This window comes from Sphingobacterium sp. UBA5670, assembly GCF_002420705.1.
In the GTDB taxonomy this organism is placed as follows: domain Bacteria; phylum Bacteroidota; class Bacteroidia; order Sphingobacteriales; family Sphingobacteriaceae; genus Sphingobacterium.
This window is the reverse complement of record NZ_DIIM01000003.1, coordinates 143,923-201,593: the sequence shown is the minus strand read 5'-3', so window position 1 is coordinate 201,593 and position 57,671 is coordinate 143,923. Positions and strand designations below refer to the sequence as shown.

The following is a 57,671-nucleotide window of genomic DNA, read 5'->3' as shown; positions in this document are numbered from 1 at the left end:
CAAGGGATGATAGGGGGCCAGTAGATCCTGCATAATGGTTATCTCGGCTTCTACCGCTTTATTTGTAGGATCTTCCTTGGTCACATGGACGACATAGACCTCACTTTTGCGCAATACTTCGGATGCATTAACCAAAAGGCGGTTTAATTTTAGTTTTATTTCCTTGAGATTGGTTGCGATCAACATCTTTTTGGGTACTCTGAACGCTGCCCGGGCAGGGACCACCAGTAAGGGGGTGTGACAATTTTCGATCAGCTTGAGGGTATTGCTGCCAAGAAGCAGTTTCTTGATTCCGCTTTTACCTGCAGTGCCGACGATCACAAGGTCAATGTCTTCTTCCGCACAGGTGCGGTTTACGCCGTAGCTCAGTTCATATTCTTCGAGTACTGATTTCCAAGCGATGCCCTCGGGGAAAAGCAACATCAGCTCCTGCTGCCAGGTATTCAGATCTTTTTGCTTTTCTTCCAGTATTTCTGAGTTGCTGATGACAACAGGTTCAGTGCCCACAGTAGGAATTACTTCATAGGTATGGTATAGGACAACCTTCTCAATACCCCAGAGTGGAGCTAATTGTGCAGCATATCGAGCTGCAGCGTAGGCGTTGTCCGAAAAGTCTGTTAGCAAGAGTAGGTTTTTCATCCTTATTCGTTATTTGTTTATCCATAATCCGCGGCTAGGTATTGTACAAGCCTTCGACGGTATTTGTGTGCTTTTCCATCGCATTATAATCGGGTCTATAGCCATTAAATTACACATTAAGTATCATAAATCCAATAGTTTTATGAATATAACAGATCCTATGGGGTGCTCAAATTAAATAATTTCATTAATTTAGGGAGATTGGTAATTTAAGTTTTAATAATTTAACCGTTTTTTATGGCAATTTGGAATTCATTGGGTAAATATAGAGATACAGGATTGTTGATCTTACGTATTGGACTGGGGGTGATGATGATCATGCACGGTCTGCCCAAATTACAGGGCGGCCCTGAACTATGGGCTGGTGTAGGTAAATCAATGGGAAATATCGGTATTCATTTTATGCCTACTTTTTGGGGATTTATGGCTGCTGCTACCGAAACTGTTGGCGGTCTATTTTTATTGCTGGGCCTTTTTTTCAGGCCAGCGGCATTGTTACTTGCCTTTACGATGGTCATTGCCGGATTAATGCACCTTTCCAAAGGGGATGGTATCTCCGGCGCATCCCATGCAATTGAACTATGTTTTGTGTTTTTAGGCCTTATCCTGATCGGACCTGGTAAACATTCCGTTGATAAGAAATAAGAAGCTTCCCTGTGGAAGAACTATCGGACAAAAGCCGCAATTTATGATAGATTGCGGCTTTGCTATTTTCTCCTATGACCTCTCCATGGGGATAACAAGCAAGTTCGCGGCACCATTCCAGGCTATTTTTTTCGATATGCTGGCTTTAAATAGACTCGCCAGTAGTCCTTGCTTTTTATGGAAGGAAAGGATGAGATCGATATGTTTCTCTTTGGCATATTCGGCTATACCTTCTGTAATATCATCATGGCTGATATAGTCGTAAATAGGATGATATTTGTCTAAGCGCTCGTGCAGGTGCTTTAGTTCCTGTGCCAGGTCTGCAGCCGAGCCTTCTTTTTTAGCGACATTCAAAACATACAATTGCGCCTGGAAGGTATCCAGAACCTGATCCAGGTTGAATAAATCCAATTTTCGGTCCACCTCTTTCAGATCGGTTGTCGCCAATACATTTTTGGGAACAGCAGGATTAACCTTGTGCGAAACAATAAGCATCGGCTTATTGCAGATATCCATCAATGTAATGGCATTACTTCCTACCAGGATCTTCGCAAAGCCTGTTTGTCCTGTAATACCCAGTGCGACAAGGTCAATATTGTGCGATTTGCACATGTCACTGACTCCCATGGGTAAATCAATATCTTCCATCTGATGGGATAGTTCCACTTGTGGTGGAAACAACAATCTAATTTGGTCAAACCACTGAGTCAATTCCTTCTCTTTGGTCTCTTTGACCTCATCATTGACAATAACAATCGGCTCGTTATTGACAATGGTAACGCTATTGTACGTATGGTAGACAATAACTTTTTCAGTCTTCCAGGCCTCTGTACAAAGGGCAACTTGTTTTGCTGCAAGAAGAGCATTGTCTGAAAAGTCGGTTAACAGGAGAATACGTTTCATGATGTTCTTTTTTATATGTTTAATTTCTAGTACCTGCTGCGCTGTTGTCCAAAATGAATATGATCTATATGAACAATGGAGATCTCGCGCAATGGAGTATATGATTAAAACAATTAATGTAGTGATAAGTTACAAAGAAAACGTGAATTTAACGTTAAACCCCTTCCATTGTGATGAGAATCATAAAAAAAGGCAACCGTCATGACGGTTGCCTTTTCTTAGCTTAATGATCACTTCTGCTACTCATGAAATTATAACGGTTTTTTAGTTCCAAAGTTGATGATATAGTCAGTCATCACCTTGGCACTTTCGTCTTTCACAAAATCCAGGTCAATTTTAGGTTGGGATTTTCCTTCTTCCCAAGCCGGTTTGCCCTGTAATTTCAATAAAGCGTTGATGCGGTCTCTGTTTTTCTTGAGGTTGTCATCTTTCTCTTTCTTGAACTTGTTCAGCTCCAATGGAATTTTAACATCCTCATCTTTTTGAGCTTCTTCAATATCTTCTTTCAGATATTTATATTCCAATGAGTTTTTGATGCGTGCCTCATGCATTGTTTCTAATTTTTTGTCAACAGCACTTAAATCAGCTACTTTCTTGAAGTTGCTCGATTGGATTTGATCCCAAGGGAGCGCTGATTTTTCTGAGCTCTCGCCAAATTTCTCTGCAGAGAATTGAGACGGGAATACGATATCAGGAGTAACGCCTTTATGTTGTGTGCTGCTGCCATTTACACGGTAGAATTTACCCAATGTGATATTGATCTGTCCATATTGAGGAGCACCTTCCGGGGTATCAGGATCTTTTTCTCCAGATGCCTTTAATAGTAGGCGACTGGTCGGGCTGATAACACGTGACATATCGATTGCCGATTGCACGGTTCCTTTACCATAACTTTGAGAGCCTAATATAATTCCTCTGCCATAATCCTGGATAGCACCGGCAAAGATTTCAGAAGCCGAAGCCGAGAAACGGTTGATCATAATACCTAATGGACCATCCCAAGATACACCGGCATTTTTATCTTCCTCCACATCGATATTATTTTTTGTATCCCTTACTTGTACAACTGGACCTCTGTCAATAAATAGACCTGTTAAATCAATTGCCTCAGGTAATGATCCGCCGCCATTGAAGCGTAGATCGATGACCACAGCATCGACTTTTTCTTGCTTCAAGGTGTCTAGGATTAACCTGACGTCTCTCGTTGTGCTCTTATAGTTTGGATCGCGTCTTCTGTAAGCGTCAAAATCCATGTAGAATTTAGGAATGTTGATGATACCTACCTTATACATTTTTCCGTCTGCACCTTTCACGTTCATGATCTCTTTCTTCGCAGACTCTTCTTCAACGACGATTTTCTCACGTACTAAAGAGACAATGCGTGGATGAGAGTTCATTGGCTGACCCGCAGGTATAATTTTTAGGCGAACAATTGTTCCTTTTGGCCCTTTGATTTTTGCTACAGCAGCATCGAGTCTCCAGCCAATAATGTCTTCAAATTCACCATCTTTTCCTTGGGCAACCGCAATGATCTTGTCATTGACATGAATGCTCTTGTCTTTGAATATTGGTCCGCCCGGGATAATTTCGAAGATGCTTACGGCCTCGTTATCGACGACAAGCCTTGCTCCGATTCCTTCAAAGGTATTGGCCATTCCTTCATTGAATGCCTGTGCAAAGGATGGATTAAAATAAGACGTATGCGGGTCAACAGCATCTGTCAATGCTTGCATCACCACCTGAAAGGCATCGTTTGCATTTGTTTTCTTCGCCTGTGAGATCAAATTGACATAGCGTTTCTTTAGTGTTTCCACCTGTTTGGTCTTCGCACTATCAGTAGACTTGCCACTTGCAGTTTCTAAGTTAAGCAGATCGTATTTTACGCGTTTGCGCCATTGGTCGTTGGCCTCATCTGCCGTTTTGAACCAGCCTAATTTTTCACGATTAGGTTGGTAATACTCATCCTTTGTATAATCTTGTTTCTTGTCGATTTCTGAAAGCGCATATTGCATTCTGTCCAGGTATCTCTTCGAATAGACATTGAAAATATGGAATGCCGCAGAAAGATCGCCATTTTTGATATCCTGTGCAAGATTGCTTCTGTACGCTTGAAATTCATCAATATCCGATTGAAGCAAGTAATTTTTTCCCTGATCCAGACTTTTGATTAGATTATCGTATATAATGCCCGATATCGAATCATTCATTTTGACCTTTTTGTAGCTCGCATTTTCCAATAATCCAGAGACTTCCTTAGCGATGATCTGATGTTGTGTACTTGGTTTAAGTCCTCCATCTTCAGGCAGCGCTACCCGTGGTTTTGAACCACAAGAAACAATGGATACAACAAAAAGTGCAAATATGAGTTTCCTAAACATATTTTCGACGGTTTTAATAATCATTCTTTTTAAAAAATATTCAGCTCTTATTGATAAGCGTGCTAAATTTAGTGAAATTCGTAGCACAATATCGCAGAATCTAAAAATTTATTTGATTTATCCTTTAATATTTACAAAAAGCTTAAAATCGCTTTGTGAACTGCTCTTTCAACAGACCAATGGAAGAGGCAGATTGTTTTAACTGTTTCAATTGTACAGTTCATTTTTCAACTGTGTATAGGCTTTATAGGTCTGATCTGCCGAAGGGTAGTCTTTTAAAACAAGGTATACTTCACCAAGTTTGTCCAGTATAGCGAGTGACAATTGTTTATTATTCTCATCTGAAGCCAATTCTGCCGCCTGTACAAACTCTTTGATCGCCACTTTGTAATTACCATCCTTCTGTTTCGATGAGGCCAGCAAGTATTCGATTTCAGCAAGCTCGCTACTTAATTTTTTTGCATTGGCCAAGTCGCGCGCCTGAAGCAGAAACCACTGGGCCTCGGTAAATTTATTCTGTTTAAAATAAATTTCAGCGAGCATTTCCCAGGCAAAGATTTTCCCTTCATAGGCTTTAGCCTTATTGAATAGCGGGATTGCGCTGCGGATAATATTATTTTCGGCAGTTTTATAATTTCCCTGGCCCGCCCGGGCCATGGCAATTAAAAGCCAGGCATTGGCCTGCTCCGCATAGCTTTTGCTCGTCATCGCATAGGTATGATAATTTTGTGCGCTCTCCTCGGCGCGAACAAAGTCACCGCTATATAGCTGAAAATTGCTGATGTTCATATTTATGGTAGCGATATCATCCCTATTGTCGGTACGATTTGCCAGGGAAAGTGCCTGATATAGAAATTTTGATGCATTGCTGCTATCGTTATTTTTAATGGAAAATAAGGCCGCTTCATTCGACAGGGCATAGCCCGCAATCCAATTTTGCGCTTTTTTCTGGCCTTCAATTGCATCGTTCCAGCCATTCGCTGTTGATGGCAATGGATTCATTAAATATTGAAAATGTCCCAGGTTATTGGTGCTTCGTAGTTGCAATAGTAGTCGCTGGAGCAGGAGCCGCCTTGCAATTTCTTTGCTAAATGGTTTCTTGTCCGCATAATTCTCTACCAATATTTCATTGGCGGTTTTCGGTGGCGGTAAAAAATAGACCTCGGGACCAATCCCCTTAAATGAAGCATCGTATTTTTTTATTGCGCCTGTATAATCCTTGTCTGCGCTTTGCGCCATTACCTGACTAGGTATATTCATGGACCAGGCCAGGATGGTAAATATAGAGATCCAGTATTTTGTCATTCTCATAAAAGATTACGTTATAATTAACGTTTACATAAATTTAGCTAAATGGCATATTCGAACAATCTACTGCTTACTTCGATAAAATTGCGCGCTCGATGATGTTCTGCCAAAAGCAATTTACATATATCATAGAGCAAATATGCCGAAAAATTGTGTGAAAAAATGTTAAAGTAATATCGATACGCGAATAATGAGGGCTGAAACTGAACTGGTGAAAGCTTGAGGCTTATCGCTTTGTGAAAATTTAATGGAGGAAATTTGCTGAATAAAGCTAAAATATTTAGCTGTTGTGCTGTTTTAATGTTTAACTTTGTGTTATGGCAACACGAATTCCATTGGCAGAACGACTTAGACCGCGGCAATTGAGCGATTATGTGGGACAACAGCATATTGTTGGGCCAGACGCGGTACTCTATCATGCCATCCAGCAAAAGAATATCCCTTCCATGATTCTATGGGGGCCTCCAGGGGTCGGGAAAACAAGTTTAGCTTTGTTAATCGCCCGAGAACTCGATCGGCCTTTTTTTTCATTAAGTGCAATTCAAGCGGGAGTGAAAGATATTCGTGAAGTTATCGAAAAGGCCGAGCGGCTGATGAACTTTAATCAGGACCAGCCCATTTTATTTATTGATGAGATTCACCGCTTTTCCAAGTCACAGCAAGATTCCCTTTTGGGGGCCGTTGAGCGTGGTCTGGTGACACTTATTGGTGCTACGACAGAAAACCCGTCTTTCGAGGTCATTTCTGCCTTGCTCTCGCGTTGTCAGGTGTATGTATTGGAGCATCTTTCGGAAGAAGATCTTATTGGTTTGATTCAAAAAGCATTACATGAGGATGAATATCTACAGAAACAGGCTATTGTAGTAGAAGAATATGAGGCCTTACTGCGGCTTTCTGGTGGCGATGCACGTAAATTGTTGAATGTACTGGAGCTGGTTGTCAATGCCTCAATATTGCACAAAGAGCCAATTACCAATGCCTTTGTCCTGAAACAGGTGCAGCAAAATATGGCCATTTATGACAAGGCGGGCGAGCAGCATTACGATATCATATCGGCTTTTATCAAATCGATCCGTGGGTCTGATCCGAATGCAGCGGTGTATTGGCTTGCACGGATGATTGAAGGCGGGGAGGATCCGTCGTTTATTGCCCGCAGATTGTTGATTTTGGCTTCTGAAGACATTGGCAATGCCAATCCCAATGCCTTACTGTTGGCCAACAACTGTTTTCAGGCAGTTAATGTGATTGGATGGCCCGAATCACGTATTATTCTCTCGCAGACAGTGATCTATTTGGCTACCTCGGTCAAAAGCAATGCTTCCTACGAGGCAATCAATAAGGCACAGGCCTTGGTGAAACAAACAGGAGATCTATCCGTTCCCTTGCATATCCGTAATGCCCCGACCAAGCTGATGAAGGACTTAAATTATGGCGCCGAATACAATTATGCACATGCCTATCCCGGGAACTTTGTGATCCAGGAATTTCTTCCCAAGGAAATTAGCGGTGTCAAATTGTACGAGCCTGGGCAAAATTCGCAGGAGGAAAAATTGAGGCAAAGCCTACGGGACAAATGGAAGGAGAAATATAAATATTAATTTGGGTATAGCAAAAGGCGAGCCTTACAGCTCGCCCAGTGCAGATATGAACAACGAAGTTTTAGATCTCTGTAGGAGAATTGTTTTTTAGGGCGAATGCTCTTTTGGGCGGAGATGGCTTACTATTTCCAATAGCCTCTGTATCTATGCGATCTTTAGCATCTCCCCGCGTTACTTTTTTATTTTTTTCACTTTCCTTTTTAGCAGCATGTAGCATTTTTTTAAAGATTAGCAGTCCGATTATACCCAAGGATAACCAGAGCAGGTCTACCAATAAAATGTCTTTTGCGCCTGAGCGGTAAGTTACCCATATCCAGTTCCCCGTTTTTATTCCATTCACCATAGGGACCGCTAAAGACAATATAGAACCGATCAGGAGTGTTTCTAAGTTTGTTTTCCCTATGTTACGTCGGAGAATGTAAAAAACACCCAATACTAACCAGCTATAAAAATACACGTGAAATATAAAAGGCTGATCCACTTTTGGAGCCAACTTGACCGCAATAAAGGTCATTGCAGTGACTGGGAACATCGTCAGGCAGCTCGCCATAAATACATTGGCTGCCCAAAAGTTGAAGATGCGTTTACGTTTGGGAATATTATTCTTGTCACGTGCGACCAGCCAGATTAGAATACCTGAAATGATGACAAAACAGCCCATGATACCCAAAACAAAGTAAATGATTTTGACGGGGTAGCCTCCAAAATCTGCTAAATGCAGGCGGTAAATGAATCCCTTCATATAATCTAGATAGGACCCGTTTTCTGCTGCGGGTTTTTCAAAAAGGATCTTATCATCGGCTACGCGATAGATCAGTCTTCCCGAACCAGCGAAATTTTTATCAATATCAGCATCATATAAGGCAACGACATGCATGCTTTTGTCGCCGTAGTTTTTGATAAAGATGCGGTTCATATGGCTATTTGGCCATTTTTTCTCAACTTTATCTAAAAAATCTCCCATGTTGAAAGCTGTGGTGAGCGGTTGATACAAATAAGTATATTTTGTATTGTCGTTGTAACCGAGCGCAGCATAAACCTCATCCTCCTTACCATCGTATAGGTATTTGCTAAAGGGGATAATCAGTACCGAGTTCACAATCAGCACGATCCCCGTCAGCGCATACATAAACTGGTAAGGGAATCCGATCACACCCAGGGCTGTGTGCATGTCCGTCCATACCGTTTTCCATTTATTTCCGGGCCTAAATACAAAGAAGTTTGATTTGATTTTGTCCCAGTGAAGCATTAGACCTGAGATCAATGCGAATAGGAAGATAAAGGATACTAGTCCAGCCAGGGTATAACCAAAAGGGCGTCCGATATTTATTCCGATCTGGTTGAGCGGAGCCAGGAAATGTAGACGGTAGAGAAACTCTCCCATGGTATAGCCATCACTATAGTCCGAAGGCTTTTTTGTTGCCAGATCATAAGTGAAATACATGGAGTCCTCTGCACCACGGCGCCCACGGCCTCTTTTTTTCTTTTTCCCTTCCTCTACGTTCGCTTTTCTATTCTTTTTTTCCTCGAGTTCTTTTTTTGCTGCCAATGCTTTGGCTTTGTTGGCAACGAGCGTATCTTGTGATGTACCTATATTGACATAGCTAGCATGGCCATTATGTTGCATATAGAACGCAATATCCCGGCCTTTGAGTTCTTTGATCTGTCCAATGGAGTCCAATAGGTGGTCAAAAACGATATTTCGGTAGGTTCCACCTTTGTCGGATTCATTTTTTTGCCAGGCATTAATTTCGTTTTTAAAAAATGAAAATGATCCAGCAAAGAAAATCACATACAAGATTGCACAGATGATTATTCCTGAGATTGTATGCGTATTGAAATAGATATTATAACGTCTTAGATTCATAATGTAGGTGATTATAGGTAGATAAATATGCTATAGAATATAGCAATAAGAAGCAGGTATATGCCCCATATTATCCAACCGTTTCGTGAAAGAAAGGCAACAAGCAATAACACACCCCAAGCGATAAAACCTGTAACATAGGCCGTAATTAAAATGTCTGTTTTATCAAATACTTTTGTTAGGCAAAGATGGAGATATAACATCACGAAATAACCACCAAAGAATCCGGCGGTCAATTTGAGGAAACGTTGGAATGGGCTGCTCAGATATTTTTTATTGGCCGGCATGTTTTAAAAGATAAAAAATTCAAAAAGAAGAGCGATTAGAAGGACAGCTGTCAGTTGTTTCCACTGAAAATATCGATAGGGCCATAAAAGTACAACTAGGCTGAAGAATCCCATGGTATAAGCGCCAAAGGCCAGTGTTCCTGAGAGTATGCCCTGTAGATAGATAGTTAGTATCCATGCCAGTCCGAGAAGGACAATGGCTAATATTCTTGAGCGGTTTTTATCTTTTGCAAGATTCAACAAGAGGTTGGGGCCTTGTGTTATTTTGACCTTTTCGGAGGAACAGTACCAGAAAAAGCTACCGGTGAAAATAAGCAGCAATAAAAATGTGTACATAGTTTATGATTTGTTAGCAGTAAAAACCATTGTGTTTATTTAGATTGATTTTAAACAGTGCAAATATATTAAATATATTTGTTTCCACAATCCTATAAGTAAGTTTGTGCTTTTCAGAATTAACCGGCAATTATTCCGTCACAAAGTTCATTATTAATATGTTTTGATATATACAAGAGAAGTATTTAATAATAAATATTATTTGTAATTAATCTAAATAAATTTATATTTGTCCCGCTTATGAAACTTGACACTTTATATGATTTCGAGAAAAGCACATTATGGAATAAGAATTCTGCTCATTGATACTAAAAAATTATTACCAAACTAATATGTTAAAGTCTACCTACTTTTTTTTTATATCGTTATTTATACTGACGACCTCTGCGCATGCTCAGACCACCATTACAGGATATGTTAAAGATCTGTTTGGAAAAGGGATTGAAAGTGCTACTGTCAGTATTACTGGTACTGATAGCAGGACCTCTACAGATGTGGATGGATTTTACAAATTACGCGTGGATTCCAAGCCCCCATATAAGTTAGAAGTAACTTCTGTGGGTTACATCACACAAAATATCCTTTTAAAAGGCAATGAAATTTATAAAGACTTTCAGCTTAAAAAAGATGAACACGTTCTTGAGTTGGTCAATGTGAGAGGGCAGACAGACAACCAACGTCGTGTCGGAGAGATAAAAAGATCGGGATTCAATGTCAGTGTAATTGATATGAACCGATACGCTAATCAAACGGCTACAGTCAATCAGATTCTTCGGACTGCTCCTGGGGTAACCATTCGCGAAGATGGTGGACTGGGGTCCAATTTTGTATTCCGTATCAACGGATTGGCCGCGAAAATATACATAGACGGCGTTCCGATGGATGATTTTGGGCCTGCCATGTCGTTGAATAATATACCGGTCAATCTAGTCGACCGGATCGAAATCTACAAAGGAGTCGTTCCAGCATTTTTGGGTTCGGATGCTCTTGGTGGTGCCGTCAATATTATTACAAAACAAAGGAATAGACACTTTCTGGATTTGAGTTATAGTTATGGATCCTTTAATACACATCAAGCATCCTTGGTGGGGATGTATACAAATCCTAAAAATAAGCTCTCAGTACGCACAAATGCATTTTATAACTATTCAGACAATAGTTATAAAATGTATACGGAGGAAAAATACGGAGTAATATTGGAAAAAGTTGTCAACAACAAATTCGTGCCTATTGATGAAGCAAAGCGATTCAACGACCGTTATTATTCGGCGATGGGGCAAATTGAGGTGGGGCTTCGCGATAAGAGTTGGGCGGACCAATTTTTCATTGGCTTAACCTATGCCGCAAATAACAAACAAAATCAGCTTGGAGCGACAATAAACACGGTATATGGTGGCAACTGGCGAGAATCGGCCTATATTATGCCCACCATTAGCTATAAAAAACAGAATTTCCTCGTTGAGCGCCTCTATGCCGATATTTATGCAAACTATGGTTATGATGTGTCCCACGTCAGAGATACGGCGAAATATAACTATGAATGGACCGGTAAACCGATAACTAATTCAATAGGACAAGCTTTACGCAATGAGGTTCATACGAAATATAATACTGCTAGTATACTTGCCAGGGCTAATTTTAATTACGACTTTGATGAAAGTCGCAATAACAGCTTAAACTTAAACTATAATTTAAGTACCAATGACCGCCAATCCTATGACAAAGTATTAAATAATAATACCTCAGGATTACCCAATAATCTAGTTAAACATATAGTTGGTTTGGCATGGCAAAATCAATGGCTAGAGAAACGTTTAGTAAACAATATTGCCATCAAATACTACGGGTTGGATACTTATCAAGAAATTGATCAACGGCTATTCGGCGATAATAATGAGGTTGTAGGCGGCGCCATTATTGGCCAATCAAGATATCTTGGATTTACAGGATATAGCTTTGCTTCACGTTACCGTATCTTTAAGGATGGAGGAGTCAAGTTATCGGCAGAACGCGCGTATAATATGCCATCAATGGATGCAATATATGGCGATGGACAAAATTACCTTTCCAATTGGGATATCAAACCCGAACGCAGTGACAACGTAAATACAGGTTTTTATTATAACACCTTTTTTAATGAAAATCATTTTATCAATTTTGATATTTCTGGGTTCTACCGCTTAGCAAAAGATTATCTTAATATTCGTGTTGTAGTCGACAATGAGCGAGATAAATTTCAATATTATAATATTCCGGGAGTCAAATTGTATGGTGGAAGTTTTGAGTTTCGCTACGGCTATAAGGATGTTATTACTGCTGCATTAAATGGTAGTTATGATAAGGCTATTGACAATCAAAAGTTCACTGATGATACAAATCAACAGGTTAGCTTAACATATGGTTATCAGATTCCAAATCGACCTTGGGTATATGGCAACTTGGATCTGGGGTTTGCGCAAAACAATTGGTTCAGCAAAGGTAGCCGTACACAGATAAACTGGACAACGCAGTATACCAAATGGTTTTATTTAAGCGATAGTCATCTTGGCTCTTTGGCTTCTAAAAGCTATATTCCGACCCAGCTCGTCCATTCTTTGCTCTTAAGTTACTCTTGGAATCACAACCGGTATAATATCTCTGGAGAAGCCCGAAATATTTTTGATGAGCGCGCCTATGATAACTTTCGTCTTCAAAAACCCGGACGGGCATTTTATGTAAAATTTAGAGTTTCCTTACTATAGTTAATCAAAAAACATCAATAATCATGAAAAAAAATAGACTATTTGGCTATTGTGCATTAGCCGCACTGTTGATATCTTCTTGTAAAGATAGCCCGAATGTTCCTGACGCGACGGAGCCTGTTGAATCAAAATACTCAGTTTGGGTTGCAACAGCAAATGGATCATATCTATTGACGACAGATCAGATCATGAAGGATACCCTGTTATCACCGGCAAATAATAAGGGGACAGATATTACTGCATTTTTACCTCAAGCCCGTTATGCAGGTTATGCTTATGTCTTTAATGGTAATTATTACCTTTCTAATGATGGTACACGTTTCAGCAAGCATCAATTGACAGATGCCGGCGAGTTTAAAGAAGTTGATAACTATGCATTCCCGGGATACTTCTATCTTGGGAAGGTCGCTAGTCAGTTCAGTACAACAGACGAAATCGTATTTACATCAACAGGTGCCAGTGATGCAAACTTGGAGAAAAAAGTATTTGAAAAAGACATTTACTTTATGAATACGAAGGATATGACGCTAAATAAAACTTTAAAAGCACAGATCCCGACTTTGGATTATACCGTTTATAAGGCTGACGGCACTGTCGATCCGACTATCCTTAACGTGACTAGTATGCGTGTGGGGGGAGGAAAAGCCTATTTTGGCTTTTATTATTACACTTTCGATTATAAGCCTGTCAACACAAAAGCTTATGCTTATATCTGTGATTATCCAAGTATGGCGAATGGTCATATTATGAGTGACGACCGTGCGAGCTATGTTGCTGGTCACTGGCAGAGAGAAAACTATTCTTTCCTCGATGACAACAACAATCTTTATTTGCTGACACGAGGTAAAACAGATGGTACCTATGCTATATTGCGTGTAAACAATGGTCAAACCGAATTTGACAAAAGCTATTTATATGATCTTAAAGACTATGCTGTAAAAGGAGGGGATTTGGCTTGGTTAGGTGATGGAAAAGCTTACATCAGACCATATGTTATTGACGTTGCCAATAAAAGAATTGTCGCAAATTTATCAGATATGACTGGTGGTGACCCTACGACAACTATCAACTTGATTGAGGACGGTAAGCTTTATACAGCAGTGAAAACGCCTGAAGCAAAGTGGTTTATCTATGCTTATGATATCAGTAAAAATACCGTTATTAAAGGTGCTGAAATAGACCCGGGAGTTACGCAGGTCTATCATATCAATAAATTGAAATAAATTGCTATTAATTATTTGTTGAAGAATAAAGCAATGACACAAATCTGTTAAAAACCCAGGAAAGGTAAAATTTTAAACATTTTTTATCTTTTTAAAACTTTATCTATGATGAGTTGTTATTATAACGTTTTTCAATAGGTAGTAAACACGCTGGCACTCCCCAAGGCTAGCGTGTTTTTTTTTGCAGATCTGTAACGGATCTTATCCCTATTCATACCTTTTAATGAATAGTCATCATATCGATAATATATTTTCTTAACCAAATTTCGTGTGTTACTGTTTCTTTATTGATTAATCCGTTTTTTTTATTGGTTGGTCTTTTTAATATACTTTTAAGTTGTCATTTAATTTTACGAAAAAAAATGAAATTTATCTTTGTTTTTTTTCAATGATAAATTATCTTTGTTTAGAATTATTATAAATAAAAATAATATATGAAAAGATTAACTATTATTAGCTTAGTATTGCTTTTATTTTCAAGCTCATGTAAGAAATCGTTTACTTCCGAAGATCAGACAGTTACCCAGGAAAGCGCAGACGATATGACTTATGTTTCTAAAGTTTTCGCCAGGGCTTTAGAAGACAAAGAAATCAGGGATTTCATTAAAGAGGAGGCGTTAAAAAAATTTAACAATGACTATGATGTACTTTACCAGTTTGTTAAAGACAATCAACTCAACAATGGTGAAACATTTGCTTCGGCGCTGGAGAAATATTCTGATAATCCTATTTTATTTAGAGAATTGTTGGAAACTCTACCATTGCTAACGATTTATGTGCCTGAATTGGAAAAATTCAGTGCAGAGAATTGGAACACTATCGATGATATACCGCTGGTGGCGGTAAGAAATTTAGATGATAAGAAAGCAGGAAAATCATTATTTGCGTACAATGCTGATGGGACCTCTAAGGCATTGTCTTACTATAAAATTCCTGATATTCCCGTCGTTGTAGTGAAATCTAACGAAAGAGTTATTGTTAGTAATGAAGAACCCGCCAGAACTGCAAAACTTGGAACAACCGATAATAAGGGCGCGCTAGTTTATACAAAAAAGGGTGGGATTTACTTTATAGATAACAATTTCGATAATTTACAAAGTTCAGAAAGCTCAAGTAAGCAAAAACTTGCTGGAAATAGAGCGAGTTTAAAGGCAAGTACCTCCACCTATGGATATCCAGCAGCAAATGGTAAGCATCAGATGTTTTTTAATTTTCTTGGAGACCCTTCACTAAATTCAAATTTTGCAAATTACGTGGAAAGCCCTAAGGTCTTCCTTGCAGCATACAAAGAATATCAAAGGGATTTTATATATTATAATATCAATAATTTAACTGATACAGGACGCTTTGACAATTCATATGTCGAAAGTATTCACTCTATTTCTGTTAATCAAAGCGCGTCAGAAGGATACATAGTGGATGATTTACGAGATTGGACTGATGGGATTTTGGAAATTAAAGTCCATGTGAGTTTTTTAAATAGAACTGGAGGCTTTGAATCTCTATATAAGATATTTTCTGTCAGTGCAACTGAATTATTTAAAAAGGAACAAAATGTGAATAAACCAAGAGTGTACTATTTGCCAGAGCCATTAAAACTTGTTGGCTGGAATGTGTATGAACTGGGGGATAAATGGCATTTTTTTGTTGAGGAAATCGATCCGGGATCTGAATTCACGAAAACTGTTTCAGCAAGTTCAACCTTCACTAACTCTTGGGAATTTGAAGGATCGGGTGGGATCAATATAGGAATAGTAAAGCTAGGTGCATCTGTTAAAGGTCAAGGCTCGTCGAGCACGACCAATTCTGAAACTATTGTTTACAAAACTACAGGGGGGTCGGATGATCTGGGAACGGGTATTTTGGAGTATACTGATAAGATAAGCTTAGGTTATAAATTTGATGTAAGTCCCTGGCATGAAGCACATGATATTTATACAATTAATACAGGTATGGTAGAATTAGGTATAGTACCTGTTCCCAAATATTAATTATTTTATTTAGCAAAATCGCGAAAAAGATAATGCAAATTCAGGCACGCTGGCACTCCCCAAGGCTAGCGTGTTTTTTTTTATTGTGGATCGGAGTAAATTATTTATGTTTGTTTTACAAATGTTTCAACTATGAACTTAGCGCCATTAAAACAAACAGGACGTCTGGCTATCCTAGCACTAACTGGACTTTCTGTCTTCTCCTGTAAAAAGGATACTCCTCAACCAGAGCCCGAACCCGAACCGGTCGAGCGTACCGAAGCGCAGCTGATCAAGGATGATATCTATAAGTATTACAAACTATATTCACTCTGGGACAAATCCATTCCTGATTATACGAGCGATCCTTCACAATTTACGGATAAATATGGTTCGGCAGATTTGGTGCTCGATGCACTGAAGAAAATGACACCGGCACATGCTGCCTATCCGAGTGGTGTATTTGACAGGTTTTCGTACATGCTTGGTTTAGATGGCTATAATACAGGAACCGCTGCATCTAGCAGACTCAAGATGGATACCAATGATGGATATGGTATCTATGTTCAATTGGGTACCGAAGATGAAAAAACGGCATATCCCATTATCTATTTTGTGGAGGGGGGATCCCCAGCCCAAAAGGCAGGTTTCAAACGGTCTGATTTTATTACGGCTGTCAACGGTGATTCCGATTACTCGATCGCTGTCACCTGCACGGCTACCGGCTGTACCATTAATGATGCTAGTGCGCGGGACAAGATGATGAACAAACTGAATGCGGCACTGGATGCAGGTACGCTTAAGCTACAAGTGAAACATCAAGACGGAACAACAACGATCAAAGATCTAACTTATGCGAACGGCTATACCATTGATCCTATCTATAAAGATTCTGTCTATACGTATAACGGAACTAATGTAGGATACCTTGCCTTATCTTCCTTTGAAGAAATTGAGAACAATAATGTCAATCAACAGAAAGTAGATGCAGCTTTTGATAAGTTCCAGGCTCAGCAGATTAAAAGTTTAATTATTGATTTGCGCTACAATGGTGGGGGTTATGTGGATGCTTCCGCCTATGTTGCCGATAAGATCGGAGGAGCAATTACGAAAGGAAAGCTGATGCTTAAATACGAGGTGAATGACTATATCAAGGCTACACCGAGTATCAATAAGATGTTTCAGGATACAAAATTTGAGGGCAAGAGCAATTTGAACCTGAGTAAAGTCTATTTCTTAGTGAGCGACCGCACGGCATCGGCTGCTGAAATGCTGATCAATGTACTTAAACCTTATCTGCAGGTACAGATTATAGCCTCTGGCACGCGTACATATGGCAAACCAGTAGGTTTCTTTGAGCAGGTTGTCCAGAATAAAGTGTCTTTTTGGCCAGTATCCTTTCTGTTGAAAAATTCGGCAGATTTTTCGGACTATTGGGATGGTTTTGTACCCGATAAAAGCAATATAACAGATTATGTATTTGTCGACGTAGGCGATAAGAAAGAGACGATGTTGGCCACAGCATTGAATGAGGCAGCACCGGGCATTACAACCAAAGCTTCTATCAATGCCGTCAGCCGAAAGGGCTATCGCACGCTTAACCAAGGCGAGGTCAATATACGGCCAGATCGTGGTATGATCAAGAAGCGCTAATCTAGATATCAATCAAAAGATAGTTATAAAAAATCCCTCCTATGTCGACGAGACTTTGAGGGATTTTTTTGTGCTGTCCAAATCTGATTGTTCTTATTCGTTCGGAAATAAAGCCGAATGGCATAGTTCTGCCGCAGCAGCATCGGGTAAGCATTTTAAATAACCGACAGGAACCTGAGCGATGATCTTTTCCAGGATGGTATTCATCGTTGAGAACAACTCCTTGTTCCACCGTATGGAGGTACAGCTAGGCAATACCGCGATAAAACCTTTAAGGCCAGTCTGCCACTCAAACTCATTTATGGGAGCCTGTTGTAGGCGAACAAAGCCTTGCAATGGTAGCTGTTCGTTTTTATAACATGGCGTTTTGCCGCTCCAAGGTGTTCCATAAATTAACACCCCTTTATCGGTTATACGAATGGCGGGATTATCGTCGTTAAGTAAGACTGTATTTGGAATATGTTTTAACCAGAGGCGGCTATGTGTGCTTTTACCGGTACCACTCTTGCCCAAAAAAGCGACCCCTCTACCGGCATGGTTTGCCACAGAAGCATGGATCATAATGGTTTGGTGCAGTAGGCTGGCCTGCCCAAAGATCATCATCGCCATCCAGGTAATGACACCTGTCTGTTCATCCGCTGTGCTTTCAGGAACATAGAGTAGCGAATGTTCAAAGTTTCGGTCACTTTGCAGATACCAGGCGGCATTGCCCTGCTCGTTGATAATTGTGGTGATAAAAGTATCCTCTTTTTCATAAAAGCGAAACCGGTCTCCCCATGCAATAGATTCGTCTGTGCGAAGTATACCTTTATCCTCAGGTATCGGTGCTTTCGCTAAACTGACTGTGATGCTAATGTCTGTTTTGTCTGCGGAGTCTAGCCATTGGAAGTCCCGGAATGAAGGCAGAAGCTGTGCCAGGGGATAGTCTTCGGGATGATTAAATTCCAATACCAATTCCGCGATGCGGTAGCGTGTCTGGGATAATTCGGATGATTTCGTCAAATTCATGTCTAAATAATTATTTCGGGAGCTCGCTATGCCCGATTTGTCTTTTAAAAATTCGTTAGAAAAACCTGCTTATTCTATTTGCCCGTTATTTCTTTTTATTTCCGTCCTGCTGTTGGCGACTATTTTCGGCGCTCCATTGGGACAATACTCCACTCGATTGGTTGCTATCCTTTTTAGTTGCCCGAACAAATTTTAGTCCAGATAGATACGTTGCTGGCATTTTTCGGCCAGGTTCAGGTCATGCGTTACAAACAAACAGATTTTGTGCTTTCCATGTGTTAAAAGCCGCTGTATTAAGGTATCTGAGGTGGTCTTATCCAATGCAGAAGTCACCTCATCAAAGAGCCAGATATCGCCGTCGTGCATGAGTGCGCGAGCGATAGCAACCCGCTGCGCCTGCCCTTCCGATAAGCCTATGCCAGATTCACCAACGACTGTATCGATTCCATCGGGCAGATCAAATACAAATTCTGCACAAGCCAGCCAAAGCGCTTTTTGCATGTCCATTGACCCTTCTTCTTTGACATGAAGGAGCAGATTTTCACGAATGGTACCACTGAAAAGCGAATTTCCCTGCGGAATATACGCGAGGTTGATCCGATGGCTGGCGGTTAGTGGCCTTGCGCCATCCTTGTCTATAAGTGAGATTTCTCCCTTTTCGGCTTTAAGCAGTGCCAGTAGCAAACGTATCAATGTTGTTTTCCCTTTCCCACTTGGTCCGATAATAGCGGTTGGCTCACCTGCTTTTAAGGAAAGGTTCAAATTTTGTAAAACCCACTTATCTTCGTAACGGAAGGAAAGGTCGCTGATCCGGAGCTCCTGTGTCTCGTGGAGGCGTTGCGGTGTCACCTGAGGTTCGATCTCGCCGGCCTGTAGTTCCAGTAGACGGTCGGCAGAGACGCGGAACCGGACAAAGCCCGGAATATAGGCAATCAATGCGAGAATGGGCGATTGTATTCGTGCAACTAATTGCAGGAAAGCGGTCATTGTACCAAATGAAATCTGGCCAGACTGCAGTCTGTAAATCCCCCAGATAAAGGCAACCAAATAACCCGCGTTCATGGCTACTTTCATTGCCCCCTGCGTATAGGTTGAAAAGTTGAGCTGCCGTATTTTCAACAAAAATAATTGGTGCTGGCTCGCCAAGAGTTTCTCCCTTCTTTTCGGGAAGATGCCCATTGCCCGAATGAGCAGACGAAAACGCAGGTTTTCCTGCAGCACCTTTGAAAAGTTGCTTTCCTCCTCCTTGACTTCCCTGCTGAGCTTGCGCATTTTGCGGAAGTATAATTTTGAAAATACAAATAAGGGGGATATGGCCAGGATCATCAGCGCCAGCATCGGATCCATATACCATAGAAAACCGACTGATGCCAATAGCTGGATCGTGGTCAATAGAAAAGACAAGAATGTATTGGCGATGGTATTGGCGACTTCTTCACAGTCCGTTTGGATGCGGATCTGAATATCGCCTGTATGCCAATTTTTGATTAATTTCCATACCGAGAGCATTTGGGCATCGAGCATCGTTCGCTGCAATTGAAGTGTGAGCATCAGTTTGATCTGCTCCATCATGCGACCCGAATATCCCTTGATACCGACATTTAACGCAATACTTCCAACGATGCCAATAAGCAGCCATTTTAGCGGCAGATCTCCCTGGGAAGTGGCGGTATCAACAGCCTTTTTGGATAAAAATACAAAGGCGAGGGAAAGCCCGATGCAGATCAGTTCCAGGATGAAATAAAGGAACAACTTGCCTCGGTATCCCTGGCTGATCGACCAAGCCCAGCGTAGATGTTGCTTCAGGCTATTGTTGTTCATTTCATACAATCAATTTGTTGATTATTTGCCATATGGAATATCCAGATGCTCTTCATTTAATGTCTCGGTTTGAAATAATGGCTATTTTTCTAACAGGCCCTGTTTTTGGAAGTCCTGCAGAAGAATTTCCGCATCAGATTTTGCCTGATCCGCGTTTACGTCGTAGTTTTCACAAAGCAATTCGACGATATCGTCTATATTGAAATCTTTCCCTTTGAGCTGTTCCCACAACCATGCAGCAGAGCTATTTAGCGTATACACTGTTGATAGGTCAACCATATCCTGGCTAGGATCCACGATCAAATGATCTGAACCGATTGTTCTCAAAACTAAATCTGATCTTAATTTCATATAAATAATTATTTATTCGTGTCTGTATCCAATGGTATTCATGAATACTGTTCTTTTAAGGCAAAGTTAACAATTTTCTTTCTCAACGGGCCAATTTAGCTGCAATACGGCGCAACAAACGGATATGGTACCAGCCCAGTCCGCGTAATCTCGGCCAGGGTCGATTGATCGCTACGGTTTTATCTTTATCTTGTGGATAATGCGTATAAGCGATAGCGATAATGTCTGTTGCTTCTACATATTCGCGGAGGACAAGATTCCCATCTCCTGCCAATATATATTGATTATTTTTCTTGCCTACAAAACGGTGGAAGACAAATTTATTCTTGTCTTTGGCGAGTATATTGCTTCCTAAAGCAAGCGATTGCCCCTGATAAGCCCGCAATAATACCGTATCCCCATCCTTGATGAATGGAAGCATGCTATTGCCCTTGATGCGTATGCGCACCTCCTTACCTTCACGAAGGTTGCGTTGCACCTCGGCAAAGTAGTCTTCATTTGAAATAACCCGTGTTTTGCTGTCGCTTGAGTTTTCAGCCATCAGCTAAGAATTGGTTTTAACAAAATAAGCAATGACCTGCTGCAAGTAGGTGTCTTTTAAGAGCACCTTTTTATTCTCATCCAACAGGTAAATGGTTGGTGAAGCTTTGAGATCGTATAAATTGAAAGATAATATTTTACTTTCGCTGTCAAAGCCATTAATCCATTGGTACGACAACTCAGTTTGATAGTTTTTCCACTTCGTGCGGTCGCCCCATGGGTCGACAGCCAGTACCTGTACCTGTAATTGTGTAAAGAGCTGCACCAATTGCGGTGTATCACGAAGCTGTTGGATGGTTTCTTTGCAATGCGAGCAGTCCGGATCGTAAAAGATCAGGAAGGTATATTTAGCTTTTGTCTCTGATAGCTTTTGTTTTTTGCCATTCGTCAGTTCATAACTGAAATCTTCGGCCGTTTGCCCCTCTTTATTCCGAAGTACCAATTTATACGTTGGTCTATAGGCTTCTTTTTCAAGATCAGAAAGCACATCTGTTTTAATCAAATATCGTAGTACCGATTCGTAGAGAACATCATTGCGCAGGGGCGAATTGCCATCATACAGGTAGTGTTCATATTGTTTAATGAAATAATCAAAGCTGGTACGGTTAATTTTTGCTTTATCCAGCATGAGATCTACCGCTTTATCCCTTGTTGCCGAATCTGGAGTCTGTGCCAAGAGCTGAATAAAATCAGCAAGGTGTTGTTCTCCTTTTTCCGGATTTTTTACCTGCGCTGTATCTTGCATCGCAAATTTATCCCAAAAATGGAATAAAGTGCTGTCTGCAGTACTTATTGGTTTGGCACTTTGATGCTCGACTTCGCTTTTCTGCTTCCCCTTTGTTTTGTCTTTACAGGAGCAACAAAATAAAGCTACTACACATATGGGTAGCCAAAAGCTTAAGGTTGGACTTTTCATTTAATTTATGCTTAACTTTACGAAGTTAATAAAACTTTCATGATTCTACTTGAATGAATCTATTCCTGTTCTGAAAGTTTTAATTGAATATAAAAATAGAATGTCATCATGCAACAGCGTTTCGAATAGATTCGAAATAGGTTGAGGTGCAGTGAAATAGGGGAGTACATATTTGTTATTGTGTACTATTTTTAAATTAATAGGTAGCGAATGCCCTTGTAATTACGTTATAAAATTTTGATAAATCTTTCCGCCAGTTAGCGAAAATGAGAGGGAAATGGGCTTCGTAGAGTAAATTTATAAACCATTTAATTAAATAGTTTTACTAATTTTGCGGCAAAATGCCGACGTATCGAATGAAAAGAATAATATTATGGTTATGTATAGCAGGATTTGTGGGAACAGTACATGCCCAAACCAACCCTGCGAATATAAAAGTTGATAATCTTAGTGATGCTCAGATTGAGCAATATGTAAAGCAGGCCGCATTAATGGGCTACGATGAAAGTCAACTGGACGGTTTTGCCCGTGCACAGGGTGTGTCTGCAGTGGAGGTTCAGAAGCTCAAAGAACGTTTGGCTACAATTAAACGCAAGAAACAACAACCTGAGCAATTAAAAGGAAGAACAAATAGCGCAGCTAATAGCCGAAATAATGGACGTCAAGTGGACGGATATTCCAACACAGATTCGTTGCAGAATAAACAATCGAATAAACGCGATTCTATCGAAAATGAAGAAGGGAAGTTAAAAATCTTCGGGTCAGATCTTTTTAGAAATAACGCGATTACTTTTGAGCCTAACTTGCGTATGGCGACACCAAGTTCCTATATTATTGGTCCAGACGATGAGATTCTATTAGATATCACGGGCGATAATGAAGCCTCCTATCAACTTCCGGTAAGTCCAGATGGAACCATCAAGGTAGAATATGTGGGACAAATCAATGTTGCAGGTTTATCTGTGGCGGCGGCGAAAAGCAAGATCGAGCAACGTTTGAGCGGGACTTACCCTGCACTACGTTCGGGACGAACACAGGTGAGTGTCAATATTGGTAATATCCGTACCATTCGTGTGACCTTGACAGGTGCGGTGACGAAACCCGGAACCTATAGTTTACCCTCTTTAGCGACGGTATTCAATGCATTATATGCCTCTGGCGGACCTAATAAAAACGGGACCTATCGTAATATTCAGGTAATTCGTGGCAATCGTGTGGTAAGCACCATTGATGTCTATGATTTTTTGGCTAATGGCATACAGCAGGGAAATATCCGTCTTCAGGATCAAGATATTATCCATATACCCGTATACGGGGCAAGAGTGCAGTTTGAAGGCGAAGTTAAGCGTCCGGCAATTTTTGAAACAGTGGCTGGAGAGTCCTTATCGGATATTTTGCGTTACGCTGGGGATTTTACCGAGAACGCCTATAGTGCCAAAGTTAAAGTACTCCAAACAACAGGCCGCGAACGCAGTGTACAGGATATCTATGCAGACCAGTTTGCAAACTATACACCCAAAGGTGGAGACCAATATATTGTAGAGCCCATATTGGAACGCTTTGCCAATCGTATCAGTGTATTAGGTGCTGTATTCCGCCCGGGTATTTTTGGCTTGGAGCCAGGGATGACATTAAAACAGGTTTTGGAAATGGCAGATGGTGTACGTGAAGATGCCTTTTTAGAGCGTGGTATCATCAACCGTTTAAAAGCAGATAATACTTCGGAACTGATCAATTTCAATGTACGTGAAATCTTAGCTGGCAATGCGGCAGATATTCCCTTAAAAAGAGAAGATAAGATCGAAATCTCGTCTATTTTTGATTTAAGAGATGAATATAAATTTACTGTGCAAGGTGAAGTGCGCTTTCCTGGAGATTTTCCCTTTGCGAGCAATGCTACGTTGGGAGATCTTATCCAAAAAGCCGGTGGATTTACAGAGGCGGCTAAAAATGCACGGGTAGAAATTGCTCGCCGAATTCAACACCTCGATGTGACTGATCATCGTTCATCAAAAACCATTTTGGTGGATATTAAAGATGGTGTACTCACAGACCCAAACATGACCTTACAACCTTATGATGTTATCTCCATATTAGGCGATGCAGGGTTCCGTACACAACGTCAGGTCAAAATCGAAGGAGAGGTGCTTTATCCTGGTTTTTATACCATTGCGCGTGAAGATGAACGTATTTCGGATATTATTAAACGTGCTGGAGGTTTAACTCCCTATGCCTATACGGAAGGTGCTTCCCTAAAACGTACGGGGATGTCTAAATTGAAAGCTGAAGAGAAAAAGGAAAATGAGCGGTTGAAGAAAGAATTGGAAAAAGACAACTTAGATGAAGATATTAATCAGAAAGATTCTAGTTTAGATCAGGATACCGAAAAGAATAACGATGGCTCCAAAGCAAAAAGTTCCGCTTTGGCAAAAGTATCGCAACAAGGAATGTCGGCTTCTGATATTGAACCGAGTGACCTTGTAGGAATTGAATTGAATAAAATTTTGGAGAAGCCCTATGAAAAGGGAGACCTTTTAGTTCTAGACGGCGATATTATCAATGTGCCAAAGGAATTGGAAACAGTAAAGGTCGTCGGGGAAGTATTGAATCCTAATAATGTGGTTTATGTTAAGGGGAAGAACCTAAAATACTATATTAACCAGGCCGGAGGATTTACCGACAATGCCCTAAAGAAACGTGTCTTTGTTCAATATGCGAATGGAGCAGTAAAAGGTAAAGATGGTGGATATCCAGAGGTTAAGCCAGGAGCTGAAATTGTTGTTCCCAAACGCGCACCGAGAGAGCGTATGAGTGCTCAAGGTTGGGTAGGGTTAGGAACAGGTATTGCTTCGCTGGCAGCTATTATTGTATCATTGTTACGTTAAAATAGGTAAGATCGAGATGGATGCTATGCGAGAAAAGGGAGAAATGTCTTTAAAGGAATTAGTGCATTTAATTCAGAATTGGATGAAATTCCTAATTTCCAAATGGTATATATTGCTTTTAGCAGGATTGATAGGAGGGGGCGTCGGTTTTTTTTATGCCAAATCTAAAAAAAATGTTTATACTGCTACGACCACTTTTGTGCTAGAAGCAGGTGAAAAGAGTGGCGGCATGAGTCAATATGAAAGTCTTGCTTCTATGGTAGGATTGGATAATGGCGGATCAAATACAGGGATTTTTCAAGGAGATAATTTATTGGAATTTTATAAATCTCGCAAAATGCTTCAGGCAACTTTGCTCAAAATTTCCCCTTCGGATAAGAATAAACTTTTAATCGATCGTTATCTCGCGGTGGAAGAAGAAAAGGGGAAAGATGATGAGAATATTGATTTTCGAAAACCATATAATGGGGCTCAGGCGCGAAAGCGAGATAGTTTGATGAATAAAGTGATTGGTCAGATTTTAAAGAAAAATTTAAAAGTTGATAAGCTTGATAAAAAGTTGTCGATTATTAAAGTCGAGATTACCTCATTTAACGAGTCTTTTGCGAAGGAGTTTAATACTGCCTTAGTGCAAGAAGTGAATGACTTTTACATGCAGACAAAAACAAAAAAGGCGCAGTATAATATTCAGCTATTACAACAGCAAGCGGATTCGATCAGGAGTATTATGAATGGAAACATTAATACAATGGCCTCTATTGTTGATGCTACGCCAAATTTAAATCCTACGCGTCAAGCACAACGGATAGTACCTAGTCAACGTTCTCAATTTTCTGCCGAAACAAATAAAGCGATATTAAACCAATTGGTTCAAAATTTAGAGATAACGAAAATGACGCTATTAAAAGAATCGCCTCTTATTCAATTAATCGATATCCCTACGTTTCCGCTCGAAAATAAAATTGTCAATAAAAAGCTCTATTTCATAATTGGTTTTATATTATGTTCTATTTTGTCAGCATTAATATTGACGTCAATTAGATTTTACAAATCAGCAATGAGCAAAACGCAAATTGCTTAAAATTATCTTTAAATAATGCGCAAGAGTTTATTGCAGAGTTTTGCATCGTTAGGGCTTGTACAGTTGATCAATTATGCATTTCCATTAATTACGATACCTTATGTTTCTCGCATTATTGGACCGGAAGGATATGGTATTATCAATTATGCAACCGCGTTTGTAGCCTATTTCAATATTTTGATATCTTATGGGTTTGACTATACAGCAACAAGGCGCATCGCTGCAGATCCTTCCTCCATAAGTAGAGTTTTTTCAGAGGTTATGACGGCTCGGGCTTATTTATTTTTAGTTTCCATTATCTTGTTCGCCGTATCTTTATTTGTATTCAATCCTTTAGCTAGCAATAAGCCGGTTGCCATAATCGTCTTTGGCTCCTGTATCGCTACTTGCCTAACACCACAGTATGTGTTTCAGGGTATGCAATATCTGAATATTTTTGCCTTTACTAATTTTTTAAGGGGTTTACTCAATTGCATTTTTATTTTGATTTTGGTAAAAAATGAAAATGATCTTATTGTTTTGCCACTGATTAATTTTGTATTAGCTTTTGGGATTTCAGCTTTTTTAAACGTTTTTGCAGTTAAGAAATTTCGTTTACATTTTACGGTTGTATCTATTAAAAAAGTCTGGAAGCTTCTATTAGAAGAACGGATGATGTATTTATCATCCTTTGTTGTTTCTATTTATACAACCACAAATATTATTGTATTGGGTTTTTTTGCATCAAAAGCCGAAGTTGGATACTATACGACTGCACAATCATTGATATTTATCGTAATCAATGTTCTTAATTTACCGCTCTCTACTGTACTTTTTCCTTTTATTTCAAAAGCCTTTAAAAACGACGTCGAAGAAGGTTTAAATGTTCTGCGAAGTCTGCTACCAGTCTTAATCTATGCTTTGTTGTTTGTGGGGCTGTCAATATTCTTCTTAGCACCTTTTACAATCCACCTGATTTATGGAAATAAATTTGATGATGCTATTGAGCCACTTAAGATTTTGGCCTTTCTTCCTTTAATATCAATGGTAAACACTTTTTTGGGTATCCAGACCATGTTAAATTTGAAGATGGACAAAGACTTTTTCCGTGTTACTGCAATGGCTGCACTTATCGGATTTTTGCTCAATTTATTACTGAGTTCCCAATATGGTTTTATTGGAACCAGTTTTAGTTACTTGTTGATAGAAATTTTTGTTTTAGGGGCACTTTATATTTCTTTGATAAAAAAGGATGTCAATATCTTGCTGATCGACAGGTTTTCTTTGGCAGCTGTAATCGGTATATGTAAAAACATTTTGAAGTAATGGACGTATCTATTTTAATTGTCAATTATAACTCTTTTCAGTTGATCCTCAAGGCGATTGAGTCAATTTATAAACATACGAGTGGCTTGGCGTTCGAGATTATTGTCATTGATAATGATTCACTGCAGCGGGATATCGAATCTATACATACCTTTTATAGCAACGTAATTTTGCTAAAGAATCCGGAAAACCGAGGCTTTGGATCGGGTAACAATTTCGGCGCAAGCGTCGCAAAAGGGAAATATCTTTTTCTTTTAAATCCGGATACAATTTTATTAAATAATGCTATCGGTCAATTTTATGAATTTTGTGAAAATAATAAACACGTTGGTATAGTAGGGGGCAATTTATATGACCTTAACCTTCAGCCAGCTTTCTCCTGTTGGAGTTTCTTGCCAAGTTTGCTGGCGGAAATTGATTTTTTATGTTATTATAAGCTTAGTAAGGTTTTAGGTCAGGTGGGCAGTTTTAATAGCACTGGAAAACCTCAAAATGTGGGTTATATATCGGGAGCGGATTTATTTATTTCGAGATCTTTATTTCATAAAGCAGGCGGGTTCGATGAAGATTTTTTTATGTATTATGAAGAAGTGGAGTTAACCTTTCGTGTGCGCAAATTAGGTTACAAAGTTATTTCGCTTCCGGATGCAAAAATTATTCATTTAGAAGGACAGAGTGAGTCGAATGACGAAAAAATAGCTTTGCGTATGCGTCAAAGTGAAAAACTCTATTATACCAAAACTAACCAGCGTTATTTGATTTGGTTTTCATATAAAGTAGAAACGTTGTTTTATACCCTCCTTATAATCTACAACCGGTTGAAACGCACACACGTTAAAGTTGCAGCATATAGGGATAAATTGCATTTGATACGAAAGATAGAGAGTATATGAAACGTTTTATAACAATTTTTCCTAATGGAACTAATATTCATTTAGTTAAAGATGTAGGAATGGTTCCTTATTTTTTACAAAAAGAAGGGTATTATAAATCATCTATTGCCTGCTATGAAAGAAGGGAAGATATGGGTTATCTTGATAATGAAGTCCATGGCCTATCTTACTATAAGATTAGGCGGATTTTTGATAACGAAAATTTGAATATATTTATCTTCCTTTTATTCCACTTGAGGAGATTTGATGTTGTGATGTTTTTTCATCAATCATTTATTAAAACTTTGGTTGCTTTGTTCGTAAAAGCAATTACCTTCAATCGCGTCAAGTTCTATTTTAAATTGGATGCAAATGATAGCATTAAGGAGAGTAAACTGGCCAAATCTACTGGATTATGGAGGAGATTTAAGGTATATTTATATAACAAAATTGATTTGATTTCTGTCGAAACGCAATCACTGAAAATTTTTTTTAATAGCAATCTCGCTTTGCGGGTTGCTTATATTCCAAATGGTTTTGATTTTGATAAGTTAGCGTTTGTGAATGGACGGGAATTGACGGAATATAAAGAAAACAGAATTGTATTGGTTGGACGTATTGGTGCGCCGGAAAAGGACAATCTGACGATGTTAAAAGCATTGGCTGAAATTGACCTTGGAGGGTGGGAGGTCGAATTTATAGGGCCTATTGCAGCGAGTTTCGAGCAAGAAATAGTCCGTTTTTTTGCACAAAATCCAGGGCTAAAAAGTAAAGTTTTATTTACCGGGGCCGTTATGGATAGAAATATGTTGTTAAGTAAGCTGCGGAGATCTAAAGTATTTGTTCAGACTTCTAAATTTGAAAGTTTTGGCATAGCTCTGTTGGAAGGTGTATCTTGTGGATGTTATGTTGTTTCGACAGATCTTACTCCCGCTCAAGAGATAGCTGGACCCTATGGGCTTTTTTTTGAGATCGGAAATTTTAAAAAACTAGCCGTTATCTTACAGTCGATTATTGATGTAAAGATTCATCTCCCTTCAGAAGTCGCTATCATATCCCGGGCAGAACAGGAGTTTAGTTGGTCTTTTATAGCAAAAAAAATTCATGCTTGTTTAAATAGTTGATCTATGATGTGTAAGTCGAAATTAGCGATTGTCATTCCATATTATAAAAATGATTTTCTAGAATATACGTTGGAGAGCTTAAGCCGTCAGACGATAAAGAGTTTTACTGTATATATCGGTGATGATAATAGCCCTTATCCCATTCACTCGATACTGGATAAATACAACGATAAACTCGATATTAGATACCATCGTTTTGAGGATAATTTGGGAGGCAAGTCATTGGTAAATCAATGGGAGAGATGTATTGATTTGTCCGATGAGGAATGGATATGGCTCTTCTCTGATGATGACGTCATTGAGAGCGACGCGGTTCAGGTATTTTATGACAATAACAGTGATCAAAGTTTGTTCTATAAATTTCACACACAAGTTATTGATGTAGATGGAAAACTTCATCCGGATTATATAAAATTTGATGCCCTTAATGATACAAAAGGATCAATACTTTCAGCAGATTTTATCCGGAATAGATTAGCTTGTAATGGCTATCGCAGTTATGCCGTTGAGTATATCTTTCATCGTTCATTATTCGAAAGATTTAAATTCGTTGATTTTCCGTTAGCTTGGGCATCGGATGACGCCACTTGGTTTTTATATTCATTACATAACAACAAACAGATTACTGTCCTGGAGTCGAAGGTATATTGGCGCTTTAGCGGTGTAAATATTTCGTCGGATGTAACGTCTAAGACAGTAATCGAACGTAAGCTCCATGCCGCGAATCTTTATATTACCTGGATCAAAGATTTGACCATTAAAAATCATATTATATTGCCTGAGCAGTTATTTTTGCGTTGGCTTTCGGTACAGGCGGGAAGTGTGCATTCACAAATGAGTTTTAGGGATTTTAAAAAACTTGTTACAGGCTGTGGAATTTTAGTCAATGCATTGAATTTGCGGATAAATTACTTTAGAGCATTCCAAAAGAATCGCATTTTAGGAGTATTAAAAAATAAATCATGAGAAGAACTGTTGTCGTTGATACTTTTTCCGTTGGCGGATTTCACGAGATGTTTAATGCTTCGTTTTTATATGTTGTTTTAAATAGCACAACAGGGTCCTTAACTTATATTGCGGATAAATCGGCGATCAGTAATATTAAAAACCTGTTGAAAGAAGATCATGGATTTCATAAACTATTAAATCGAATCGTATTTCATGAAAAATCTCTCCCGAAGGGAAATTCGTTTTATGCTATTTTCTTTAGGTATCTTTATGGATCTTTGTTAAATATTTTTTATCTAATCAAGTTTAGGGCACACACCGTTATCTTTCCTTCACTAAATCCATTGTTTGCAGTTATCTTTAAAATTCTTTCAAGAATTTTAAAAACGCCTACATACGTTGTGTGCCATGGTGAATTAGGTTATTTATTTTCATCCTATAAAGTAACAAGTCCGTTGTTTTGGTATTCCCTTTTTTTGAAACCATTTTTTAGGGGGACTTTACCTAAAAATTTAAAACTGATTATTCTTGGGCCATCGATCGTGCGAAATTTGAGTAAATATTATCCAAATTTAGCTAAAAATATGATTTCTCTTCATCACCCCTATATATTTACAGCCCCAGTAGCAAAGAATGATAATAAGAGCGATAATATACGGTTTGGTTGGGTTGGTGTAGCAACTGAAGCCAAAGGCTTTAAGATGTTTGATGAGATCACAAAATATTTTTCAGACAAATACGCTGCATCCTTTTCAGCTCATTTGATCGGCTGGCATAATTTTGATACTAAAGACTATCCATATATTAAATTTGCCTCTCTACCAAATGTATTTATTGACCGTGACAAATTTAATAAAGAGGTAAGTAAATTGGATTATATCTTATTTTTTTACGATAACAGGCATTATCAATTTACTGCTAGTGGAGCGATATTTGATGCAATTCAACAGAATAAATTTGTAATAGCCTTAAGAAATGACTATTTTGAATCTATTTTTGATGCTTGTGGCCCCATAGGATTTCTTTGTGATAGTAAAGAGGAGCTCGTGAAAGTTATAGCGCAAGTGATGCATGGTGAGATAGACTTAAAGCAATTTTCTGTAAATTTGGAATCTGCCCGAAACATTTTCAGTTGTCAGCAGATGAAGATTATTCTTTAGTTAGTATGTATCTATATGTTATTTATTTTGTATTCGCATTGCTAGCTTTCTTCGAAATAAATCGTGGCAAATATCTATTAAATAAGGTCTTGATTGTTCCATTTCTCGTCTTATTTTCTTTAGCGAGTTTACGTTGGGAACGTGGTACAGATTGGGGCGCATACATTGGATTATTCGAAAATGTAGATAACACATTCTATCTGCTAGCTTTTGAACCGGGGTTTTATTATGTCAACTATTTGGTAGCAGCAATCAGCGATAATTATACTATTGTGCTTGTCATACAGGCGCTTATTATATACACCTTACACTTTTATATCTTTAAGAAGTATTCGCTGCAGCCTTATGTTTCATTGATGATTTGGTTTGGTTTCTATATGGGATCTATCTTTTTTGTACGATTCAATGTTGCGGTCGCGTTAACTTTATTTTCCTTTATTTTTATAGAAGAAAGGAAGTTTTGGCGATTTTTTGCGTGTGTTATTATCGCTTTTTTGTTTCACCGCTCTGCTATTCTGTTTATCCCGGCATATTTTTTATATAACAAGACATTTACGAGAAGACAGATTTTGCTTGGGATGTTAATTTCATTTTTTCTTTCTATATTTTTTGAAATAGCATTAAATTTTCTCGGACAAATCAATTTGGGTATAATCTCGGAAAAAGCAATGACATATGCAGAAGCGGGTAGCGATTATGCAGAGGAGCCAACTCGTTCAGCTTTTCAGATTATGATCGTTGGAGCTAGTTACCGTATTTTAATATTGCTTTTGATCATCGGATTTTTCTATGATCTATATAAAGAAAATATAACGTTTAGAGGGGTGTTTAACCTCTATTTTGCTGGGATGTGTATTTTTGTTATAATAACGCCAGTATCAGTATCTGTTGCACGTATGGCGCAATATTACGAATATTTTCAATTTCTGTTAATTCCCTTTATAATTATGAGTTTTAAATATAGATCAAATCGAAATTTGGTATTGTTATGCGTGTTTTTATTTTATTTGATGCGATTACGTAGTAACGTCTCATTTTACGAAGAATTGTATGTCCCCTATAAATCAATTTTTAATAAAGAGCTACCAACAGAAATCGGCTAAAAAGTAATTTTTGAAGATGAATCAAAACAAAATATCAGTTGTGATACCGATGTACAATGCGGCTAAAACAATTATACAGACAATTGAATCTGTTTTTACACAGACCTGGAAAGGGGATATAGAGATTATAGTGGTCAATGATGGGTCAAAAGATAATTCAAAGACTCTTGTCGAAGAATATATTAAAGCGCGTAGTATACATAACATTGTATTGGTGAACCAGGAAAATGCAGGAGTGTCTAGGGCACGAAATGAGGGTATGAGACGCTGCTCCGGAGATTGGATCTGTTTATTAGACTCTGATGATACTTGGCTTCCCAATAAATTGGAACGACAGCTGGCGATATTAGCGACAGATCCTACTATTGATTTTTTGGGAACGACAAGAAATGGGGAATATTTTCCGCGTTTGGCGTTTCGACGACTTGGCAAGATCAACCAGATATCAGCTAAGGAATTGCTTTTTAAGTTTCTTTTTGTTACCCCTACTATAATTTTTAGGCGAGAAATTCTGGAGAGGGTAGGGTATTTTGACGAGAATCAGCGGTTTGCTGAGGAAGGGAATTACTTTATCCGAGTTGCAAAAGCATGCAATTGCTATCTTTTAAATGAAAGCTTGGTAATTACTGGTGGAGGTAAGCATGATTTTGGAGAATCTGGATTATCGAGCAACCTATGGGAAATGGAAAAGGGCGAACTTAAAAATATTCAGATGGCATTTAGTATGGGAATAATTAATATCGCCGAGTATCTATTTTTCAATGTGTTCTCCGTTCTTAAATATATTCGACGAGTTTTGATTGTATTTTTTCGTTGAGTTGATAGTGTTTAAATATATTTAATTAGTAAATTGTAATATGGAAATTTATAACCGGTATGGAATAGTAGGAGGATTACGTCTATTAATATCAACAATCTATACAAAGCTAATGTATCCGAAAGCTAGGTTAATTCGTTTGCCATTTGATATCAGGTATTCAAGCTTAATCGACCTTGGTAGAAATCTGACGACAGGCTTTGGCTGTCGTCTTGAGGTTGACCCAGTAAAAGGAAGTAAAGAAAAATATTTAATTTTTGGTGACAATGTTCAGCTTAATGATTATGTTCACATTGCAGTAAGTGAGAAGGTCGTCATTGGTAATGATGTTTTGATCGCTAGCCGTGTTTTTATTTCCGACCACAATCATGGATTCTATTCTGGAGATAATCAAGATAGTCCGCTAACCAAACCTAGAGACAGGCTTTTGTCGACAAATGCAGTTTATATCAAGGATAACGTTTGGATAGGAGAAAATGTCTGCATTTTACCTGGCGTTACCATAGGCAAGGGCTGTGTTATAGGTTCGATGTCAGTTGTAACTAAGAGTATTCCCGATTATAGCATCGCTGTCGGTGTGCCAGCAAAAGTTATTAAAATATTTGATTTTGAAATAAATCAGTGGGTTTCTACGACCAAATAAAGAGAAGTGTTTTCAATTTGAATTTTAATTAATTATATTTTATGAATAGATATGAATATGCGACATTAATAGTTGAAAAGCTATCGCAAAATGTAGATGTATTGAAAAAGGAATTTAACCAAATAGGGCAAATAAATTCTTGTTTCATAGATGATCTTCTCCCCAGCGATATGGTTCAAGAAATTTATCGAGCTTTTCCATCTCCGGAGGAAATGACTTTATATAAATCATTGCGAGAGAACAAACGTATAGCGGCCCAGATGGATTTATATAATCCTCTTCTAGAGGAGATTGTATTTGCATTTCAAGATCAACGTGTAGTTGATATTGTTGAAGAGATCACCGGTATAAAAGAGATGGAACCAGATTCTAATTTATATGCGGGCGGTATTAGTTTAATGGCAAAAGGTAACTTTCTAAATCCACATCTGGATAATTCGCACGATAATAATAGAGAAAGCTATCGTGTACTAAATCTTTTATATTACGTTTCGCCCAATTGGAAATTAGAAAATGGAGGAAATTTGGAGCTTTGGGATAAAGGTGTTGATCATAACAGCCGGGTAATACTTTCTAAATCAAATAGATTGGTTTTGATGATTACCAATAAAACATCTATTCACTCAGTTAGTAAGGTCGTCGTAGATGAAAAAAGATGTTGTGTATCCAATTATTATTTTTCTAAGAAACCAGCTGAATCTAGCGAATATTTTCATGTTACGTCATTTTATGGGAGACCGGAGGAACCAATAAAGAACGTAATCCTTAGAGGAGATGCTTTTCTGAGACAAACATTGAGAAAAATTACCGGGAAACGCATTGTTAAAACTGACCATATTTATAAAAAGAAAAAGGATGGTGAATGATAACATTTTTTAAGATTAAAACGAAACGTTTTTTAGAAGCGAGATAATAACTTCTAATCAATTCAAAGTTTGAATTGATCATAATCTAAAAGCCGCCTAGAATTTTTCTAGCGGTTTTTTTTTGTATTGGATAGCGTTAATTTATAAAGTTTTTTTGATATTAGGATGGTTACCGGTATCTCGGGAGGGACTGTTATTTTTTATCAGAAAATGCTGTAGGATATATTTAAGACTAATGGTTAAATCTATAAAGTTTTATTCACGATGAGACAGTGGGTTTTCATGTAAAAGGAATCGAACTGTTTGATTTTAAAGAGAATAAATAGTTATTTGCCTGACCTCATAAAAAAATAAAAAAATTTGTAAAAATAATACACAAAAGTGTAGCGTTTAAAATACGATTAACGTTTGTTAAATAAAACTTAATATCGTTATATTTGCACAGCTTTATTTGACTCACTAATTATATTTTATGATTTATATTTTTACGCTGATAATACTTTTTGTTCTAGAGCTACTGTACTTGAAGATTGCAGATAAGTTTAATATCATAGATAAACCTAACGAACGTTCTTCACATACCAAGGTGACCATTCGAGGCGCAGGAATTATTTTTTATGTTGCTTCGATGATATATTTTGTTAATCACGATTTTGAATATCCGTGGTTCTTTCTGGGGCTTTCTTTATTAACTTATATTTCATTTTTGGACGATATTCGTGGCGTTCATCCCACGGCGAGATTAACAGTTCATTTGGCATCTGTGCTACTGATGGTTTATCAGTTTGGTGTTTTTAACTACCCCTGGTATTACCTTGTATTAGCATTTGTTTTTACGATAGGTGTTATTAATGCCTATAATTTTATGGATGGTATCAATGGGATGACTGCTTGCTGTACATTGGTAATGGGGGGACTTTTACTTTATGTTAATACCAAAATAAACTATATAGAACAAGATTTCTTGATTTATACCTTACTTGGGGTGGTCGTTTTCGGATTTTTTAATTTTCGTAAAAAAGCAGTTTGCTTTGCGGGCGATGTTGGACCTGCTGTATTATCGTTTATGTTGTTGTTTGCCTTGGGTAAGCTTATCTTAAAAACAGGTGATTTTACTTATATTCTTTTCCTCGCAGTGTACGGTATAGAGATAGGCTGGTCTGTTGCACGCCGGGTTTATCAAGGTTACCATATTTTTGAGCCGCACCGGACGTTTTTGTTGCATATGTTAAGTAACGAAGTTGGTTATAACAGCCTGTTGGTTTCTTTGGGGTACGGATTGGCTCAACTGGCTTTGGGTGCTTCAGCTATTTATATTGTGCAATTTGGAGCTTCAGTGCAATGGTCCTTTGCTATTATTGCTCTTTCTGGACTGAGTGCATTTTATCTTATCTGGAAGCAATATATTTTCAATAACTATTATATTAAAGGCGAAGAGCGTTATTCGATTAGACACAGACGTATAAAGAAATTAAAAGCGCGCCGACATAAGAAAGCATACCTTGTTCCAGAAGTTAAATTGACTCCAGAAGTAAAAGTTATCGATATGCCTAGGAGTGAGCATAGGGAGGATTTATTGCAGAGTGGAGTCCGATCTCTGTAATAATTCTTTGTATAGCAACTATTTTATAGTCATGGGCTCCACTTCTAATAAGCATATGATTTAGACAATGAGTTTGGGTAGAATGAAAAAAGTAGTAATTTTACCGCAACTTTAGGAGGAGTGATTATGCAATCAGGATTAAGTTTTACAGCAATAGATTTCGAAACGGCGACAGCCAACCAAAACTCCGCCTGTGCAATCGGGCTGGTTGTGGTTGAACAAGGGGTTATTGTTGAAGAGTTTTATTCACTGATTCAACCGCCCCAAAATCAATATATGTGGCAGACGACGCGTGTACATGGCATTCGGCCTAAGGATACTGCAGATGCACCTACATTCAAAGAATTATTTCCTAGTATCTATCCTTTCATTAATAATCGGATCATGGTGGCTCATAATGAACTGTTTGACCGTGGTGTTCTTCGCAAGACGATGGGGTATTACAATTTGCCCTACGATCATTTGGGGCTGATGGACAAATGGGAGTGTACGTTCAAGATCTATCAGGGGAAAGGCTTCAAGCCTGCACGGCTAAATGCCTGCTGTGATGTGCTCGGCATTGAACTTAATCATCATGAAGCCCTCTCGGATGCACGTGCCTGTGCACAACTATATTTAAGACATGCCGATATTCCCTCTTTGGCATGATATTTACTTTTCGTATTTATTGAACTAAACTTTGTCACATATTGTTACTAATATAAATCTTATCTTTGTTAGGAAAGATAAACTAGGTATTTCTATTCCTTTAAATGCAGTTTGATTATGATTAATATTCCAGCAAAAGGTTTACGTATTGGTATTACTTTTAGCGCCTTTGATTTATTGCATGCAGGGCATATTAAAATGCTTGAAGATGCCAAAAGACAATGTGATTTCTTGATATGTGGCTTGCAAACTGACCCCACACTGGATCGGCCGGAGAAAAATAAGCCAGCCCAGACTGTGGTCGAGCGTTATATTCAGCTCAAGGGCTGTAAGTATGTGGATCAGATTGTCCCTTACGCAACGGAACAGGATTTGGAGGATATTCTTCGGTCCTTTAAGATAGATGTACGGATTGTAGGAGACGAATATCGTGAAAAGAGTTTTACGGGAAGATCCTATTGTGAAGAAAAAGGTATTGAGTTGTATTTCAATAGCCGAGATCACCGTTTTTCCAGTTCAGGACTGCGTAAAATAGTGGCCGATGCCAATTCGGAGGAAGAAATAGAATTAAAATCTATTTAAGTGTAACGATGAAATGAGCTGGCGAGCTCTTTCAGCTATTAAAGGATAAATTATACGATGAAAATTGGAATTACTTTCGGTGTCTTTGATTTATTGCATGCCGGTCATATTATGATGCTCGAGGAAGCAAAGAGACATTGTGACTATTTAATTGTTGGGCTCAATACGGATCCTTCAGAAGTTTTCCCAGAGAAGGCAAAACCTACACAGACTATCGTCGAGCGCTATATACAACTAGAGGGGTGCCGTTATGTCGATGAAATTATTCCTTATGAAACTGAACAGGATCTTATCGATATGATCAAAGCGCTGCCGATTAATATGCGTATTATCGGTGAGGAATATCGCGATACCGATTTTTCAGGCCGTTTATATTGTGTGGAGGAAAATATTGAAATTTATTACAACAAGCGTACGCATCGTTTTTCAAGTGCTGGCTTGCGTAAAGTTGTAGCGGATAAAGAAGCAGAGAAACATTAATAAACTATGAGCAATATTATACATGTTGTTTTAACCGGTGGAGTGGGTAGCCGCCTATGGCCCCTTTCACGAAAAAGTTACCCGAAACAATACCTTGATCTATTTAAGGACGGTTCATTGTTTGAGATGACGGTAAAACGTAATCAATCCCTTTGTGGGCAGGTGATTGTTGTAGGCAACTGTGATAATCACAGTCTGAGCCGTGAAGTAATGGAAAACAATAAAATAGACTATATTGATATTGTCGAAGCGACTCCCCGTAATACGGCTGCAGCTATCGCTTTCGCTGCCTTTGCCGCGCAGCCTGACGATATATTGATTGTGACCCCATCTGATCATGTCATCGTAGGCGAACAGGCTTATGCAGATGCAATTAAAGCTGGTATTGAAAAGGCCAACAAGGGGTATATTGTTACATTTGGTATACAGCCGACACGGCCTGAAACTGGATATGGCTACATCGAATACAAGGATGATAAAGTTTTGTCATTCCGGGAGAAGCCCAATCAGGATACTGCCGAAGATTTTATTGAACGTGGCAACTTCCTCTGGAATTCGGGCATGTTCTGTTTTCGTGCCGATACATTTCTTGCCGAATTACAGACTTTTGAGCCCAAAGTATACGCAACGGCTTTCAATGCATGGCAGCATCGTAAGGATGGCGAGTTAGATCTGCAATTGTCTAAGGAAATTCCTTCTATTTCTATCGATTACGCCGTGATGGAGCGTTCCAAAAAAATTAGGGTTGTAGCGACCAGTTTTCAATGGTCTGATTTAGGTTCTTTTGAATCAATGTATGATTATTTGAAACAAACAGGACATCCAGTGGATGAAAATGGCAATATGGTCATTGGTACGGATGTCTATACGGCTTTTGTCGGCCTTCGCGACAGTATTCTTGTACACACTAAAGATGCGATTTTGGTACTGCAGAAAGAGAAATCGCAAGATGTAAAAAAAATATATAACACACTCGAGCGTCATCAATCCAAATTGATTGATTAAGAACTTTTAGGGAGCGTGATATATCTCATAGCTCCCTGTTTATATTTCCTTAACCTAAAATCATCCTTCTGTTAATATCTATTCTAAAGAAAATAATGGTTAATAATTAAATAACGTGCGCTATTTGTCTGAATTTTAGCTGTTTACGAAATGTCCCCGGTTTGTCCCGGATGATTTTAAGAATAAAAAGAGTGGTTAAACTATATTTGAATGTGGTCAGCGCCGAATACTGACTTTTACAATGCCATTTAAAATTATTTAACATATTCTTATGACACCTGCTATAACAATATCGATCTTGATACTGATCATTGTTTACCTTCTGATTCGCAAAAAGGAAATGGAACAACGATTTAACCGGAGGGTCGGTATGACCGTCGATTATATGTTTCAGGAGCGTCCTGGGCAGTATAGTGGAGATAGAAATGTAAAAAGTGGTGTATTTGTTTTCAAGGCCGAACGAAACGACGGCAAGCTCAAGAATATTGTCATCCGAAAAGTGAGACCGCTGCATGCGGCTTTGGATGTCAATTTGGAGCAGATTCTGGTGATTCCATTTGAGCCGCAAGATACACGTAATGCGGATGTTTCCGTCCGTTTTAAGGTAATCAAGCGCGGAGCAAAATTGGAAGATTTAAAAGGGGGACGAGTAAGTATTTCTGGCGTAATGAATTTTGAACAGGGTCAATCGGAGCCATTTACTGCTACATTGCCCATTACAGATCGGTATAAAAATTTATCAGAGCTTAAGTAGCTATTCATTTACAATTGTTTAAATATATAATATTTCTATGTTCCACGTGGATTAAGAAATTAATTTTTCAAAGAAACTTGAGTAATTTACAGTACTTTTGGCATCTGAAAAGTTATTTTGAAAGTATTATGAAAAGGTTTTTAATTATCGCAATTCTATTTTGTTCCTTTGCTTGTGGTAAAAAGGATATAATCGACTTGCCTCCTGTAGTTGACATAGATTCAATTCCAGATCCCGAAGATGTTGATCCAGGACAAGTATTTGATGTCGTTATTTATGGAGGAACGATGTCAGGTGTAATGGCAGCTGTCGAAGTTGTGAATTCTGGTAAGACAGCGATACTAGTAAACCCCATTGGAAATGCATTAGGAGGGGTAGTAACGAATGGGTTAGGGGTAACCGATATGTCGAAACCAAAAGCATTCGGTGGATTAACAAGAGAGTTTTATACCGATATCTACTCCTATTATAAGAATCCCGGTAACTGGAAGTATGGTCAGTTGGGATCTTACGAAAATTTTAATAGGGCTGTTGTAGATGATATGATGACCTGGTTTGAGCCAAAAGTTGCGGAGAAAATAATGCATCAATTCTTAGATAAGTATAAAATTGTTCTTATTGAATCATCTCGATTAGCCTTAAATAAAGGGGTGAATAAAAATAAAAATAATGCAATTACTTCTATAATTTTAGAATCTGGACAGAAAATAAAAGGGCGCTTTTTTATCGATGCTACATATGAGGGCGATTTAATGGCAAAAGCTGGAGTAAGATATAATGTAGGTCGCGAAAGTAATAGTCAATATGGAGAAACTATAAATGGAGTTCAGCGAATGCCCTCCTCAAGTTCTTTTCAATTTAAAGATGGTATAAAATCAATAATTAACTTTAATAATTTTTTGCCTTCTGATGGTGTTGGAGATAAAAAGATTCAAGCTTACTGCTACAGAATGTGCCTAACTGACCAGCCTAACAATAGAGTGGCAGTTGAAAAGCCAGTTGGTTATAATGAGAACGACTATGAGTTAGTTTTTAGCCAGATAAATAATAACCCTGGTAAATTTATTTATTTTTTTGGCTTTCAGAAAGTTCCGAATGATAAGACTGATTCTAATAATGGAGGCCCAATTTCAATAGATTATGTTGGCGAAAATTACGACTATCCAGATGGTGATTATGCATTAAGAGAGAAAATAGCTCAAAAGCACAAATTGTATCAATTGGGGTTGCTGTGGACACTTGGAAATCATCCGAAAGTTCCAATTATTATTAGAAACTTCTATAAACGTTGGGGCTTAGCTAAGGATGAATTTACTGATAATGGAAATTGGCCAAGACAACTGTATATTAGGGAAGCTAGAAGAATGATAAGTGATTATGTAATGACAGAAGCGAATTGCCTCGGCTGGGAGCAAGCTCCGTTCCCAATAGGGTTGGCAGATTACGGAATAGATTCCCATATCGTTCAGCGGTATAAAGATGAAAATGGTTTTGTTAAAAACGAAGGTGAAATATATGCCTCTGTAAAAAAACCTTATGGAATTGATTATAGATCGATAATTCCGTCGAAATCTGATTGTATAAATTTGCTTGTACCTGTGTGCCTATCTGCTTCTCATTCTGCCTATGGATCAATACGAATGGAACCAGTTTTTATGACTTTAGGTCAGTCTGCAGCATGCGCCGCCGTCAAATGTTTGGAGCTAAACATTCCATCTGTTCAAGACCTTACTTATGGAAATCTTAAACCGAGGTTAGCTAGTCGAGGTGTTGTGGTTTCATATTAAATAATCGATAAGAAAGTTCATCGTAAGCTGTTTTATAAATAAAATCCTTAGTTTCGCTCTGAAAATTTAGGTTTTACTTTTTTGAAATTAGAGGAAATTAGTTAAAAGACTGTCTTCTATGTATATACTTAAAATAAAGTCGTCTGTAAAATACTTATGAGGAGAATTGAATTTTTTAAATAGGTTAAATTTTCTTGAATTATTAAAACAGGCATATTTATTGCTTAAAGCGAGGAGGCTATGAAAAATATCGCTATAGATGAGACGTTGTAAAATATTAGTATAAAGGAATAATCAAACATACATGAGTAAAATATTAATTACTGGTGGAGCCGGGTTTATAGGCTCTAATCTCGTAGAACATTTTTTAGGTAAAGGAAATCAGGTTGTCGTTTTGGATAACTTTTCGACTGGCCATCTTTATAATTTGACACAGTATAGCAATAATCCCTACTTTACTTTAATAGAAGGCGATATCAGGAATGTTGCGGATTGTCAAAAAGCTGTTGAAGGTGTTGATTATGTTTTACATCAGGCAGCGTTGGGATCGGTGCCACGTTCGATCAAAGATCCACAAACTTCCAATGAAGTAAATGTAACCGGATTTTTAAATATGTTAGTTGCTGCGCGTGATGCAGGCGTTAAGCGCTTTATATACGCAGCCTCATCATCGACATATGGCGATTCTGAAAATCTGCCAAAGGTAGAAGATGTCATTGGTAAGCCCTTATCACCTTATGCGATTACCAAATATGTCAATGAATTGTATGCGGATATCTTTTCAAAAACCTATGGTTTAGAAACTGTTGGACTCCGTTATTTTAATGTATTTGGCCGTCGTCAGGACCCAAATGGTGCCTATGCAGCGGTTATCCCATTGTTTGTTAAGAAATTTATGAATCATGAAAGTCCCGTAATTAATGGAACCGGAGATTATTCACGTGATTTTACTTATATCGACAACGTTATTCAGATGAACGAGCGTGCAATGACTACAGATAATCAAGATGCAATTAATACAGTATACAACACGGCTGTTGGCGACCGTACGACATTGAATCAATTGGTTGGTTACCTAAAAGAGTTTTTGGTAGAATACGATGCTGAAATTGCAAATGTCGAGATTATTCATGGGCCAAATAGGCAGGGTGATATTCCACATTCATTAGCTTCAATTGAAAAAGCGCGCCAGTTATTGGGCTATGAGCCGACACACGTAATCCGTGATGGATTGAAAGAGTCTGTGAAATGGTACTGGGATAATCTAAAATAGGAATTAATCAATTAAAAAGGCAAAAGAAATGAAAAAAATAGCAGTAATTGGATTAGGATATGTAGGTCTACCGCTGGCAAGATTATTTGCGACGAAGTTTCCAGTTTTAGGTTTTGATATAAACCAAAAACGCATTGATGAATTGCGTTCAGGAAAGGATTTAACTTTGGAAGTCGATGATGATATTTTGCAGTCAGCCTTAGTGAATGAAAATCCATTTTCTACAAATACAAGCGGTTTGTACTGCTCAAACCAACTGGCAGATATCGAAGAGGCAAATTTTTATGTGGTGACTGTTCCTACACCGGTAGATAAAAATAATCGCCCTGACCTAACACCGCTGTATAAAGCGTCTGAGACAGTCGGCAAAGTATTAAAGAAAGGAGATATCGTGGTTTACGAATCAACAGTATATCCTGGTGTTACTGAAGAAGAGTGTATTCCTGTATTAGAGAAAATTTCAGGATTGAAATTTAACGAAGATTTCTTTGCCGGTTATTCGCCAGAGCGCATCAATCCAGGTGATAAACAACATACGGTTGAGAAAATCTTAAAAGTGACTTCAGGTTCTACACCTGAAATCGGAGCTGAAGTTGATGCTGTTTATAAAGAAGTGATTACGGCGGGTACCCACTTGGCACCATGTATTAAAGTTGCTGAAGCAGCTAAAGTGATTGAAAATTCACAACGTGATATCAATATTGCCTTTGTCAATGAATTGGCAAAGATCTTTAATATTTTGAATATCGATACACATGCTGTTTTAGAAGCGGCGGGCACAAAATGGAACTTTTTACCATTTAAACCAGGATTGGTAGGCGGTCACTGTATAGGTGTAGATCCATATTATTTGGCTCAGAAAGCACAAGAGCATGGGTATCATCCAGAGATCATTTTGGCGGGTCGTCGTTTGAATGATTCTATGGGTGAGTATGTGGCTTCTCAAGTAGTTAAGACAATGATAAAAAAAGGAATCAATGTAAATGGTGCTGAAGTATTGATGCTCGGGGTGACTTTTAAGGAGAATTGTCCTGATGTTCGTAATACAAAGATTGTGGATGTGATCGCGGCCTTGGAAGATTATGGTGTCAAAGTAACTACCTTTGATACTTGGGCGAATCCAGTGGAAGTAAAACATGAGTACGGAATAGACAGTGTTGTTGAATTACCAAGTCAAAAATTTGACGCTATTGTTTTGGGAGTTGCACATAAAGAATTTTTAAGTGTAAACTTAGACTCTCTTAAAAAGGAGACATCAGTTGTGTATGATGTTAAAGGGATTATTTCAGAAAAAGCTGACGCAAAACTATAAATTGGAATTCTCTTGTCTTATAATTGATGGGATTGTTTCAGTTATAATATAATCAATTGAATTTTTTTTTATTCTATTAAATTTTAATGAAAATGAGAGAAATACATCTTGCATTTCTTGATGAATTGTAGCTCTCAGCATTTTCCTGACAAGACTAAATGGAGCCATCGCTGGATTTTACTGTAAATGAGATAGATCCTGCTTTTCTGTTTAATCGTCAGATATATAGATAACTTATATGTCATCAAATAAAACCATTGCGAAGAACGCTGCATTTCTATATATAAGGATGCTTCTAATAATGGGAGTTACCCTATACACATCAAGGATTGTACTAGCCGCGCTTGGTATTTCTGATTATGGAATTTATAATATTGTCGGTGGTTTAGTTGCAATGTTTGGCTTCATAAATGGAGCCATGGCATCGGCAACTCAAAGATACTTGTCATTTGATATTGGTGCGGGGGACCTAGATCGTTTAAAAAAGACTTTTAGCGTTTCTCTGTCTATTCATATCATAATTGCTTTAATTGTAATACTGTTAGGTGAAACACTTGGTCTCTGGTATATTAATTTTAAAATGGTTTTTCCAAAAGAGCGGTTGTCTGCAGTAAATATAGTATATCAATTTTCGCTTCTTACATTATTTTGGAATATTATACAGGTACCTTATAATTCACTTTTACTTGCGAGAGAAAAGATGAATATATATGCTTATGTCTCTCTTTTAGAGGCTGTTTTGAAATTGGGGACTGCTATTGTTGTTATATATTACGGAAATGATAAATTGATACTGTATGGTATTCTAACATTTAGCGTTTCCTTTATAATGAGAGTGATTTATCAATCCTATTGCAGGCGCAATTTTGCTGAAAGTAAATATAAATTTCATTATGATAAAAGCTATTTTAAAGAGATATTAAATTATTCTGGATGGAATTTGTTTGGGGCATTATCTCTTGTCGGAAAAAATCAAGGTATTAATATTGTATTGAATTTATTTTTTGGAACAGTAATTAATGCTGCATATGGTGTGGCAATGCAGGTACAAGCTGCGGTTACTCAATTTGTGAATAGCTTTCAATCTGCCCTTAACCCGCAAATTGTCCAAAGTTATGCAGGTGGAAATCGAGTGCGTTCTTTAAATTTGATTTTTCTAGGCGCTAAGTTTTCTTTTTATCTCATGCAGTTTCTGGCAATTCCAATTTTAATGAATGTATCTTGGATATTAAAGTTTTGGTTAGGGAATAATGTGCCAGAATATACTATTAGTTTTGTTAGCATGAGTCTTGTGGCTCTTCTGATTGATAGCGTATCTGGCCCTTTTATGACAGGAATTCAAGCAGCAGGTAATATTAGTCTTTACCAAATTGTTGTTGGTAGTCTTAATTTAATTATACCAATATTATCGTATGTATTATTTAAGTTGGGGAATGATCCTTTAATAGCTTTCATTATTCTAATTGGATTTAGTGTTTTATCTTTAATTATACGGATCGTTTTCCTAAAAAGATTTTACTTGTTTACTTTGTTTTCTTTTTTCAAACAAGTAGGTTTGCCAATCTTATATATTTCTATTAGTGCATATATTGTGTCTTTTTTTCTAAATAAGGTTTTGATTGTCAATAGTTTGTTAAATATGATTGTTTGGGGGGGCGGTTTTGTAATGATTCAAGCAATTATTGTTTTTCTATTTGGATTAAATAGTTCGTTGCGGATAAGGATTGTTGGGCTTGTGAGAAATAAACTTAAATTTTAACATGAAAATATTATTAAAATTATATCCGAAAATAAATCTTGGGGATGATCTTTTTTTAAAAATTATTTGTGAACGTTACCCACAACATGATTTTTATCTTTTGGCCGAAGATAATTATAACATCTTCTGTACATATTTCCCTAATTTGCACTTGATTTCACCTAAATTTCAAGACTCATTATTTAATAAAATCTTAAGGAAACTAGGGCTCAAAGTATTTCCTAAGCTATTTAAAAAGGAATTGCAGGCTGTATATAAAAAACAATATAAAAACTTTGATATAGGTTATGACGCTTTTGTTTCTATTGGAGGGTCAATCTTTATGCAGAGCACTGAAAATTTAGATTTGGATAACGAAATTGCTTTTTATGATTTGGTAAATCAAGCGCTTCCTAAAATACCAAAGTATTTTGTGGGCTGTAATTTTGGCCCTTTTAAGAATCCTGAATATATATCATTGTATAAATCTATCTTTCAAAAAGCAACAGATGTTTGTTTTAGGGAGGAGTATTCGGCTGAGATTTTTAATGATATCAAATCTGTCAGGTGGGCACCCGATGTAGTTTTTGGTATGTCAATTCCGAATATTGAGAAAGATATAAATAGTGTCGGCTTTTCTATCGTAAAAGCACGAAGTTCAATAGATGAAAATGGTTATTATAAAAAATATTCAGAGCTGATTAATCGCTATTTGGAATTAGGTAAAAATGTATATTTATTCTCGTTTTGCGAAGAAGAAGGTGACGAATTTGCTATAAACACTATTATCTCCTATTTACAAACTGATCAAAAGGTCAATAAAGTATTTTATAAGGGCAATATTGACGAATTTTTGTCTATTTATGGAAAAATGAACATTGTATATTGTGGTCGTTTTCATGCCATGATATTAAGTATGTTATATCAGCAGCAAATTTATCCAGTAGTTTACAGTAAAAAGATGATGAATGTGCTGAATGATGTGCAATATAAAGGAAAGGAAATTCAGTTAGTGGAATTTTTAGAGATTGATATTGATCAAACCATTCGAGATGCAAATCACAATTTTTATGATATTTCTAAGGAACGCGTTGTTGCACAAACACAGTTCGAAGCTCTTGACAATCTCTTGAATCAATAAATATGAATCCCTTAATATCAATTATTATTCCAGTCTATAATGTAGAGAAGTATTTGTCTACTTGTCTGGATAGTGTTCTGAATCAGGATTTTACTGATTTTGAGTTGATTTTAGTCGATGACGGTAGCCGTGATGGATCACTTGCAATGTGTTTTCAATTTAGTGCTCTGGATTCTCGTATAAAGATTTTACAAAAAATCAACGGAGGAGTAAGTTCTGCAAGAAACTATGGTATTAAGCATGCTATTGGAAAATATTTATGTTTTATCGATAGTGATGATTGGATTGATAGGGATTTCTTTTCTAGTTTTAATATTAATCCAGAAGGGGATTTGGATATATACATACAGGGTTATAAAAGAGTGAAATCTGGGGAAACGATTGGAGAAGTAGGTTATAATTTTAATGTATATAAGGATTTTTGTGAGTTTTTCATTTCTTCTGAAAAAATTAATTTACTAAATTCTCCTTGTTTCAAATTATTTAGGAACGACATTATTCAAAAAAATAATATATCTTTTAATGAAGAATATTCTTTAGGCGAAGATCATATTTTTACACTTCAATATCTTCTACATGCGAGATCATATCAAATTTCTCCAGCGCGTGGCTATAATTATAGGGTCGGAAGTAATGAAAATTCTCTTACTACCAGATTGGTAGATATTGACAAATTCATCGAATATATAAAATTCACGCGTGATTTAAGGGTAGAAATCGCCGATTTGTTTAATTTTAATTCTTTATATCGTAAAGCGATAGACCAAGAAACAAATAAATGGGTAATATACGTGTGTCATAAATTATTTGATCGCAGGAGGAATATTACTGCTGAGGAATCTGTTGAAAAACTAAAAAAAATATCTGCATTAATTATTAAATCTGCGGGCACAGCAAAAAACAGTTTTAAGGCGGGGATTTACAATAGAATTATCCTTGGATTGATATCAAACTCTACGATAAGTACAGCTTTGAAAATAAATTTATTGAAAAAAATATTGCGATAACTTGATAAGCATGAAGAAAAAGAATTTAATAGTATTTGGAACTAGGCCTGAAGCCATAAAAATGGCTCCTCTTGTCCACGCATTTAGAAATAATGATAACTTTGAAACAAAAGTTTGTGTAACTGCTCAACATAGAGAAATGCTAGACCAAGTTCTCTCGTTTTTTAATATAATACCCGATTATGATTTGGATCTAATGAAACCTAATCAAAATCTTTATTCACTTACAGCCTCCATTATAACAGGATTGAAGGATGTCTTAGAAGACTTCAAGCCTGACTATGTTTACGTGCATGGGGACACAACTACAACAATGGCGACAAGTATTGCCGCATTTTATTTTGGGGCAAAAGTATGTCATGTGGAAGCGGGATTACGTACCCATAACAAAAGGTCTCCTTTCCCTGAAGAAATTAATCGTCAAGTTACAGGACGCATTGCAGATTATCATTTTTCTCCGACAACTACTTCTAAGCAGAATCTATTAAATGAAAATATTTCAGAAAGTGATATTTTGGTAACGGGAAACACTGTTATTGATGCATTATTTGATAGCACTGATCGTGTGGAACATCTTGATAATTCTGAAATCAAACAGTTACGCTCTATTCTTGATCCCAGTAAGAAATTGATATTGGTAACTGGGCATCGAAGAGAGAATCATGGTGATGGTTTTATTAGAATTTGTGAGGCTCTGAAAGAGATAGCTGATAGATATGAAGAGGTGCAAATAGTGTATCCGGTTCACTTAAATCCAAATGTTAAGAAACCAGTATATGATATTTTGTCAAATACCCAAAATGTTCATTTAATTAATCCGTTAGCATATCCAGAATTTGTTTGGTTAATGAACAAGTCTTACTTGATCGTAACAGATTCTGGTGGAGTCCAAGAGGAAGCGCCAAGCTTAGGTAAGCCGGTATTGGTAATGCGAGATACAACAGAGCGGCCTGAGGCTGTAGAGGCTGGTACAGTAATATTAGTAGGAACAGATAAAAATAGAATTATTGATGAAGTTGGTAGTCTTATTGGTAATTTTGAGAGATATAAGCAAATGAGCGAATTACATAACCCTTATGGAGATGGGAATGCCAGTCAAAGGATTGTCGATTTTATTGCCAGTCTCGATAATAATTAATTGGATTTAGACTGTATTTTTCTATAAATAATTTAAAAATGGGATTTGATGTTTTAATATTTGAACACGATGTTCATAAATATCCACCAATACTTTCGATTATTAACTTTTTGAAAGAGAAAAAGCGAAAAATAATTTACATTGGATGTTGTTATGATAAAGCATTGATTAAAGAAATAGAAGATGCTGGCGGGGCATTTTATAATATTATAGATAATAATACAAAATCGTCAGCAATAACAAAGCTTTTTCGGCTCAAGTCATTTAAAAAGAAAGTTAACGAGATTTTACAACCTATAGGAGAGGATAATATAACAAAAGTTTGGCTTTTTGGTGAAACCTGTATTTGGTTGATGGGGCATTTGGTGTTTAAGTATAGTTGTATCTCTTACCTATTTGAGATGCCACATTTAAATATAACGTCTAAATACAGAATGCTTTCTCCTTCGTTGAATTATCAAAAAGTTTTACAGTCTTCATCCAAAGTTGTTTGTTGTGAATACAATCGCGCCCATATAACAAAATCTTATTTTAGTTTAAAAGATTTGCCAGTGATTATTCCTAATAAGCCATATATGAATGATCCAGATGATATCGATATCGAAATACCAAAAGCACTGATAGGGAAGAAGGTTATCTTGTATCAAGGAATCTTCAATTATCCTGAAAGAAAAATGGATGGGCTATGTGAGACGATAAAATATTTGAATGATGATTTCGTAATCTGCTTAATGGGAAGTGATAATGATTATAAGGAAGTTCTCAAAAAGAAGTATGCGAACGAAGAACGAATTATTTTTCTGCCTTATATCAAAGCACCGTTACATCTAGAGATAACCAAGTTAGCTTATATTGGTTATCTTTCATATTATGGTGAATCAGGTAATATACGAAATTCGCTCAACACTTTGTATTGTGCCCCTAATAAGGTCTTTGAATATTCAAAATTTGGTGTTCCAATGTTATCCAATGAGGTGCCAGCATTATCCAACTTGTTTGATAAATATGACGCAGGGCTAACTTCATCACAAGAGACTAAAGATCTTCTTGCAGCAATTATGAATATTGATAATAATTATCAACAGTTTAAATCAGGGGCTCTGAATCTGTATAATTCAGTGGATCTCAGTAAATTGTACTCAAAATTAATTGATTGATGTTTAATAGTTTTCCTTACCTGATATTATTTGGATTTTTTCTTGTTCTTTATTTAATAGAGGATACGTATAAAAATGATGTTTCTGTTAGAAACAAAGTTAGATTTTTTTGCGGTACAGCTTTTGTGATATTCTTCGGCTTTAGAGGATATATTGGAAGTGATTGGTTAAATTATGAATATTCATATTCAATAACATCTTGGAAAGAATGGACCATAAATGATTACGAAATCGGATATTCTGCAATTGCTAAAACATTTGCCTTCTTTAAAATAAGCTACTTTTATTTCGTAGCTTTCATTACTACTCTACAGGTTTTTTTGTTAGATAGGTTTTTATCGAAGTATCCTAAATTTTCTGTCTCAATTTTCTACATCGCACTTATTGCTCTTTTTCCGGTCTTAATTGTCGATTTACAAAGAAATTTTTTATCTATATTGCTTGTAATGAATGGAATAGCTCTTATTAACTCAGGGAATAAAAAGGGCTTTTATCTTTATGTTGGCGCGGGGATGTTGTTTCACTTATCAGCGATTGTATTTTTTATTCTTCCTTATCTCGATCGTATAAAATTTAAAAAAGGATTATTACTGGTATTATTTATCCTAGGGCTAATTATATATGCTTTACAAATTAATTTTTACAAAAGCGCCTTATCAATACTTGCTAGTGCAGTAGGGGGAAGATTAGAACATCTTATTGAACAGTCAACAGGTGAAACAGAGGTTGCATACGGCTTGACCATTGGAATTGTGGAAAAAATATTCTTATATATTTTGATTTTTAATATATATACTAAGATATCAAAGGAATATCGATTGATTGTAAATGCTTGTATTGTATACTTATTGATTTACTTTTATTTTAGTACCTCACAGTCTTTTATAAACCGTTTTGCAAATTTATTTTTTTGGGGCTATATCCTATCCTATGATCAATTGAGAACATATCTCATGCGATTAAAATTAAAACCTATTTTTGTGTTTTGCTTTCTTACATTTTGTTTTTTAAGAACATATGTGGGCTATAATAGTATTTTATATAGATATACAAATATTCTTGTACAAGAAGAAGATAAAACATTAAGAATATACGATAGAAATGCTTTCTATTTTGGCAGGTAGTTTGTTGAGTATTTAAAAAACAAGGGTAAAATATTTTTGTTATGAAAAATTGTAAGTTTGGACAGGTTATTATTTTACTAATGGTAATCTCATGTCTACCTCTCTCAGGATGTAAAGGGCAATTTAGGTATAAAAACGTACCAACTGGATTGGTCAAAAGAACTAACGTTAATGTTGATTTGGCAAGCTTCCGAAAGCTAACCGATTATCTTCCCTCAAATTATGATAAAACCGGCAAGACGGATTATACCAGGCTGATCCAACGAGCGATTGATGAAAATCGGAAGGTTCTTCTCCCTAATTTTCCCTTGCTTGTAAATGATAGTGGAATTGTCTTGAAAAGTAATAGTGAGCTTTATTTTCAATCGAATTCTAAATTGATTTTAAGACCTTCGAAATTGGAAAGATATGGTATTCTTACTATTCAAGATGGAGAGAATATTACAATTTATAATCCTTCGATTCTGGGAGATCGTTCAAGTCATCTTGGAAAGAGTGGCGAGTGGGGAATGGGAATTTATATTCTAGCAGGTAGAAACATTAAGGTTATAAATCCTTCCATATCAAATTGTTGGGGAGATGGAATTTATCTTGGCTCAGATAATGGGTCTAAAAACAATATTAATGTTAGCATTTTAGGAGGTATTTTAGACAACAATAGGCGGAATGGAATATCGGTAATTTCCGGAAAAAATGTTGTTATTAAGAATGTTGTATTGTCTAATACAAACGGAACGTTGCCCATGGCAGGTATAGATCTTGAGCCAAATAAAAATTTCAATAATTTGAACAATATTCATATTGAAAACACATTAAGTTATAACAATTCAGAGTCTGGATTTTTAATTTATCTGGGAAGTATGCTGGGAAATGAACTAAAGGACATCGATATCAATTTAATCAATTGTGAGGACCGATTCTCCAAAAATGGAATATCCATTCCTGGTTTGAGAAATGATTACAAAAAGGATATTAAAAAACTTTCAGGTGCAATTTCTATTCAAGGATTTAGATCTTTCGATAATAATGATCCATTTTTGAAGAGTTCAGGAAATTATATTTATACACCAGCCATAAGTATTAATGGCCTTAAAGTTTATAAAAATCAAAAAAGATCCTATGATAACGAGAAGAATTTGACAAATTGGATGAAGAACAATAAAATGAAAATCGATACCAATTAATATAAGTGGTATCTAGGTCTTGTAATTTGATTAAGATATATGATAATTTAATAAGACCTACCTTGCGACGCTGAAAATTGAAATAGTTATTGTTAAAATGAAATTAATTATATTGGTCCCCGGATCTTTCAACTTATGAAAATTGCTCATATTGTCAACTCCTTGAACACTGGGGGAGCAGAGAAACTAATTTTGGATAGTCTTCCGATATATAAACAGAAAGGGTTGGAAGTTGATTTAATTCTATTGGATGATAAGCCTACAGCCTTTCGTAGAGAATTCGAGCAGAATAACACAATCAAAGTTTTAGGATTAACTAAATCAAGTATTTATAATCCGCTTTTGATATTTAAATTAATTCCTTTATTGAAGAGGTATCCCGTCATTCATGGGCATTTGTTTCCTGTACTATATTGGATTGTTCTTGCAAAGATTATAGCTAGGATTGATGTACGAATTATTTTTACAGAACATAGTACAAATAATAAACGACGATCACACCCTATATTGAAATATATTGATCGATATATCTATTCAAAAGTAGATTTTATTGGCTGCATTTCTGAGGGAACGAAAGAGGAGCTGGATAAGCATATTAAAATGCCTTATAAAACCAAAGTAATTCACAATGGTGTTGATTTACACCAATACAGTACAAAACAAAACTCGTTGAAGGATCCTATTGAAGATATTGAGAATAAGATTACATTGATTCAAATCGCAAGCTTCCGTTATCCTAAAGATCAAGCAACAGTAATAAAGGCGATAGGTTTATTACCAAGTAAATATAACTTATTGTTGGTTGGCGATGGGCCCTTAAGGGGGGAATGTGAGGAGCTTGTAAGTTCTTTACAACTTAATGATAGGGTATTATTTTTGGGGAATAGATATGATATTCCCCAATTATTATTTGATTCAAGTATTGTTATAGTTTCGTCTAAATACGAAGGGTTTGCATTAGTTGCAGTTGAAGGGATGGCTATGGGAAAACCAGTTGTTGCGAGCAATGTTACTGGCGTGAGGGATATTGTTGAGGGAGCGGGATTGCTTTTTGAAGTAGGAAATTCAAAAGATCTTGTCGACAAGGTTCAATCTTTGATAGCAGATACTCATTTTTTTAATGAAACTAGTGAAAAATGCTTAATCCGATCACGAGCTTATTCAATAGAAAGGATGGTTGATCACTACATGGATTTATATAAATAGAATCAATCAAAATATGAAACTTATACGTATTACAACTGTTCCCATTTCGCTGAAAGTTCTTCTTAAAGGTCAACTACGTTTTATGTCTGATAGTGGGTTCAAAGTTCTAGGAATATCTTCAGAGGGACAGGAATTAAAAGACATTAGTGAAGAGGAAGGAATAGAAGTAAAGGTCGTTGAAATGTCTCGAAAAATTACGCCTTTAAAGGACTTGAGATCATTATGGCTCTCATATTGTTTATTCAAAAAAGAAAAACCTACTATAGTTCATAGTCATACACCCAAGGCCGGAATTATTGGGATGTTAGCCGCTAAATTAGCTGGAGTTCCTATACGATTACATACTGTAGCAGGTATGCCTCTAATGGAGGCGACAGGGGGAAAACGAAAAATCTTAGATTTTGTCGAACGTCTTACCTATAGCGCTGCCACAAAGGTATATCCCAATTCAAAAGGTTTATTCGATTTTATCGTTTATCATCGATATACTTCTTTAAATAAATTAAAGGTAATAGGTAATGGCTCCTCGAACGGTATCAATACCTCTCAATTTTCAAAAGAAATTATATCAGAAGAACAGCAAAACCTATTAAGAAATAACTTGGGCATTGGAAATGATGATTTTGTTTTTGTCTTCGTCGGTAGGCTTGTTAGCGATAAAGGAGTAAATGAACTTGTGACGGCTTTTTGTCAATTAAATTATCCATCAGCGAAACTTTTGTTGGTTGGACCTCTTGAGAGTGATCTCGATCCTTTGCATAATGATACGTTAAGACGGATTGATGAGAATGAGTGTATTATCTCTGCAGGTTTTCAAAAAGACGTCAGGCCCTATTTTGCTATTTCAAATGCATTGGTATTTCCAAGTTATCGAGAAGGCTTCCCGAATGTAGTTATGCAAGCAGGAGCAATGGAGCTTCCTGCGATTGTATCTGATATAAATGGTTGTAACGAAATCATCATCGAAGAAAAAAATGGAACAATTATTCCAGTTAAGAATGTGGGCGCAATTAAGGACGCAATGGAAATGATGATAACAGATAAAGGGCTTTATTTAAAGATGAAAGGAAATGCTAGGCGGATGATAACCGAACGTTATGAACAGCAAGTCGTTTGGGATGCCCTTCTGAGGGAATACAAAAGTTTATTAAAAGATAAAGGACTAGACAATGTATAGGCATTTTTTTAAGAGATTCTTCGATTTTTTTATTGCACTTATAGGTTTGATTGTCCTTAGTCCTATTTTTATTGTTGTGACAATAGGACTTTATTTTGCCAATGATGGCAAACCATTTTTCTTTCAAGCCCGTCCAGGGTTAAACGAGCGGATCTTTAAAATTATCAAATTCAAGACAATGAATGATAAAAAAGATACCAATGGCAATCTTCTGTCTGATGCAGAACGCTTAACACCTATTGGGTCTTTTGTGAGAAAGACATCGCTTGATGAGATTCCTCAGCTAATCAATGTACTAAAAGGTGATATGGCTATCATTGGACCTCGGCCACTTTTAATTCAATACCTATCTCTATATAATGATAAGCAGCGACGCCGTCATGAAGTAAGGCCTGGAATAACGGGATGGGCACAGGTAAATGGGAGAAATGCGATCTCGTGGAATAAGAAATTTGAGTTGGACGTTTGGTATGTAGACCATGTCTCCTTTCTTACCGATTTGAATGTCTTTTTTACAACATTTAAAAAAGTATTTAAAAGAGAGGGAATTTCTGCCGACGGACATGTTACAATAGAACCATTTAATGGAAACAACTAATTGTTAAGTATGTATTTGTTTGGAGCAAGTGGCCATGGAAAAGTAATAGCAGAAATTGCTGAGTGTAATAACCTAAAAATAGAGGGCTTTATCGATACCGATTTAAATAAATCGTCGTTATTGGGATATACTGTTTTTCATACGAATCCAGGGGGACCGGTTGAAGCAATTATTGCTATTGGAAATAATGAAGTAAGAAAAAAGATAGTAAACGGAATCAATTCATTTAATTATCCAACGCTAATCCATCCTAGCGCAAATATTTCTGAAAGAAGCATTTTAGGACATGGAACAGTGATAATGGCAGGAGCAACCGTTAATATAGACGTAAAGGTTGGTCAACATTGTATTATCAATACAAATGCTTCAATAGATCATGATTGTATTATCGAAGATTTTGTACATTTATCTCCAAATGTAGCACTGGCAGGAAATGTGCATGTAGGAGAAGGAACCCACGTCGGCATTGGAGCTTGTGTTATCCAGGGGATAACGATTGGGAAATGGGTGAAGATAGGGGCTGGGGCTGTGATTATTAGAGATATACCTGATGGATGTACCGTGGTTGGTAATCCTGGAAGAATAATAAAGAAGTAACGTTAATTTTTACCACTATGTCAGATAAAATATGGCTATCTTCTCCTCACATGGGGGGAAATGAATTAAAATACATCCATGAGGCATTTGATCATAATTGGGTAGCACCATTAGGACCCAATGTCAATGGCTTTGAAGAGGATTTGGAGAAATTTTTAAATTCGGATGTTCAGGTAGCTGCCCTTTCTGCGGGGACGGCAGCTTTGCATTTAGCCTTAATCGAATGCGGCGTAAATTATGGTGATGAAGTGATCTGCCAGTCAATGACATTCTCCGCATCGGCTAATCCGATCGCCTATCAAGGAGCGATTCCAGTATTTGTAGATTCTGAAGCTGACACCTGGAATATGTGTCCCATAGCCCTGAAAGAAGCAATACGTGATCGTTTTGCCAATGGCAAGAAACCAAAGGCAATTATTGTAGTCCATCTTTATGGCATGCCAGCAAAAATGGATGAAATATTGGCTGTGGCCAAGGAATTTGATATTCCAGTAATTGAGGATGCCGCTGAGGGATTAGGATCTACTTACAAGGGAAAAGCATGTGGTACTTTTGGTCGTTTTGGTGTGCTAAGCTTTAATGGTAATAAAATTATCACCACTTCCGGTGGTGGAGCTCTGGTATGCCATACGAAAGAAGATAAAGACAAAGCCGTATTTCTTTCTACACAAGCGCGCGACAATGCTCCGCATTATCAGCATTCGCATATTGGTTATAATTATAGAATGTCAAATATTTGCGCCGGTATCGGAAGAGGTCAGATGGAAGTCTTAGCTAATCGTATTGAAGCACGTCGCGATATGACAAAGTTCTATTCCGATTTATTTGCTGGTATTGATGGAGTTCGCGTGTTAACAGAACCTAGCGAAGATTTTTATTCTAACCATTGGTTGGCTGCAATCACGATTGATGAGGCTGTAACTGGTGTCTCGCGTGAAGATTTACGCCTTGCGCTGTTGGAAGATAACATTGAATCTCGTCCATTATGGAAGCCAATGCATTTGCAGCCTGTGTTTGAGAACTCACCATATTATGGAAGCAATGTCGCTGAAAAATTGTTTGATACAGGACTTTGTTTACCTTCGGGATCAAACTTAACAGAGGCGGAGAAAGAACGTATTCGCATCAAGATCGAACAAGTTTTTGATAAATAAAAAGAAAAGAGCTTTTAA

The 57,671-nt window shown here is 37.2% G+C and carries 50 protein-coding genes (1 of these 50 running past the window's edge); 38 read left to right on the top strand and 12 right to left on the bottom strand.

Going from position 1 to position 57,671, the window contains the following annotated elements; all coding sequences use genetic code 11:
- Positions 1-639: the 5' portion of a universal stress protein gene (locus B3C94_RS03680; protein WP_293899209.1), read on the bottom strand. Its footprint begins 192 nt before the window's first position; 639 of the gene's 831 nt are visible here — the first part of the coding sequence; it begins with the start codon at positions 637-639; the stop codon falls past the left edge of the window.
- Positions 640-876: 237 nt separating this feature from the next.
- On the opposite strand from B3C94_RS03680, the gene B3C94_RS03675 reads away from it, so the two are divergent.
- Positions 877-1,284 (top strand): DoxX family protein, encoded by a 408-nt coding sequence (locus tag B3C94_RS03675; protein WP_286894816.1) that lies wholly within the window; start codon positions 877-879, stop codon positions 1,282-1,284.
- Positions 1,285-1,356: 72 nt separating this feature from the next.
- Here B3C94_RS03675 and B3C94_RS03670 read toward each other — a convergent pair whose 3' ends face one another.
- The 3 genes from B3C94_RS03670 to B3C94_RS03660 all read right to left on the bottom strand — a co-directional run bounded on the left by B3C94_RS03670 (position 1,357) and on the right by B3C94_RS03660 (position 5,876).
- A complete protein-coding gene (locus tag B3C94_RS03670; RefSeq protein WP_293899204.1) occupies positions 1,357-2,187 on the bottom strand; it encodes a universal stress protein in 831 nt (276 codons plus the stop codon).
- 251 nt (positions 2,188-2,438) lie between these two features.
- The gene (locus B3C94_RS03665; RefSeq protein ID WP_293899202.1) at positions 2,439-4,565 is read right to left on the bottom strand and encodes a carboxy terminal-processing peptidase; all 2,127 of its coding nucleotides are present in this window, start codon (positions 4,563-4,565) and stop codon (positions 2,439-2,441) included.
- Positions 4,566-4,772: 207 nt separating this feature from the next.
- On the bottom strand, positions 4,773-5,876 hold the full coding sequence (locus B3C94_RS03660; RefSeq protein WP_293899200.1) for a tetratricopeptide repeat protein: 1,104 nt from the start codon (positions 5,874-5,876) through the stop codon (positions 4,773-4,775).
- Positions 5,877-6,190: 314 nt separating this feature from the next.
- Between B3C94_RS03660 and B3C94_RS03655 the strand changes: the two genes are divergently transcribed.
- Complete coding sequence (locus B3C94_RS03655; protein WP_293899197.1) at positions 6,191-7,471, top strand: replication-associated recombination protein A; 1,281 nt, start codon at positions 6,191-6,193, stop codon at positions 7,469-7,471.
- A gap of 61 nt (positions 7,472-7,532) precedes the next feature.
- Here B3C94_RS03655 and B3C94_RS03650 read toward each other — a convergent pair whose 3' ends face one another.
- The 3 genes from B3C94_RS03650 to B3C94_RS03640 are packed head-to-tail and all read right to left on the bottom strand — an operon-like array spanning position 7,533 to position 9,961.
- Positions 7,533-9,338: a PepSY-associated TM helix domain-containing protein gene (locus B3C94_RS03650; RefSeq protein WP_293899194.1), complete on the bottom strand. Its 1,806-nt coding sequence runs from the start codon at positions 9,336-9,338 to the stop codon at positions 7,533-7,535.
- An 11-nt stretch (positions 9,339-9,349) separates the two neighbouring features.
- Positions 9,350-9,625: a hypothetical protein gene (locus tag B3C94_RS03645; RefSeq protein ID WP_293899191.1), complete on the bottom strand. Its 276-nt coding sequence runs from the start codon at positions 9,623-9,625 to the stop codon at positions 9,350-9,352.
- Positions 9,626-9,628: 3 nt separating this feature from the next.
- Positions 9,629-9,961 carry a hypothetical protein gene (locus tag B3C94_RS03640; RefSeq protein ID WP_293899189.1) on the bottom strand — a complete coding sequence of 111 codons (333 nt, stop codon included), beginning with the start codon at positions 9,959-9,961 and terminating at the stop codon, positions 9,629-9,631.
- A 332-nt stretch (positions 9,962-10,293) separates the two neighbouring features.
- Here B3C94_RS03640 and B3C94_RS03635 point away from each other — a divergent pair, with 332 nt between their 5' ends.
- The 4 genes from B3C94_RS03635 (at position 10,294) to B3C94_RS03620 (ending at position 17,548) form a co-directional block, all read left to right on the top strand.
- Positions 10,294-12,702: a TonB-dependent receptor gene (locus B3C94_RS03635; RefSeq protein WP_293899186.1), complete on the top strand. Its 2,409-nt coding sequence runs from the start codon at positions 10,294-10,296 to the stop codon at positions 12,700-12,702.
- 23 nt (positions 12,703-12,725) lie between these two features.
- Positions 12,726-13,925 (top strand): hypothetical protein, encoded by a 1,200-nt coding sequence (locus B3C94_RS03630; protein WP_293899183.1) that lies wholly within the window; start codon positions 12,726-12,728, stop codon positions 13,923-13,925.
- Positions 13,926-14,359: 434 nt separating this feature from the next.
- Positions 14,360-15,916, top strand: a complete 1,557-nt coding sequence (locus B3C94_RS03625) for a hypothetical protein (RefSeq protein ID WP_293899180.1) — start codon at positions 14,360-14,362, stop codon at positions 15,914-15,916.
- A gap of 132 nt (positions 15,917-16,048) precedes the next feature.
- Entirely contained in the window at positions 16,049-17,548 is a 1,500-nt protein-coding gene (locus B3C94_RS03620; protein WP_293899177.1) for a S41 family peptidase, read from the top strand.
- Positions 17,549-17,641: 93 nt separating this feature from the next.
- On the opposite strand, the gene B3C94_RS03615 is transcribed toward B3C94_RS03620, so the two are convergent.
- From B3C94_RS03615 to B3C94_RS03595, 5 genes are all read right to left on the bottom strand, one after another.
- On the bottom strand, positions 17,642-18,556 hold the full coding sequence (locus B3C94_RS03615; RefSeq protein ID WP_293899174.1) for a hypothetical protein: 915 nt from the start codon (positions 18,554-18,556) through the stop codon (positions 17,642-17,644).
- Positions 18,557-18,748: 192 nt separating this feature from the next.
- Complete coding sequence (locus tag B3C94_RS03610) at positions 18,749-20,377, bottom strand: ABC transporter ATP-binding protein (RefSeq protein ID WP_293899171.1); 1,629 nt, start codon at positions 20,375-20,377, stop codon at positions 18,749-18,751.
- A gap of 81 nt (positions 20,378-20,458) precedes the next feature.
- A complete protein-coding gene (locus tag B3C94_RS03605) occupies positions 20,459-20,728 on the bottom strand; it encodes a PqqD family protein (protein ID WP_293899169.1) in 270 nt (89 codons plus the stop codon).
- An 82-nt stretch (positions 20,729-20,810) separates the two neighbouring features.
- Entirely contained in the window at positions 20,811-21,269 is a 459-nt protein-coding gene (locus B3C94_RS03600; RefSeq protein WP_293899166.1) for a S24/S26 family peptidase, read from the bottom strand.
- 3 nt (positions 21,270-21,272) lie between these two features.
- Positions 21,273-22,184, bottom strand: coding sequence for a DUF5106 domain-containing protein (locus tag B3C94_RS03595; protein ID WP_293899163.1), 912 nt, complete (start codon positions 22,182-22,184; stop codon positions 21,273-21,275).
- A 356-nt stretch (positions 22,185-22,540) separates the two neighbouring features.
- Between B3C94_RS03595 and B3C94_RS03590 the strand changes: the two genes are divergently transcribed.
- From B3C94_RS03590 to B3C94_RS03435, 32 genes are all read left to right on the top strand, one after another.
- Positions 22,541-25,069, top strand: coding sequence for an SLBB domain-containing protein (locus tag B3C94_RS03590; RefSeq protein ID WP_293899160.1), 2,529 nt, complete (start codon positions 22,541-22,543; stop codon positions 25,067-25,069).
- 112 nt (positions 25,070-25,181) lie between these two features.
- Positions 25,182-26,150 (top strand): lipopolysaccharide biosynthesis protein, encoded by a 969-nt coding sequence (locus B3C94_RS03585; protein ID WP_293899157.1) that lies wholly within the window; start codon positions 25,182-25,184, stop codon positions 26,148-26,150.
- Between the two features lie 15 nt (positions 26,151-26,165).
- Positions 26,166-27,455 carry an oligosaccharide flippase family protein gene (locus B3C94_RS03580; protein WP_293899154.1) on the top strand — a complete coding sequence of 430 codons (1,290 nt, stop codon included), beginning with the start codon at positions 26,166-26,168 and terminating at the stop codon, positions 27,453-27,455.
- The gene (locus tag B3C94_RS03575; RefSeq protein WP_293899150.1) at positions 27,455-28,348 is read left to right on the top strand and encodes a glycosyltransferase family 2 protein; all 894 of its coding nucleotides are present in this window, start codon (positions 27,455-27,457) and stop codon (positions 28,346-28,348) included. Before B3C94_RS03580 ends, B3C94_RS03575 begins: the two co-directional genes overlap by 1 nt.
- Positions 28,345-29,451 carry a glycosyltransferase gene (locus tag B3C94_RS03570; protein ID WP_293899147.1) on the top strand — a complete coding sequence of 369 codons (1,107 nt, stop codon included), beginning with the start codon at positions 28,345-28,347 and terminating at the stop codon, positions 29,449-29,451. Before B3C94_RS03575 ends, B3C94_RS03570 begins: the two co-directional genes overlap by 4 nt.
- A 3-nt stretch (positions 29,452-29,454) precedes the next feature.
- Positions 29,455-30,417, top strand: coding sequence for a glycosyltransferase family 2 protein (locus B3C94_RS03565; protein WP_293899144.1), 963 nt, complete (start codon positions 29,455-29,457; stop codon positions 30,415-30,417).
- Positions 30,414-31,559: a hypothetical protein gene (locus tag B3C94_RS03560; RefSeq protein WP_293899141.1), complete on the top strand. Its 1,146-nt coding sequence runs from the start codon at positions 30,414-30,416 to the stop codon at positions 31,557-31,559. The genes B3C94_RS03565 and B3C94_RS03560 overlap by 4 nt, the downstream gene beginning before the upstream one ends.
- 5 nt (positions 31,560-31,564) lie before the next feature.
- Positions 31,565-32,662: an EpsG family protein gene (locus B3C94_RS03555; RefSeq protein ID WP_293899693.1), complete on the top strand. Its 1,098-nt coding sequence runs from the start codon at positions 31,565-31,567 to the stop codon at positions 32,660-32,662.
- 16 nt (positions 32,663-32,678) lie between these two features.
- Positions 32,679-33,479 carry a glycosyltransferase family 2 protein gene (locus B3C94_RS03550; protein WP_293899138.1) on the top strand — a complete coding sequence of 267 codons (801 nt, stop codon included), beginning with the start codon at positions 32,679-32,681 and terminating at the stop codon, positions 33,477-33,479.
- A gap of 40 nt (positions 33,480-33,519) precedes the next feature.
- Positions 33,520-34,122, top strand: coding sequence for an acetyltransferase (locus B3C94_RS03545; protein WP_293899135.1), 603 nt, complete (start codon positions 33,520-33,522; stop codon positions 34,120-34,122).
- Positions 34,123-34,163: 41 nt separating this feature from the next.
- The gene (locus B3C94_RS03540; RefSeq protein WP_293899132.1) at positions 34,164-34,988 is read left to right on the top strand and encodes a 2OG-Fe(II) oxygenase; all 825 of its coding nucleotides are present in this window, start codon (positions 34,164-34,166) and stop codon (positions 34,986-34,988) included.
- Positions 34,989-35,511: 523 nt separating this feature from the next.
- The gene (locus tag B3C94_RS03535; RefSeq protein WP_293899129.1) at positions 35,512-36,591 is read left to right on the top strand and encodes a UDP-GlcNAc--UDP-phosphate GlcNAc-1-phosphate transferase; all 1,080 of its coding nucleotides are present in this window, start codon (positions 35,512-35,514) and stop codon (positions 36,589-36,591) included.
- A gap of 126 nt (positions 36,592-36,717) precedes the next feature.
- Positions 36,718-37,239: a 3'-5' exonuclease gene (locus tag B3C94_RS03530; protein ID WP_293899126.1), complete on the top strand. Its 522-nt coding sequence runs from the start codon at positions 36,718-36,720 to the stop codon at positions 37,237-37,239.
- A 117-nt stretch (positions 37,240-37,356) separates the two neighbouring features.
- Positions 37,357-37,821: an adenylyltransferase/cytidyltransferase family protein gene (locus B3C94_RS03525; protein ID WP_293899124.1), complete on the top strand. Its 465-nt coding sequence runs from the start codon at positions 37,357-37,359 to the stop codon at positions 37,819-37,821.
- A 57-nt stretch (positions 37,822-37,878) separates the two neighbouring features.
- A complete protein-coding gene (locus B3C94_RS03520) occupies positions 37,879-38,301 on the top strand; it encodes an adenylyltransferase/cytidyltransferase family protein (RefSeq protein ID WP_293899121.1) in 423 nt (140 codons plus the stop codon).
- Between the two features lie 6 nt (positions 38,302-38,307).
- Positions 38,308-39,306: a mannose-1-phosphate guanylyltransferase gene (locus tag B3C94_RS03515; protein WP_293899118.1), complete on the top strand. Its 999-nt coding sequence runs from the start codon at positions 38,308-38,310 to the stop codon at positions 39,304-39,306.
- A 340-nt stretch (positions 39,307-39,646) separates the two neighbouring features.
- The gene (locus tag B3C94_RS03510; protein ID WP_293899115.1) at positions 39,647-40,060 is read left to right on the top strand and encodes a hypothetical protein; all 414 of its coding nucleotides are present in this window, start codon (positions 39,647-39,649) and stop codon (positions 40,058-40,060) included.
- A gap of 128 nt (positions 40,061-40,188) precedes the next feature.
- Entirely contained in the window at positions 40,189-41,847 is a 1,659-nt protein-coding gene (locus B3C94_RS03505; RefSeq protein WP_293899112.1) for an FAD-dependent oxidoreductase, read from the top strand.
- 304 nt (positions 41,848-42,151) lie between these two features.
- The gene (locus B3C94_RS03500) at positions 42,152-43,120 is read left to right on the top strand and encodes an SDR family oxidoreductase (RefSeq protein ID WP_293899109.1); all 969 of its coding nucleotides are present in this window, start codon (positions 42,152-42,154) and stop codon (positions 43,118-43,120) included.
- A 28-nt stretch (positions 43,121-43,148) separates the two neighbouring features.
- Positions 43,149-44,432: a nucleotide sugar dehydrogenase gene (locus B3C94_RS03495; protein ID WP_293899106.1), complete on the top strand. Its 1,284-nt coding sequence runs from the start codon at positions 43,149-43,151 to the stop codon at positions 44,430-44,432.
- Between the two features lie 238 nt (positions 44,433-44,670).
- A complete protein-coding gene (locus B3C94_RS03490) occupies positions 44,671-46,191 on the top strand; it encodes an oligosaccharide flippase family protein (protein ID WP_293899103.1) in 1,521 nt (506 codons plus the stop codon).
- Position 46,192: 1 nt separating this feature from the next.
- Positions 46,193-47,311: a polysaccharide pyruvyl transferase family protein gene (locus B3C94_RS03485; RefSeq protein ID WP_293899100.1), complete on the top strand. Its 1,119-nt coding sequence runs from the start codon at positions 46,193-46,195 to the stop codon at positions 47,309-47,311.
- A 2-nt stretch (positions 47,312-47,313) separates the two neighbouring features.
- The gene (locus B3C94_RS03480) at positions 47,314-48,318 is read left to right on the top strand and encodes a glycosyltransferase family 2 protein (protein ID WP_293899097.1); all 1,005 of its coding nucleotides are present in this window, start codon (positions 47,314-47,316) and stop codon (positions 48,316-48,318) included.
- A 10-nt stretch (positions 48,319-48,328) separates the two neighbouring features.
- Positions 48,329-49,456, top strand: a complete 1,128-nt coding sequence (wecB, locus tag B3C94_RS03475; protein ID WP_293899094.1) for a non-hydrolyzing UDP-N-acetylglucosamine 2-epimerase — start codon at positions 48,329-48,331, stop codon at positions 49,454-49,456.
- Between the two features lie 38 nt (positions 49,457-49,494).
- On the top strand, positions 49,495-50,613 hold the full coding sequence (locus tag B3C94_RS03470) for a hypothetical protein (RefSeq protein WP_293899091.1): 1,119 nt from the start codon (positions 49,495-49,497) through the stop codon (positions 50,611-50,613).
- Positions 50,613-51,737 (top strand): EpsG family protein, encoded by a 1,125-nt coding sequence (locus tag B3C94_RS03465; protein ID WP_293899088.1) that lies wholly within the window; start codon positions 50,613-50,615, stop codon positions 51,735-51,737. The genes B3C94_RS03470 and B3C94_RS03465 overlap by 1 nt, the downstream gene beginning before the upstream one ends.
- Before the next feature lie 41 nt (positions 51,738-51,778).
- Positions 51,779-52,921 (top strand): right-handed parallel beta-helix repeat-containing protein, encoded by a 1,143-nt coding sequence (locus B3C94_RS03460; protein ID WP_293899086.1) that lies wholly within the window; start codon positions 51,779-51,781, stop codon positions 52,919-52,921.
- Positions 52,922-53,056: 135 nt separating this feature from the next.
- A complete protein-coding gene (locus B3C94_RS03455; RefSeq protein ID WP_293899084.1) occupies positions 53,057-54,127 on the top strand; it encodes a glycosyltransferase in 1,071 nt (356 codons plus the stop codon).
- A gap of 13 nt (positions 54,128-54,140) precedes the next feature.
- Positions 54,141-55,304, top strand: coding sequence for a glycosyltransferase family 4 protein (locus tag B3C94_RS03450; RefSeq protein WP_293899082.1), 1,164 nt, complete (start codon positions 54,141-54,143; stop codon positions 55,302-55,304).
- Positions 55,297-55,902, top strand: coding sequence for a sugar transferase (locus B3C94_RS03445; protein ID WP_293899079.1), 606 nt, complete (start codon positions 55,297-55,299; stop codon positions 55,900-55,902). The genes B3C94_RS03450 and B3C94_RS03445 overlap by 8 nt, the downstream gene beginning before the upstream one ends.
- A gap of 9 nt (positions 55,903-55,911) precedes the next feature.
- Positions 55,912-56,499, top strand: coding sequence for an acetyltransferase (locus B3C94_RS03440; protein ID WP_293899076.1), 588 nt, complete (start codon positions 55,912-55,914; stop codon positions 56,497-56,499).
- Between the two features lie 17 nt (positions 56,500-56,516).
- Positions 56,517-57,653, top strand: coding sequence for an aminotransferase class I/II-fold pyridoxal phosphate-dependent enzyme (locus tag B3C94_RS03435; RefSeq protein ID WP_293899073.1), 1,137 nt, complete (start codon positions 56,517-56,519; stop codon positions 57,651-57,653).
- Positions 57,654-57,671: the final 18 nt, after the last annotated feature.

Excerpts from the sequence above, each read along its gene's own strand:
- B3C94_RS03675 (WP_286894816.1), top strand. The coding sequence starts at position 877 with ATGGCAATTTGGAATTCATTGGGTAAATATAGAGATACAGGATTGTTG.
- B3C94_RS03670 (WP_293899204.1), bottom strand. The coding sequence starts at position 2,187 with ATGAAACGTATTCTCCTGTTAACCGACTTTTCAGACAATGCTCTTCTT.
- B3C94_RS03665 (WP_293899202.1), bottom strand. The coding sequence starts at position 4,565 with ATGTTTAGGAAACTCATATTTGCACTTTTTGTTGTATCCATTGTTTCT.
- B3C94_RS03660 (WP_293899200.1), bottom strand. The coding sequence starts at position 5,876 with ATGAGAATGACAAAATACTGGATCTCTATATTTACCATCCTGGCCTGG.
- B3C94_RS03655 (WP_293899197.1), top strand. The coding sequence starts at position 6,191 with ATGGCAACACGAATTCCATTGGCAGAACGACTTAGACCGCGGCAATTG.
- B3C94_RS03650 (WP_293899194.1), bottom strand. The coding sequence starts at position 9,338 with ATGAATCTAAGACGTTATAATATCTATTTCAATACGCATACAATCTCA.
- B3C94_RS03645 (WP_293899191.1), bottom strand. The coding sequence starts at position 9,625 with ATGCCGGCCAATAAAAAATATCTGAGCAGCCCATTCCAACGTTTCCTC.
- B3C94_RS03640 (WP_293899189.1), bottom strand. The coding sequence starts at position 9,961 with ATGTACACATTTTTATTGCTGCTTATTTTCACCGGTAGCTTTTTCTGG.
- B3C94_RS03635 (WP_293899186.1), top strand. The coding sequence starts at position 10,294 with ATGTTAAAGTCTACCTACTTTTTTTTTATATCGTTATTTATACTGACG.
- B3C94_RS03630 (WP_293899183.1), top strand. The coding sequence starts at position 12,726 with ATGAAAAAAAATAGACTATTTGGCTATTGTGCATTAGCCGCACTGTTG.
- B3C94_RS03625 (WP_293899180.1), top strand. The coding sequence starts at position 14,360 with ATGAAAAGATTAACTATTATTAGCTTAGTATTGCTTTTATTTTCAAGC.
- B3C94_RS03620 (WP_293899177.1), top strand. The coding sequence starts at position 16,049 with ATGAACTTAGCGCCATTAAAACAAACAGGACGTCTGGCTATCCTAGCA.
- B3C94_RS03615 (WP_293899174.1), bottom strand. The coding sequence starts at position 18,556 with ATGAATTTGACGAAATCATCCGAATTATCCCAGACACGCTACCGCATC.
- B3C94_RS03610 (WP_293899171.1), bottom strand. The coding sequence starts at position 20,377 with ATGAACAACAATAGCCTGAAGCAACATCTACGCTGGGCTTGGTCGATC.
- B3C94_RS03605 (WP_293899169.1), bottom strand. The coding sequence starts at position 20,728 with ATGAAATTAAGATCAGATTTAGTTTTGAGAACAATCGGTTCAGATCAT.
- B3C94_RS03600 (WP_293899166.1), bottom strand. The coding sequence starts at position 21,269 with ATGGCTGAAAACTCAAGCGACAGCAAAACACGGGTTATTTCAAATGAA.
- B3C94_RS03595 (WP_293899163.1), bottom strand. The coding sequence starts at position 22,184 with ATGAAAAGTCCAACCTTAAGCTTTTGGCTACCCATATGTGTAGTAGCT.
- B3C94_RS03590 (WP_293899160.1), top strand. The coding sequence starts at position 22,541 with ATGAAAAGAATAATATTATGGTTATGTATAGCAGGATTTGTGGGAACA.
- B3C94_RS03580 (WP_293899154.1), top strand. The coding sequence starts at position 26,166 with ATGCGCAAGAGTTTATTGCAGAGTTTTGCATCGTTAGGGCTTGTACAG.
- B3C94_RS03575 (WP_293899150.1), top strand. The coding sequence starts at position 27,455 with ATGGACGTATCTATTTTAATTGTCAATTATAACTCTTTTCAGTTGATC.
- B3C94_RS03570 (WP_293899147.1), top strand. The coding sequence starts at position 28,345 with ATGAAACGTTTTATAACAATTTTTCCTAATGGAACTAATATTCATTTA.
- B3C94_RS03565 (WP_293899144.1), top strand. The coding sequence starts at position 29,455 with ATGATGTGTAAGTCGAAATTAGCGATTGTCATTCCATATTATAAAAAT.
- B3C94_RS03560 (WP_293899141.1), top strand. The coding sequence starts at position 30,414 with ATGAGAAGAACTGTTGTCGTTGATACTTTTTCCGTTGGCGGATTTCAC.
- B3C94_RS03555 (WP_293899693.1), top strand. The coding sequence starts at position 31,565 with ATGTATCTATATGTTATTTATTTTGTATTCGCATTGCTAGCTTTCTTC.
- B3C94_RS03550 (WP_293899138.1), top strand. The coding sequence starts at position 32,679 with ATGAATCAAAACAAAATATCAGTTGTGATACCGATGTACAATGCGGCT.
- B3C94_RS03545 (WP_293899135.1), top strand. The coding sequence starts at position 33,520 with ATGGAAATTTATAACCGGTATGGAATAGTAGGAGGATTACGTCTATTA.
- B3C94_RS03540 (WP_293899132.1), top strand. The coding sequence starts at position 34,164 with ATGAATAGATATGAATATGCGACATTAATAGTTGAAAAGCTATCGCAA.
- B3C94_RS03530 (WP_293899126.1), top strand. The coding sequence starts at position 36,718 with ATGCAATCAGGATTAAGTTTTACAGCAATAGATTTCGAAACGGCGACA.
- B3C94_RS03525 (WP_293899124.1), top strand. The coding sequence starts at position 37,357 with ATGATTAATATTCCAGCAAAAGGTTTACGTATTGGTATTACTTTTAGC.
- B3C94_RS03520 (WP_293899121.1), top strand. The coding sequence starts at position 37,879 with ATGAAAATTGGAATTACTTTCGGTGTCTTTGATTTATTGCATGCCGGT.
- B3C94_RS03515 (WP_293899118.1), top strand. The coding sequence starts at position 38,308 with ATGAGCAATATTATACATGTTGTTTTAACCGGTGGAGTGGGTAGCCGC.
- B3C94_RS03510 (WP_293899115.1), top strand. The coding sequence starts at position 39,647 with ATGGAACAACGATTTAACCGGAGGGTCGGTATGACCGTCGATTATATG.
- B3C94_RS03505 (WP_293899112.1), top strand. The coding sequence starts at position 40,189 with ATGAAAAGGTTTTTAATTATCGCAATTCTATTTTGTTCCTTTGCTTGT.
- B3C94_RS03500 (WP_293899109.1), top strand. The coding sequence starts at position 42,152 with ATGAGTAAAATATTAATTACTGGTGGAGCCGGGTTTATAGGCTCTAAT.
- B3C94_RS03495 (WP_293899106.1), top strand. The coding sequence starts at position 43,149 with ATGAAAAAAATAGCAGTAATTGGATTAGGATATGTAGGTCTACCGCTG.
- B3C94_RS03490 (WP_293899103.1), top strand. The coding sequence starts at position 44,671 with ATGTCATCAAATAAAACCATTGCGAAGAACGCTGCATTTCTATATATA.
- B3C94_RS03485 (WP_293899100.1), top strand. The coding sequence starts at position 46,193 with ATGAAAATATTATTAAAATTATATCCGAAAATAAATCTTGGGGATGAT.
- B3C94_RS03480 (WP_293899097.1), top strand. The coding sequence starts at position 47,314 with ATGAATCCCTTAATATCAATTATTATTCCAGTCTATAATGTAGAGAAG.
- wecB (WP_293899094.1), top strand. The coding sequence starts at position 48,329 with ATGAAGAAAAAGAATTTAATAGTATTTGGAACTAGGCCTGAAGCCATA.
- B3C94_RS03470 (WP_293899091.1), top strand. The coding sequence starts at position 49,495 with ATGGGATTTGATGTTTTAATATTTGAACACGATGTTCATAAATATCCA.
- B3C94_RS03465 (WP_293899088.1), top strand. The coding sequence starts at position 50,613 with ATGTTTAATAGTTTTCCTTACCTGATATTATTTGGATTTTTTCTTGTT.
- B3C94_RS03460 (WP_293899086.1), top strand. The coding sequence starts at position 51,779 with ATGAAAAATTGTAAGTTTGGACAGGTTATTATTTTACTAATGGTAATC.
- B3C94_RS03455 (WP_293899084.1), top strand. The coding sequence starts at position 53,057 with ATGAAAATTGCTCATATTGTCAACTCCTTGAACACTGGGGGAGCAGAG.
- B3C94_RS03450 (WP_293899082.1), top strand. The coding sequence starts at position 54,141 with ATGAAACTTATACGTATTACAACTGTTCCCATTTCGCTGAAAGTTCTT.
- B3C94_RS03445 (WP_293899079.1), top strand. The coding sequence starts at position 55,297 with ATGTATAGGCATTTTTTTAAGAGATTCTTCGATTTTTTTATTGCACTT.
- B3C94_RS03440 (WP_293899076.1), top strand. The coding sequence starts at position 55,912 with ATGTATTTGTTTGGAGCAAGTGGCCATGGAAAAGTAATAGCAGAAATT.
- B3C94_RS03435 (WP_293899073.1), top strand. The coding sequence starts at position 56,517 with ATGTCAGATAAAATATGGCTATCTTCTCCTCACATGGGGGGAAATGAA.